General features: G+C 64.8%; 55 protein-coding genes and 1 pseudogene (2 of these 56 cut by a window edge). 23 read left to right on the top strand and 33 right to left on the bottom strand.

Annotated elements, in window-relative coordinates; all coding sequences use genetic code 11:
* The 9 genes from N2K99_RS04295 to N2K99_RS04255 all read right to left on the bottom strand — a co-directional run.
* Positions 1 to 440, bottom strand: partial view of a DedA family protein gene (locus N2K99_RS04295; RefSeq protein ID WP_227924373.1) — the 5' portion only. It extends 229 nt beyond the left edge of the window; 440 of the gene's 669 nt are visible here — the first part of the coding sequence; it begins with the start codon at positions 438 to 440; its stop codon lies off the left edge, out of view.
* Positions 441 to 733: 293 nt separating this feature from the next.
* Entirely contained in the window at positions 734 to 2023 is a 1290-nt protein-coding gene (locus N2K99_RS04290) for a thymidine phosphorylase (RefSeq protein WP_227933992.1), read from the bottom strand.
* Positions 2024 to 2025: 2 nt separating this feature from the next.
* A complete protein-coding gene (locus tag N2K99_RS04285) occupies positions 2026 to 2442 on the bottom strand; it encodes a cytidine deaminase (RefSeq protein WP_227933991.1) in 417 nt (138 codons plus the stop codon).
* Positions 2443 to 2532: 90 nt separating this feature from the next.
* The gene (locus N2K99_RS04280) at positions 2533 to 3822 is read right to left on the bottom strand and encodes an ABC transporter permease (protein WP_227924229.1); all 1290 of its coding nucleotides are present in this window, start codon (positions 3820 to 3822) and stop codon (positions 2533 to 2535) included.
* Positions 3819 to 5168, bottom strand: coding sequence for an ABC transporter permease (locus tag N2K99_RS04275; protein WP_374200063.1), 1350 nt, complete (start codon positions 5166 to 5168; stop codon positions 3819 to 3821). Before N2K99_RS04275 ends, N2K99_RS04280 begins: the two co-directional genes overlap by 4 nt.
* Positions 5165 to 6727, bottom strand: a complete 1563-nt coding sequence (locus tag N2K99_RS04270) for an ABC transporter ATP-binding protein (RefSeq protein WP_227924228.1) — start codon at positions 6725 to 6727, stop codon at positions 5165 to 5167. Before N2K99_RS04270 ends, N2K99_RS04275 begins: the two co-directional genes overlap by 4 nt.
* 129 nt (positions 6728 to 6856) lie before the next feature.
* Entirely contained in the window at positions 6857 to 7945 is a 1089-nt protein-coding gene (locus N2K99_RS04265; RefSeq protein WP_374200062.1) for a BMP family protein, read from the bottom strand.
* A gap of 290 nt (positions 7946 to 8235) precedes the next feature.
* A complete protein-coding gene (locus tag N2K99_RS04260; RefSeq protein WP_227933990.1) occupies positions 8236 to 9426 on the bottom strand; it encodes an amidohydrolase in 1191 nt (396 codons plus the stop codon).
* Between the two features lie 100 nt (positions 9427 to 9526).
* A complete protein-coding gene (locus tag N2K99_RS04255; protein ID WP_227924226.1) occupies positions 9527 to 10666 on the bottom strand; it encodes a mannose-1-phosphate guanylyltransferase in 1140 nt (379 codons plus the stop codon).
* Positions 10667 to 10891: 225 nt separating this feature from the next.
* Here N2K99_RS04255 and sdhC point away from each other — a divergent pair, with 225 nt between their 5' ends.
* The 5 genes from sdhC (at position 10892) to N2K99_RS04230 (ending at position 15223) form a co-directional block, all read left to right on the top strand.
* Positions 10892 to 11269: a succinate dehydrogenase, cytochrome b556 subunit gene (gene sdhC, locus N2K99_RS04250; protein WP_227924225.1), complete on the top strand. Its 378-nt coding sequence runs from the start codon at positions 10892 to 10894 to the stop codon at positions 11267 to 11269.
* 6 nt (positions 11270 to 11275) lie between these two features.
* A complete protein-coding gene (locus tag N2K99_RS04245) occupies positions 11276 to 11758 on the top strand; it encodes a succinate dehydrogenase hydrophobic membrane anchor subunit (RefSeq protein ID WP_227924224.1) in 483 nt (160 codons plus the stop codon).
* Between the two features lie 67 nt (positions 11759 to 11825).
* Positions 11826 to 13592 carry a succinate dehydrogenase flavoprotein subunit gene (sdhA, locus tag N2K99_RS04240; RefSeq protein ID WP_227933989.1) on the top strand — a complete coding sequence of 589 codons (1767 nt, stop codon included), beginning with the start codon at positions 11826 to 11828 and terminating at the stop codon, positions 13590 to 13592.
* A complete protein-coding gene (locus N2K99_RS04235) occupies positions 13592 to 14368 on the top strand; it encodes a succinate dehydrogenase iron-sulfur subunit (protein ID WP_227914227.1) in 777 nt (258 codons plus the stop codon). Before sdhA ends, N2K99_RS04235 begins: the two co-directional genes overlap by 1 nt.
* Positions 14369 to 14446: 78 nt before the next feature.
* On the top strand, positions 14447 to 15223 hold the full coding sequence (locus N2K99_RS04230; RefSeq protein WP_227924222.1) for a S9 family peptidase: 777 nt from the start codon (positions 14447 to 14449) through the stop codon (positions 15221 to 15223).
* On the opposite strand, the gene N2K99_RS04225 is transcribed toward N2K99_RS04230, so the two are convergent.
* From N2K99_RS04225 to N2K99_RS04210, 4 genes are all read right to left on the bottom strand, one after another.
* Positions 15220 to 15816: a 2'-5' RNA ligase family protein gene (locus N2K99_RS04225; RefSeq protein WP_308036427.1), complete on the bottom strand. Its 597-nt coding sequence runs from the start codon at positions 15814 to 15816 to the stop codon at positions 15220 to 15222. The two genes, N2K99_RS04230 and N2K99_RS04225, sit on opposite strands and share 4 nt — an antisense overlap.
* 4 nt (positions 15817 to 15820) lie before the next feature.
* The gene (gene trpS, locus N2K99_RS04220) at positions 15821 to 16855 is read right to left on the bottom strand and encodes a tryptophan--tRNA ligase (RefSeq protein WP_227924221.1); all 1035 of its coding nucleotides are present in this window, start codon (positions 16853 to 16855) and stop codon (positions 15821 to 15823) included.
* Between the two features lie 11 nt (positions 16856 to 16866).
* A complete protein-coding gene (locus tag N2K99_RS04215; RefSeq protein WP_227924220.1) occupies positions 16867 to 17694 on the bottom strand; it encodes an exodeoxyribonuclease III in 828 nt (275 codons plus the stop codon).
* A 132-nt stretch (positions 17695 to 17826) separates the two neighbouring features.
* Positions 17827 to 18330: a hypothetical protein gene (locus tag N2K99_RS04210; RefSeq protein WP_227924219.1), complete on the bottom strand. Its 504-nt coding sequence runs from the start codon at positions 18328 to 18330 to the stop codon at positions 17827 to 17829.
* Positions 18331 to 18441: 111 nt separating this feature from the next.
* Here N2K99_RS04210 and N2K99_RS04205 point away from each other — a divergent pair, with 111 nt between their 5' ends.
* A complete protein-coding gene (locus tag N2K99_RS04205) occupies positions 18442 to 18963 on the top strand; it encodes an O-acetyl-ADP-ribose deacetylase (RefSeq protein WP_227933988.1) in 522 nt (173 codons plus the stop codon).
* Between the two features lie 8 nt (positions 18964 to 18971).
* Here the strand turns inward: N2K99_RS04205 and N2K99_RS04200 are convergent, their stop codons facing one another.
* The 5 genes from N2K99_RS04200 to glyA form a co-directional block, all read right to left on the bottom strand.
* Entirely contained in the window at positions 18972 to 19805 is an 834-nt protein-coding gene (locus N2K99_RS04200) for an ABC transporter permease (RefSeq protein WP_227924217.1), read from the bottom strand.
* Positions 19802 to 20698: an ABC transporter permease gene (locus N2K99_RS04195; RefSeq protein WP_227933987.1), complete on the bottom strand. Its 897-nt coding sequence runs from the start codon at positions 20696 to 20698 to the stop codon at positions 19802 to 19804. Before N2K99_RS04195 ends, N2K99_RS04200 begins: the two co-directional genes overlap by 4 nt.
* Positions 20691 to 21656, bottom strand: a complete 966-nt coding sequence (locus N2K99_RS04190; protein ID WP_374200061.1) for an ABC transporter ATP-binding protein — start codon at positions 21654 to 21656, stop codon at positions 20691 to 20693. Before N2K99_RS04190 ends, N2K99_RS04195 begins: the two co-directional genes overlap by 8 nt.
* A 78-nt stretch (positions 21657 to 21734) precedes the next feature.
* Positions 21735 to 22709 (bottom strand): bifunctional methylenetetrahydrofolate dehydrogenase/methenyltetrahydrofolate cyclohydrolase, encoded by a 975-nt coding sequence (locus N2K99_RS04185; protein ID WP_227933986.1) that lies wholly within the window; start codon positions 22707 to 22709, stop codon positions 21735 to 21737.
* A gap of 20 nt (positions 22710 to 22729) precedes the next feature.
* On the bottom strand, positions 22730 to 24013 hold the full coding sequence (gene glyA, locus N2K99_RS04180) for a serine hydroxymethyltransferase (protein WP_308036426.1): 1284 nt from the start codon (positions 24011 to 24013) through the stop codon (positions 22730 to 22732).
* 282 nt (positions 24014 to 24295) lie between these two features.
* Between glyA and N2K99_RS04175 the strand changes: the two genes are divergently transcribed.
* Positions 24296 to 25366, top strand: coding sequence for an FAD-dependent oxidoreductase (locus tag N2K99_RS04175; protein WP_227924213.1), 1071 nt, complete (start codon positions 24296 to 24298; stop codon positions 25364 to 25366).
* Here the strand turns inward: N2K99_RS04175 and N2K99_RS04170 are convergent.
* The gene (locus N2K99_RS04170; RefSeq protein ID WP_227924212.1) at positions 25341 to 25880 is read right to left on the bottom strand and encodes a GNAT family N-acetyltransferase; all 540 of its coding nucleotides are present in this window, start codon (positions 25878 to 25880) and stop codon (positions 25341 to 25343) included. The genes N2K99_RS04175 and N2K99_RS04170 overlap by 26 nt on opposite strands.
* Positions 25881 to 25934: 54 nt before the next feature.
* Here N2K99_RS04170 and purU point away from each other — a divergent pair, with 54 nt between their 5' ends.
* From purU to N2K99_RS04135, 7 genes are all read left to right on the top strand, one after another.
* Positions 25935 to 26804, top strand: a complete 870-nt coding sequence (gene purU / locus N2K99_RS04165) for a formyltetrahydrofolate deformylase (RefSeq protein ID WP_227924211.1) — start codon at positions 25935 to 25937, stop codon at positions 26802 to 26804.
* 64 nt (positions 26805 to 26868) lie between these two features.
* Entirely contained in the window at positions 26869 to 27396 is a 528-nt protein-coding gene (locus N2K99_RS04160) for a gamma carbonic anhydrase family protein (RefSeq protein ID WP_227924210.1), read from the top strand.
* A gap of 50 nt (positions 27397 to 27446) precedes the next feature.
* Positions 27447 to 28661 carry an ROK family transcriptional regulator gene (locus tag N2K99_RS04155; RefSeq protein WP_227933985.1) on the top strand — a complete coding sequence of 405 codons (1215 nt, stop codon included), beginning with the start codon at positions 27447 to 27449 and terminating at the stop codon, positions 28659 to 28661.
* Positions 28662 to 28874: 213 nt separating this feature from the next.
* Entirely contained in the window at positions 28875 to 30446 is a 1572-nt protein-coding gene (mmsA, locus tag N2K99_RS04150; RefSeq protein WP_227933984.1) for a multiple monosaccharide ABC transporter ATP-binding protein, read from the top strand.
* Entirely contained in the window at positions 30443 to 31735 is a 1293-nt protein-coding gene (gene mmsB / locus N2K99_RS04145) for a multiple monosaccharide ABC transporter permease (protein WP_227924207.1), read from the top strand. Before mmsA ends, mmsB begins: the two co-directional genes overlap by 4 nt.
* A gap of 55 nt (positions 31736 to 31790) precedes the next feature.
* On the top strand, positions 31791 to 32873 hold the full coding sequence (locus tag N2K99_RS04140) for a sugar-binding protein (RefSeq protein WP_227924206.1): 1083 nt from the start codon (positions 31791 to 31793) through the stop codon (positions 32871 to 32873).
* Positions 32874 to 33076: 203 nt separating this feature from the next.
* The gene (locus N2K99_RS04135) at positions 33077 to 34168 is read left to right on the top strand and encodes a Gfo/Idh/MocA family protein (RefSeq protein ID WP_227924205.1); all 1092 of its coding nucleotides are present in this window, start codon (positions 33077 to 33079) and stop codon (positions 34166 to 34168) included.
* A gap of 97 nt (positions 34169 to 34265) precedes the next feature.
* Here N2K99_RS04135 and N2K99_RS04130 read toward each other — a convergent pair whose 3' ends face one another.
* The 4 genes from N2K99_RS04130 to N2K99_RS04115 are packed head-to-tail and all read right to left on the bottom strand — an operon-like array spanning position 34266 to position 36331.
* Positions 34266 to 34460, bottom strand: coding sequence for a hypothetical protein (locus tag N2K99_RS04130; RefSeq protein WP_227933982.1), 195 nt, complete (start codon positions 34458 to 34460; stop codon positions 34266 to 34268).
* Between the two features lie 46 nt (positions 34461 to 34506).
* Positions 34507 to 35136: a DUF3618 domain-containing protein gene (locus N2K99_RS04125; RefSeq protein WP_227933981.1), complete on the bottom strand. Its 630-nt coding sequence runs from the start codon at positions 35134 to 35136 to the stop codon at positions 34507 to 34509.
* The gene (locus N2K99_RS04120; RefSeq protein ID WP_227933980.1) at positions 35133 to 35558 is read right to left on the bottom strand and encodes a phage holin family protein; all 426 of its coding nucleotides are present in this window, start codon (positions 35556 to 35558) and stop codon (positions 35133 to 35135) included. Before N2K99_RS04120 ends, N2K99_RS04125 begins: the two co-directional genes overlap by 4 nt.
* A complete protein-coding gene (locus N2K99_RS04115; protein ID WP_227924200.1) occupies positions 35558 to 36331 on the bottom strand; it encodes a hypothetical protein in 774 nt (257 codons plus the stop codon). The genes N2K99_RS04120 and N2K99_RS04115 overlap by 1 nt, the downstream gene beginning before the upstream one ends.
* 223 nt (positions 36332 to 36554) lie before the next feature.
* Here N2K99_RS04115 and N2K99_RS04110 point away from each other — a divergent pair, with 223 nt between their 5' ends.
* The 3 genes and pseudogenes from N2K99_RS04110 to N2K99_RS04100 all read left to right on the top strand — a co-directional run.
* A complete protein-coding gene (locus N2K99_RS04110; protein WP_227933979.1) occupies positions 36555 to 37094 on the top strand; it encodes a hypothetical protein in 540 nt (179 codons plus the stop codon).
* A 6-nt stretch (positions 37095 to 37100) separates the two neighbouring features.
* On the top strand, positions 37101 to 38570 hold the full coding sequence (locus tag N2K99_RS04105; protein WP_227924198.1) for a glutamate--cysteine ligase: 1470 nt from the start codon (positions 37101 to 37103) through the stop codon (positions 38568 to 38570).
* A gap of 205 nt (positions 38571 to 38775) precedes the next feature.
* Positions 38776 to 39168, top strand: a pseudogene (locus N2K99_RS04100) (Hsp20/alpha crystallin family protein); the annotation flags it as partial.
* Positions 39169 to 39476: 308 nt separating this feature from the next.
* Here the strand turns inward: N2K99_RS04100 and N2K99_RS04095 are convergent.
* From N2K99_RS04095 to purH, 3 genes are all read right to left on the bottom strand, one after another.
* Positions 39477 to 40439, bottom strand: coding sequence for a bile acid:sodium symporter family protein (locus tag N2K99_RS04095; protein WP_227933978.1), 963 nt, complete (start codon positions 40437 to 40439; stop codon positions 39477 to 39479).
* 128 nt (positions 40440 to 40567) lie between these two features.
* Positions 40568 to 41749, bottom strand: a complete 1182-nt coding sequence (locus tag N2K99_RS04090; RefSeq protein WP_229952801.1) for an NADP-dependent isocitrate dehydrogenase — start codon at positions 41747 to 41749, stop codon at positions 40568 to 40570.
* Positions 41750 to 41966: 217 nt separating this feature from the next.
* On the bottom strand, positions 41967 to 43580 hold the full coding sequence (gene purH, locus N2K99_RS04085) for a bifunctional phosphoribosylaminoimidazolecarboxamide formyltransferase/IMP cyclohydrolase (protein ID WP_227933977.1): 1614 nt from the start codon (positions 43578 to 43580) through the stop codon (positions 41967 to 41969).
* A gap of 530 nt (positions 43581 to 44110) precedes the next feature.
* Here purH and N2K99_RS04080 point away from each other — a divergent pair.
* The gene (locus tag N2K99_RS04080) at positions 44111 to 45463 is read left to right on the top strand and encodes an MFS transporter (RefSeq protein WP_227933976.1); all 1353 of its coding nucleotides are present in this window, start codon (positions 44111 to 44113) and stop codon (positions 45461 to 45463) included.
* A gap of 7 nt (positions 45464 to 45470) precedes the next feature.
* On the opposite strand, the gene purN is transcribed toward N2K99_RS04080, so the two are convergent.
* Positions 45471 to 46049, bottom strand: a complete 579-nt coding sequence (purN, locus tag N2K99_RS04075; RefSeq protein ID WP_227933975.1) for a phosphoribosylglycinamide formyltransferase — start codon at positions 46047 to 46049, stop codon at positions 45471 to 45473.
* A 40-nt stretch (positions 46050 to 46089) separates the two neighbouring features.
* Between purN and N2K99_RS04070 the strand changes: the two genes are divergently transcribed.
* Positions 46090 to 46521, top strand: a complete 432-nt coding sequence (locus tag N2K99_RS04070; RefSeq protein ID WP_227933974.1) for a hypothetical protein — start codon at positions 46090 to 46092, stop codon at positions 46519 to 46521.
* Here N2K99_RS04070 and N2K99_RS04065 read toward each other — a convergent pair.
* Positions 46518 to 47768, bottom strand: a complete 1251-nt coding sequence (locus N2K99_RS04065; protein WP_227924191.1) for a DUF6350 family protein — start codon at positions 47766 to 47768, stop codon at positions 46518 to 46520. The two genes, N2K99_RS04070 and N2K99_RS04065, sit on opposite strands and share 4 nt — an antisense overlap.
* Positions 47769 to 47884: 116 nt before the next feature.
* Positions 47885 to 48631: a sulfite exporter TauE/SafE family protein gene (locus N2K99_RS04060; RefSeq protein WP_227933973.1), complete on the bottom strand. Its 747-nt coding sequence runs from the start codon at positions 48629 to 48631 to the stop codon at positions 47885 to 47887.
* Positions 48632 to 48653: 22 nt separating this feature from the next.
* Between N2K99_RS04060 and N2K99_RS04055 the strand changes: the two genes are divergently transcribed.
* The 3 genes from N2K99_RS04055 to N2K99_RS04045 all read left to right on the top strand — a co-directional run bounded on the left by N2K99_RS04055 (position 48654) and on the right by N2K99_RS04045 (position 50726).
* Entirely contained in the window at positions 48654 to 49289 is a 636-nt protein-coding gene (locus N2K99_RS04055; protein ID WP_227933972.1) for a DUF1684 domain-containing protein, read from the top strand.
* A 63-nt stretch (positions 49290 to 49352) separates the two neighbouring features.
* Positions 49353 to 49910: a GNAT family N-acetyltransferase gene (locus N2K99_RS04050; RefSeq protein WP_227933971.1), complete on the top strand. Its 558-nt coding sequence runs from the start codon at positions 49353 to 49355 to the stop codon at positions 49908 to 49910.
* Positions 49911 to 49922: 12 nt separating this feature from the next.
* The gene (locus N2K99_RS04045) at positions 49923 to 50726 is read left to right on the top strand and encodes an MSMEG_6728 family protein (RefSeq protein ID WP_227933970.1); all 804 of its coding nucleotides are present in this window, start codon (positions 49923 to 49925) and stop codon (positions 50724 to 50726) included.
* A gap of 588 nt (positions 50727 to 51314) precedes the next feature.
* Here the strand turns inward: N2K99_RS04045 and N2K99_RS04040 are convergent.
* The 3 genes from N2K99_RS04040 to N2K99_RS04030 all read right to left on the bottom strand — a co-directional run bounded on the left by N2K99_RS04040 (position 51315) and on the right by N2K99_RS04030 (position 53725).
* Complete coding sequence (locus tag N2K99_RS04040) at positions 51315 to 52040, bottom strand: hypothetical protein (RefSeq protein ID WP_227933969.1); 726 nt, start codon at positions 52038 to 52040, stop codon at positions 51315 to 51317.
* Between the two features lie 181 nt (positions 52041 to 52221).
* Positions 52222 to 52854, bottom strand: a complete 633-nt coding sequence (locus N2K99_RS04035) for a DUF6318 family protein (protein ID WP_227923543.1) — start codon at positions 52852 to 52854, stop codon at positions 52222 to 52224.
* A 223-nt stretch (positions 52855 to 53077) separates the two neighbouring features.
* Complete coding sequence (locus tag N2K99_RS04030; protein WP_227923540.1) at positions 53078 to 53725, bottom strand: hypothetical protein; 648 nt, start codon at positions 53723 to 53725, stop codon at positions 53078 to 53080.
* Positions 53726 to 54058: 333 nt separating this feature from the next.
* Between N2K99_RS04030 and N2K99_RS04025 the strand changes: the two genes are divergently transcribed.
* Positions 54059 to 55552, top strand: coding sequence for a stealth family protein (locus N2K99_RS04025; RefSeq protein WP_374200059.1), 1494 nt, complete (start codon positions 54059 to 54061; stop codon positions 55550 to 55552).
* 67 nt (positions 55553 to 55619) lie between these two features.
* Here N2K99_RS04025 and N2K99_RS04020 read toward each other — a convergent pair whose 3' ends face one another.
* Positions 55620 to 56984, bottom strand: the 3' portion of a protein-coding gene (locus tag N2K99_RS04020) for a catalase (RefSeq protein WP_227923537.1). The gene runs 309 nt beyond the window's last position; 1365 of the gene's 1674 nt are visible here — the last part of the coding sequence; the start codon falls outside the window, past its right edge; it ends in the stop codon at positions 55620 to 55622.

Raw genomic sequence — 56984 nt, 5'->3', positions numbered from 1 at the left:
CCGGAGATCGCGGTCAGGGAGATGAACCGGCGTCGCGGGAACCCTGTCGCGCCGGCGGTGAGGTTTACTACCACCCGGCCAACCGGGATGAACCGGGCCACCAGGATCAGCGACATGGAGCGTTTGTCGAGTTCATGGCGCGCCCACGTGAAGGAACGGCGCATCTTCGGCGTGCGCATCCAGCGGAACCTTTCGGTTCCGATCCAGCGGCCCAGCAGATAAGCGAGGTTGTCGCCCAGGAAGGCGCCCAGGGCCGCTGCGGGAATGATCAGCCAGATATTCACGCCGGCGCCGCTCAGCGCAAGCGATGCCAGTGCGACTACCAGGGACTCGCTGGGCACCGGCGGGAAGAAGCCGTCGATCAGGCAGCAGGCCAGGAGCCCGATGTAGACCCACGGCGAACCCGCTGTGGAGAGGATGAAGTTGTTTATGCCGTCCACTGTGGCACTGAGAACGTCCAACAGCTGCCGCTCCTTGAGTTAGCTACCTAGGTCCCTTACAAGCATGCCACGCAGATACCAATGCCTGCGGCGCCCCCTCCCGGCGAGGCGCACCCACGCCGACCCCGACTCCCGGAGGGCCCCGGAGGGCCCCGGAGGAAGGCGGCTTTAATATTTCCTGCGAGCTCTGCGAGCACGGAAATTTCGTTGCCGCCGTTCCGGGGCCCGTAGGGCGCCGGAGTCTGGAGGGCGCCGGAGTCTGGAGGGCGCCGCCGCCCCGAACCCCGAATCCCCTAGCTGATCCGGTCGATGATCAGCTTCCGGGCCGGACGCGACCCCTCGGGAGCAATGACGACGGCGTCGGTCAGTGCCTCGCGGGCCCGGTCGAACTTTTCGGGGGTGTCGGTCAGCAGCGTCATCAGCGGCTCACCGGCCCGGACGGTGGCGCCCGGCTTGGCATGCATTACGACGCCGGCTCCGGCCTGGACCGCGTCTTCCTTGCGGGCACGGCCGGCACCAAGGCGCCAAGCTGCAACGCCTACGGAGAGGGCATCGAGTTCCACCAGTACGCCGTCTGCGGGCGCGTAGATGGTTTCGGATTCGCGGGCCACGGGAAGCGCAGCATCCGGATCGCCGCCCTGCGCGGAGATCATCCGGCGCCAGACGTCCATTGCGCGGCCGTCCTTCAGTGCTGCTTCCGGGTCGGCATCGGGCTGCCCGGCGGCCGTGAGCATCTCCCGGGCGAGGGCCAGGGTGAGTTCCACGACGTCCTCGGGTCCGCCGCCGGCAAGGACGTCCACGGATTCCTGCACCTCGATGGCGTTGCCGGCTGTCAGGCCCAGCGGTGTGGACATGTCGGTCAGCAGGGCCACCGTGTTCACGCCGGCGTCCTTGCCCAGGGCCACCATAGTCTCGGCCAGTTCGCGGGCGCGGGCCTCGTTCTTCATGAACGCGCCGCTTCCGACCTTGACGTCAAGCACCAGCGAACCGGTGCCTTCGGCGATCTTCTTGCTCATGATCGAGGAAGCGATCAGCGGGATGGCTTCCACGGTTCCCGTAACGTCGCGCAGCGAGTACAGCTTCTTGTCGGCCGGAGCCAATCCGGCACCGGCTGCACAGATGACCGCGCCGACGTCGCGCAGCTGGGCCATCAGGGCGTCATTGGTCAGTGCGGCCTGCCAGCCGGGGATGGCTTCGAGCTTGTCCAGGGTGCCTCCGGTGTGGCCCAGCCCGCGGCCGGAGAGCTGCGGGACGGCAACACCGAAAACGGCCACCAGGGGTGCCAGCGGAAGCGTGATCTTGTCCCCCACACCGCCGGTGGAGTGCTTGTCCGAAGTGGGTTTCCCGAGGGAGGAGAAGTCCATCCGCTCCCCCGAATTGATCATGGCGGTGGTCCATCGGGAGATTTCCGCGCGGCTCATGCCGTTGAGCAGGATTGCCATGTTGAGTGCGGCCATCTGTTCATCCGCAATCGCTCCGCGGGTGTACGCGTCGATGGTCCAGTCAATCTGTTCCGGGGTCAAGGTGCCCCGGTCCCGCTTGATCCCGATGATGTCTACGGCGTCGAACTTTTCAGCGCTCATGTTTATTTGTCCTGCCCTTCGAGGTGCTGCGGTCCAAAAGCATCCGGCAGGACTTCGTCCATGCTTCTGATGCCGCTTACTGTCATCAACTGCATGCCCGGTGCCCGGAATTCGTAGAGCAACTGCCGGCAGCGGCCACACGGCATCAGGACATTGCCGGATCCGTCCACGCAGGCGAAGGCGGCTAAGCGGCCGCCTCCGGTCATGCGCAGCTGGCTGATCATCGAACATTCTGCACACAGAGTCAGCCCGTAGGAGGCGTTTTCGATGTTGCAGCCGGAAACAACCCGGCCGTCGTCGGTAAGCGCTGCGGCACCTACCGGATACTTCGAGTAGGGCACGTAGGCGTGGGCCAGGGCCGCGCGTGCGGCTTCCAGGAGCTGGTCCCAGTCCACCTGGCCGGGGGTCGTCTGTGTCATGTCTTCCTTCCAATTGGGTTTCCGGTCCGGTCGGACCGGAAACCAAGAGGGACCTGCCGCCGGTTTCCCGGCAGCAGGTCCCCCTGAGAGCTATCCCTTGATGTAGGGCACGCCGCTGGCAGCCGGTCCACGGGACCTGCCCACGACGCCGGCCACCGCGAAGATCGTCACGACGTAGGGCAGCATCGACAGGAACTGGCTGGGCACCGGGGTGCCCAGCAGGCCCAGGACGTACTGCAGGTTCGTGGCAAAGCCGAACAGCAGGGCCGCGGCTGCGGCGCCGAGCGGGTTCCAACGGCCCAGGATGAGGGCCGCGAGGGCAATGTAGCCCTGGCCGCCGGTCATGTCCTGGCCGAAGCTGGAGACCGATACGAGGGTGAAGAACGAGCCGCCGACGCCGGCCACCGCGCCGGCGAGCAGCACGTTGGTGAACCGGGTCCGGTTGACGTTGACGCCCAGGGTGTCGGCCGCCTTGGGGTGTTCTCCCACCGCACGGGTACGCAGGCCCCAACGGGTGTGGAACAGCCCGAAGTAGACTGCGGCAACAGCGAAGTACATCAAGTAGCCGATCAGCGACTGATCGAACAGGATCGGTCCGATGATCGGAATGTCGGCCAGGAACGGGATCCGGATGTTCGGCAGGCGCGGCGCCGAGTTCAATTCCGACGGGTTCGCGCTGAGCACGGTGGAGAAGAGGAAACCGGTGAGGCCGGACACCAGCACGTTCAGCACAACGCCCACGATGACCTGGTTGACCACGTACTTGATGCTGAAGACTGCCAGCACCAGGGAGACGAGCACACCGGCAACGGCTGCTGCCAGCAAACCGACGAAGGCACTGCCGGATACGGTGCCGGCCACTGCGGCGGCAAAGGCGCCGAAGAGGAGCTGGCCCTCGATGGCGATGTTGACCACGCCGACGCGTTCACACAGGACACCCGAAAGCGAACCGAAGATCAGCGGCACGGCCAGGGTGATGCTGCCGGCCAGGAGTCCGTAGAGGGCAATGTTGGGCGTGCCTGCACTGCCGACGGACCAGGAGAGGAACGCCGCCACGAATACGACGCCGAAAATAACCGGGAGCCAGAGCGGCAGGCGCCGCCCCGACCGGACGAGGACAAAGGCCCAGGCAGCGGCCAGGACGAGCACGATTGCGCCTGCCCAGCCGAAGGCCTTGGCGGAGAACACCAGGTCCGGCAGCGTAATGGCTGCCCCGGGGTCGGTCAGTCGGAAGGTGACATCGGTGGCCGGAGCCCCGAGGGCGAAGAACACCAGGGACAGCAGGGCGAGCACGCCCAGCAGGATGGGTGTCTTCCAGCTGCGCACGAGTGCGGCCGGCGCCGGGTTTGGCGCGGCGGTGGTGGTGGTTGCGGTGCTCATGCTGCTCCTCCGGCGGCTGCGGCGGGCTTGCGGGTGGAGCGGAAGGCTCCGGGCGGCGGGATCCTGAACAGCGAACGCACCAGCGGCGGGGCCGCGATGAACAGCACGATCAGGGACTGGACCACCAGGACAATGTCGATGCTGGTACCGGTGTTGGTCTGCATGGCGACACCTCCGGCGCGGAAGGCGCCGAAGAGCAGGCCGGCAGCGAAGGTTCCCCACGGCGTCGAACGGCCCAGCAGCGCCACCGTGATGGCATCAAAGCCGAAGCTGGCAGCCACGTCGGTGGTCAGCACACGCTCGGTTCCGGAGACCTGGGACACGCCGGCGAGGCCGGACAGGGCGCCGGCGATGAGCATAACCACCACGTAGCCCTTCGTGGTGCTGATGCCGGCGTTCCGGGCGGCGTCGGGGTTGGCACCCACGGCACGCAGTTCGAACCCGATGGTGGAGCGATTGAGCAGCCACCACACGAAGACCGTGGCTGCGATCGCCAGGATGAAGCCCCAGTGCAGGCGGAAGTCCGCGCCGAACAGCTTGGGGAACATGGCACTGTCAGCCAGCAGCGGGCTGATCGGGTTGTTGCTGCCCTCTCGCTGGAAACCGGGAGTGGTGAGCAGGAACGCGACCAGTTGGATGGCCACATAGTTGAGCATGATCGTCACGATCACCTCGTGGGCACCCGTGCGGGCCTTCAACAGACCGGCAATGCCGCCCCAGATGGCTCCGCCGAGCAGGCCGGCGATGATCACCAGGAGGATGTGCAGCCCTGCGGGCAGCTGCCAGGTGAACCCGACCCACGCCGCCAGTGCGGCACCGATGATGATCTGGCCCTGCGCACCGATGTTGAACAGGCCGGCACGGAACGCCAGCGCCACGCCAAGGCCGGCGCAGATCAGCGGGGTGGCGGTGGTCAGCGTCTGGGTGAGGGGGTAGATCGCACGGGTGAAGGTCTCAGCCTCCAGATTGATGATCGACCCCTGGAAGAGCGAGTAGTACGCTCCGGCCGCCGCGTCCCAGGCTGCGGCGAAGAAATCGCCGGGACGGCTGAACAGGTAGCCGGCTGCCTCAGTGGCTTCCTCATTGGTCAGGGCGATCAGCACCCCGCCCACAACCAGGGCCATCAGGACGGCGAGGACGGATACCAGCCCGTTTCCGGTCACGATCCGCTCGAGGACGCCGCGCTTGGCGTCCGGCTCCGGCGTGATGGTGCTGCCGACGGCGGCGGCGGGCGGCGCCAGCTGCCCTCCGGCGGTCTCCGCAGCTACTTCGAGGCGTGCCTCGTCGGCAGCCGAAGTCTTGCGGTCTGGTGCTGGCCCACCAGTGGTGGACTTTTCCGGGCTCACTGCGCCCCTCCCTCAATAATTGGTGTTTCCTCGGGCGCGGCCTCGCGGGCCAGCGCCTCGTCGGCGGTCATGCCGGCCATCATCAGGCCCAGCACATTCCGCGATGTGCCGCCGGGCACAATGCCCATCAGGCGGCCGCCGTACAGCACGGCAATACGGTCACCGAGTTCCAGGACCTCGTCCAGTTCGGTGGACACGATCATCACCGGCGTGCCGGCTTCCCGTTCGGCGATGATGCGCCGGTGCAGGAATTCGATTGAGCCAACGTCCACCCCGCGGGTGGGCTGGCTGGCGATGAACAGTGAGAGCGGCCGGGACAGTTCCCTGGCCATAACCACCTTCTGCTGGTTACCGCCGGACAGTGTGCCCGCCGGGGTGGCCGCAGTCTGGGTACGGATATCGAACTCGGTGATCTTTTCCTCGGCGTTGGCGCCGACCACTGCAGGCTTCATCGAAAGGCCGCGCGCAAACGGCGGCTCGTCATAGCGGTTGAGGACCAGGTTTTCGGCTACCGAGAAGGTGCCGACCAGTCCGTCCACGTTGCGGTCCTCGGGCACGAAGCCGACGCCGGCGTCGATGATCTTGTGGGTCTTCATGCCCACGAGTTCCCGTCCGTCCAGCTTGATGGAGCCGGTCACGTGTTCCTGCAGGCCCATAACCGCTTCGGTGAGCTCGGTCTGGCCGTTGCCCTGCACACCGGCAATGGCCAGGATTTCGCCCTTGGCAATGCCGAAGCTCAGGCCGTTAACCACTGGCTGGCCGCTCGCGGAGACAACCGTGAGGTCCTGTACCCGGAAGGTCTCTTCGCCCGGGACGGCCGGAGCCTTGTCCAGGCTCAGGCTGACCGAGCGGCCCACCATCAGTGCTGCCAGTTCCGTGGTGCCGGCGCTGGGTTCTGCGGAGCCGACTACCTTGCCGCGGCGGATTACCGTGATGACATCGGATACGGCCTTGACCTCGCGGAGCTTGTGCGAGATGAAGACGACGCCCTTGCCGTCACTGGTGAGCTGGCGCATGATGCCCAGCAGTTCATCGGTTTCGCGCGGGGTAAGTACGGCGGTCGGTTCGTCGAGGATCAGGACTTCTGCGTCCCGGATCAGCGCCTTGATGATTTCCACGCGCTGCTGGACGCCGACGGGCAGGTCTTCCACGAGGGCGTCGGGGTCGACGTCGAACCCGTACTGGTCCGAGATCTCCCGGATCCGGCGGCGGGTGTCGTCAAGGTTCAGCATGCCGGCGAACCGGGTTTTTTCGTTTCCGAGGGCCACGTTTTCGGCCACGGTAAAGACCGGTACGAGCATGAAGTGCTGGTGCACCATGCCGATGCCGGCGGCCATGGCGTCCGAGGGGCCGCTGAAGGTTACCGGGCGCCCGTCGATGAGGATTTGTCCCTCGGTCGGTTCGTAGAGGCCGTAGAGGACATTCATCAACGTCGATTTACCGGCGCCGTTCTCGCCGAGCAGGCTATGTACCTGCCCCGGCTCGACCACGAGGTCGATGTGGTCATTGGCTACCAGCGAACCGAATCGCTTGGTGATGCCTTGAAGCTCGAGTTTCACAAAACCCCAACCAATCTGTTCTAAAAAGTGCTGTGTGGGAGGTAGGGCTGTCCGGCACAGACAAACCGCCATGTCCGGCAGTCGCAACTGCGGGGCATGGCGGTTGTCTGAGGGCAGTTCGGTCCGCTGCTACTGCTTCGGGCTGGACTCGGATTCGATCGTGATCTCACCGGAGATGATCTTGGCCTTCAGGTCCTCGACCGCGGACTTGACGTCTTCGGGGACGTTGGCTTCCTGGTCGTGGAACGGTGCCAGGTCGACGCCGCCGTTCTCCAGGGTGCCCACGTACGGCTCGGCGCTGAAGTTGTCATCGGCGGACTCGGTGATGACGTCCTCGACTGCGTCGCCCATCAGCTTCATGACCGAGGTCAGGATGAATTCCTGACCGATTTCGGCGGTCTCGTATCCGTCGGAGTCAACCCAGACGGCGCGGACGTTCTTGCCGCCTTCGTTGGCCTCGACCACGGCCTCCATGGTGCCCAGGCCTACCGGACCGGCGACGGGCATGATGACGTCGGCGCCTTCGTTGATGAAGTTCTGCGTCAGGGTCTTGCCTGCGGCACGGTTGTCGAAGCTGTCGACGAAGGAGTCTGCGCCGAGGAGCTTGACGTCTGCGCCGTTCTCCTTGTTGAAGTGCTCAACGCCCTGGGCGAAGCCCTCCATGAAGATGGTGACGGTGGGGATGTTCATGCCGCCGTAGGTAGCGACGGTGCCGGTCTCGGAGGAGCCTGCAGCGACGTAGCCCGCAAGGAAGGCAGCCTGGGCCGTGTCGTAGATGATCGGCTTGACGTTGTCGAGCTCGATGGCGTTGTCATCGACGATCGCGAAGTTCACGTCGGGGTTCGCTTCGGCGGCGGCCTTCGTGGCGTCGGAAAGCAGGAAGCCAACGGTCACGGTCAGGTCGCAGCCGGCCTGGACCATGCTGTCCACGTTGTTCGTGAAGTCGGTGGGAGCCTGGGACTCAGCGTCGCGGGTCTCGATGCCCAGCGAATCCTTCGCCGCCATCAGGCCTTCGTAGCTGGACTGGTTGAAGGAGCGGTCATCCCAGCCGCCGGCGTCGGAGACAATGCAGCCGGTGAAGTCGCTGTTGGCTGCTTCGGAGCCGCCTTCTTCCTCTTCCGGTGCAGCACCGCAGCCGGAAAGCAGGAGAGCTGACACGCCGAGCATGGCGGCGGAGACGCCTGCGTTGCGCTTAAAGCTGCGCGGGTAATTCTTCAATGTTCCTCCAGAAAAGAAATGGTTTTCGCCGAACGGTGCCCTTTCAAGGTGCAGCGTGTGGCGCAGCGCTCCGTCCGTCGTTGGACCGCAGCAACATAACCATAATGTGTCGGAGGCAACACCAAGTCCAAATCCGGTGCTGGTGGAACATTGTTTACATGTTGTTATCAAACGGGCACTTCCGGCCGGAACCGGACTGATATGGTCCCGCCCCGGCCCCATGGGCAGCGGCAGCCCCTATTGTGTCGCCAGGTTACGCGGCCCGCAGGGCCGGAACGGGCGCCGCTGATTCAGTGCCGCAGGCCCCGGGCGGCGCGGAGGGCGGCAGCCGCCATCACGCTTACGCCGCAGCCGATAGCCCGTTCATCCGGGTTGTAGTCTCCGCGGTGCAGATCGAACGTTTCCCCGCCCGGTGAACGTGTGCCAAGCCGCATCAGGGCGCCCGGAACCGCCTGCGTCATCCAGGCGAAGTCCTCCCCGCCCATCGACTGCGGGGCCAGCACGACGGCGTCTTCGCCCAGTTCGGCGCGGGCCGCCGCCTCAATCAGGCTGATCTCGGCGTCGGCGTTAATAACCGGGGGAACGCCCCGGATGTGCTCCAGATGCACGTCGACGCCGAACGGCGCCGCGATTTCCCGCACCACCTTGTCCAGCAGCTCGCCGGCGGCGTGCCAGGCCTCGGCGTCGAGGCAGCGCATGGTGCCGGCCATGAATCCGTGTCCGGGAATGGCATTGGGTGCGGAACCCGCGTGCATCTGTCCCCACACCACGGAAACACCGCTGCGCACATCGATGCGGCGGGAGAGTACGGCCGGAACACTGACGGCAATCTCGGCCAGCGCGAAGACCAGGTCCTCGGTCAGGTGCGGGCGGGAGGTATGCCCGCCGCGGCCGGTGAGTTCGATCCGGATGGTGTCCGACGCCGAGGTAATCGCGCCGATGCGGGTGCCCACCTGCCCCACATCCACCCGGGGGTCGCAGTGCAGGGCCAGGACGCGCGGGACTCCGTCCAGGGCTCCCTGCTCGATCACCGAGAGGGCACCTCCGGGCATGACTTCTTCGGCCGGCTGGAAGATGACGCGCACCCGTCCGCCCAGCTGGCCGGCGGCGTCGAACCCTGCGAGCACCTTGGCTACGCCGAGCATCACCGTGGTGTGGATGTCATGGCCGCAGGCATGGGCTATGCCGGTGTTTTCCGAGGCGTACGGCAGTCCGGTCTCCTCCAGCACGGGAAGGGCATCGATATCCGCCCGGACCGCCAGGCGCACGGGGCCCTCACCGATGTCCACCACAACGCCCGTGTTGTCGAGCCGCTTGGGCGTCAGGCCTGCATGCTCCAGGGCTTCGACAATGCGGTCGGTAGTACGGAATTCCTTATGCGAGAGCTCGGGATGCGAGTGCAGGTCCCGCCGGAACTCGATCAACCCGCCCAGGAGCGGCGCCACGCTCCCCTGTATTGAGGGGATTGGCGAATTGCTCAAAGGGATTGTCTGCACAACCTCAAGGTTAGCCAATTCCGGAGCCAAAGCGGGAATGTGCGACGCCGGAAACGACGCCGCGTGACGGTGTTCCGCGGACGAGCTACAGGACGTCGGTGTCGCCGCTGGCCTTCAGGTGTTCCACGGCTTTCTTGACTTCCTGCGCGTGCTCCTTGGTGGTCACCAGCAGGGCGTCGGGTGTGTCCACGATGACAATGTCCTCGATCCCGATCAGCGCAATGACACGCTTGGTATCGGAGACGACTATCCCGGAAGCGTTTTCAGAGTAGACGCGGGCGCCCTCCCCCATCACCGTCAGGTTGCTGTTTTCCGCTGCGGGGTTCAGCCGGCCGATCGCGGCGAAGTCGCCTACATCGTCCCAGCTGAAGGCGCCTGGGATCATTGCGACGTCGCCTGCTGCGGCAGCCGGTTCAGCGACGGCATAGTCAATGGCAATCTTGGGAAGTGTGGGCCAGACCCGACGGACCACTTCGCGGCGCCGGGTGGTGTCCCAGGCGTCGGCGATTTCCATCAGGCCGGAGTAGAGCACGGGCTCGTTGGCTTCCAGGTGCTTGAGCATCAGGTCCACCGGGGCCACGAACATTCCGGCGTTCCAGCTGTAGCTGCCGCTGTCCAGGTATGTCTGCGCAACGTCCGCTGACGGTTTTTCCACGAACTCGACCACGGAGCGCGCGCTCGGTGCGCCGGCAACGCGGAGCTGCTCGCCGGCGCGGATATAACCGAATCCGGTGGATGGGTGCGTGGGTTCGATGCCGATGGTGACGATATATCCCTGCGCCGCGGTGTGCACGGCTTCCCGGACGGCGGCTTGGAAGACCTCCACGGGGGCAATGACCTGGTCTGCGGCGAAGGATCCCATGATGATCTGCGGATCCCGCTTGTAGAGGATCGCCGCTGCAAGGCCGATCGCTGCGGCCGAATCCTTCGGCTCGAGTTCCAGGACCAGGTTCTTGTTGGAGATCTCGGGCAGCTGCTGCCGCACGGCCTGCCGGTGCACGGCCCCGGTCACCACCATGACGCGGTCTCCGCTGAGCGGGCTCAGGCGCTCGTACGTGGCCCGGATAAGGGTGGAACCCGAACCTGTCAGGTCATGCAGGAACTTGGGTGCGGCCGCACGGGAAAGTGGCCAAAGGCGCGTCCCGACGCCGCCCGCCGGGATGACTCCGTAAAAACGGTCAAGAACGGCGGACGCAGTATCTGCTTGTGGCTTTTCGTTACTCATCACAGCCAAGATTAGCCCAGCCTGTCGGCGAGCATCAGGAACCACCCCTGATACAGGGTTTTCGTTGCGGGTTCAATGTAATCAGCGTCACACCATAGGCGAACCTAAATTGAAACCCCGGTCACGCAAGCCTAGATTATGGTAGAGCTTATATCGCTGTCGCACCGGCGTCATCACTGCGTGGAACACGCGCTAACGCCGCTGCGATGCAGGGAGGAAAATTCAGTGTCGAAGTTACCAGCAGGCACTCTCTACCGTGGCCGTGAGGGCCAATGGTCGTGGGTTGTGCACCGTATCACCGGCGTGGCGATCTTCTTCTTCCTTTTGGTCCACGTTCTGGATACGTCTTTGGTGCGCGTTTCGCCGGAGGCCTACAACGTGGTGATCGAATCCTACAAGAACCCGATTATGGGCATCGGCGAGCTTGGTCTCGTTGCTGCCATTGTGTTCCATGCCTTCAACGGCCTGCGTGTAGTCCTGATCGACTTCTGGAAGAAGGGGCCCAAGTACCAGCGCCAGATGCTCTGGGGCGTTGTTGCCCTGTGGGCCGTTACGGTTATCGGCTTCTCTATTCGCCACCTGCCCAACGTCTTCGGGGGTTAATAACCAATGAGCACATCCACTAACGAAGCGCACGCCCTCGAAGCACCCCGGTCAGGACGCATCGCCCCGCGCTACACGCGCAATTCCTCGGGCCGCGGCAACTTTGAAATGCTTGCGTGGCTGTTCATGCGCGTCTCCGGCGTGATCCTTGTTGTCCTGATCTTCACGCACCTGTTCATGAACCTGGTCCTGGGCGACGGCATCCACGCCGTCGACTTCGGCTTCGTTGCCGGCAAGTGGGCGAGCCCGCTGTGGCAGGTCTGGGACCTGGTCATGCTGTGGCTGGCCATGCTGCACGGCACCAACGGCGTCCGCGTCATCATCAACGACTACGCAGACAAGAAGGCCACGCGCATGTGGCTCAAGACTGTCCTCTATGTCGCGACCTTCGTGATCATCGTGCTCGGCACCCTGGTGATCTTCACCTTTGACCCCTGCCTTGCAGGCGCCTCGGCTGAGACGCTCCAGGAGTTCTGCGGCGCCAGCTAACGCCGGCGCAGGACAACCAGGGTACGCCCACGAATTTCTAGTAGTTTCAACAGAAAGAGCATCTGCTATGCAGGTCCATAAGTACGACGTCGTCATCGTCGGCGCAGGCGGCGCCGGTATGCGTGCCGCCATCGAATCAGGTCAGCGGGCACGTACGGCGGTACTGACCAAGCTGTACCCCACCCGCTCCCACACCGGTGCGGCGCAGGGCGGCATGTGCGCGGCCCTGGCCAATGTCGAAGAAGACAACTGGGAATGGCACACCTTCGACACCGTCAAGGGCGGTGACTACCTGGTGGACCAGGATGCAGCCGAGGTCATGGCCAAGGAAGCCATTGACGCCGTGCTGGACCTGGAAAAGATGGGCCTGCCGTTCAACCGCACGCCCGAAGGACGCATCGACCAGCGCCGCTTCGGCGGGCACACCCGTGACCACGGCAAGGCACCCGTACGCCGTGCGTGCTATGCCGCAGACCGCACGGGCCACATGATCCTGCAGACGCTGTACCAAAACTGCGTCAAGCACAACGTTGAGTTCTACAACGAGTACTACGTCCTGGACCTCATCACCGTCGTCGACCTCGACGGCCAGAAGCGGGTAGCGGGTGTCATTTCCTATGACCTCGCCACCGGCGAGCTGCACATCTTCCAGGCCAAGTCCGTCGTGTTCGCCTCCGGCGGCGCCGGCAAGGTCTACAAGACCACGTCCAACGCACACACCCTCACCGGTGACGGCATGGGCATCGCCTTCCGCCGGGGCATTCCCCTGGAGGACATGGAGTTCATCCAGTTCCACCCGACCGGCCTGGCCGGGCTGGGCATCCTCCTCTCCGAGGCCGCCCGCGGCGAAGGCGCCATCCTCCGCAACTCCGAGGGTGAACGCTTCATGGAGCGCTACGCCCCCACCATCAAGGACCTGGCGCCGCGTGACATCGTGGCCCGTTCCATGGCCAATGAGGTACGCGAGGGACGCGGCTGCGGCCCGAACAAGGACTACGTCCTGCTGGACCTGACGCACCTGGAACCGGCACACATCGATGCGAAGCTTCCGGACATCACCGAGTTTGCCCGCACCTACCTCGGTGTGGAGCCCTACACCGAACCGGTGCCGGTGTTCCCTACGGCGCACTACGTGATGGGCGGCATTCCCACCAACATCAAGGCCGAGGTACTCCAGGACAACGACACGGTAATCCCCGGACTGTACGCGGCCGGCGAAGTCGCCTGTGTGTCCGTACACGGTTCCAACCGTCTGGGCACCAACTCGCTGCTGGACATCAACGTCTTCGGCAAGCGGGCCGGCATCTACGCTGCCGAATACGCCCTAACCGCCGATTTCGTCGATCTGCCGGAGAACTCCGAAATGGACACGGTCAACCTGCTGGACCACGTCCGGAATTCGGAAGGCACCGAGCGTGTCTCCGAAATCCGCCGGGACCTGCAGAACACCATGGACCTGAACATGCAGGTGTTCCGCACCGCGGAAACCATCCAGCAGGTCCTGAAGGACATCGCTTCCTTCGAGGAGCGTTACCAGAAAATCAGCGTCCAGGATAAGGGCAAGCGCTTCAACCTCGACCTCCTCGAGGCCGTGGAGCTTGGCTTCCTCCTGGAACTGGCAAAAGTCATGAGCGTTGCCGCCCTGCACCGCACGGAATCCCGCGGCGGACACTTCCGCGAGGACTTCCCGGAGCGCGATGACGAGAACTTCATGAAGCATTCGATGGCCTACAAGGTTGACGAAGCCGAGAATACCGAGCACACCGCCGGCATCCGGTTGGACACCAAGCCGGTCATTTTCACGCGCTATGAGCCGATGGTGAGGAAGTACTAATGACAACCGAAATCGCCGAGCCGGCCTCGAAGGTGGAGCTCCCCGAGTCAATCGGCGGAGAGATCCCCTCGTTCGAAATCACCTTGAAGGTCCGTCGCTACAACCCCGAGGTTTCCGACGAAGCCTACTGGGATGAGTGGAAGCTGACCATGTACGGCACGGACCGCGTGCTGGACGCACTGCACAAGGTCAAGTGGGAGCACGACGGCTCGGTTTCGTTCCGCCGTTCCTGCGCCCACGGTGTCTGCGGCTCCGATGCCATGCGCATCAACGGCCGCAACCGCCTGGCCTGCAAGACCCTGCTGAAGGACCTGGACACGTCCAAGCCCATCCTCGTCGAGCCCATCAAGGGCCTGCCGGTGGAAAAGGACCTGATCGTGGACATGGAGCCGTTCTTCCAGTCCTACCGCGAGATCATGCCGTTCCTGGTGACCAAGGGCCACGAGCCCACGAAGGAACGCCTGCAGTCCGCCGAGGACCGTGAGCGCTTCGACGACACCACCAAGTGCATCCTCTGCGCCGCGTGCACGTCCTCCTGCCCCGTCTTCTGGACCGACGGCCAGTACTTCGGCCCGGCGGCGATCGTCAACGCGCACCGCTTCATCTTCGATTCGCGTGACGACGCCGGAGATATGCGCCTGGAGATCCTGAACGACAAGGAAGGCGTGTGGCGCTGCCGCACCACCTTCAACTGCTCGGAAGCATGCCCCCGCGGCATCCAGGTCACCAAGGCCATTTCAGAGGTCAAGCAGGCCATCCTGGCCCGTTCCCTCTAAGTACTTCCCTGCGTTAGGCGCCGGCAAGCGGATTTCCCCGCTTACCGGCGCCTTTTGCGTACTCGATAGAGTTGCTCCATGCCTTCGTTTGAATCTGTGTCCTTTTCCGGCGTCAACGGGACCACCCTCTCCGGAACCCTTGATGTCCCCGACGGCGGAGCCCGCGCCTGGGCGGTCTTCTGCCATGGCTTCACGCTGGGAAAGAACAGCGCCGCGGCCTCCCGGATCTCCAAGGCCCTGGCCGGCCACGGCATCGGAGTGCTCCGCTACGACGCCGCGGGGCTGGGCAGCTCCACCGGCAGGTGGGAAGACGGCAGCTTCAGTACCAAGGTGGCAGATGTGCTCAGTGCCTGCGGCTTCATGGCGGACAGCGGACGCCCGGTCTCCCTGCTGGTCGGACATTCGCTCGGCGGCGCCGCCGTCCTGGCGGCCGCTTCACGGGTTCCCGGACTGGACGCCGTCGTCACCATCGCCGCGCCCTTCCGTCCCTCACATGTAGTCCACCTCTTCGAATCAGAGTTGGACCGGATCCACGAACAGGGATCGGCAGCTGTGGATCTGGGCGGCGGGGAACTGGAAATCCGCCGGCACCTGATTGAGGACCTGCGGGGTCATGACCTCACGGACAGCATCAAGGAGCTGCACCTGCCCCTGCTGGTGATGCACTCCCCCACCGACAACACCGTGGGCATAGACAACGCGAGCGAGATCTTCCGGACGGCGCGGCATCCCCGGAATTTCATTTCGCTGGAAGGCAGCGACCACCTGATGGTGGACCGGGCCCAGACAGCACGTGCCGCGGCAATCATCGCCGCATGGGCCGGCACCTATCTGGATCTGGGCAGGGAGTCCTAGTCCGGCTGCTTCCCGGATCCGAGCCGGACGTGCTCCTGCAGCTTCCACAGGCCGGTGGCATCGTGCTCGTAAAGGCCCACGCAGTCCACCGTAAAGCCTGCTGAATAGCTGTCCAGCCGGCGAACGGCTTCGTCCATGCTCTGCTCGCTGACATCGTGCGCCACCGTAACGTGCGGGTGGAACGGGAACGCCAGGTCCCGGGCCAGCGGGCCGCTCTGGAGCTCCTTATGCAGTGCCGTGCACTCATCGAAGCCCTCGTCGACGTTCAGGAAGACCACCGGCGATACCGGCCGGAACGTGGCGGTCCCCTCCAGCGTCACCCGGAACGGTTCCTGCGCCGCGGCAACTTTGCGCACATGCTGCAACGTCGCTTCCCAGTCGTCCGTTTCCGTGGTCGTGACCAAGGTGATGTGGGCAGGGATCAGCGCCGCCATGGGATCTCCGAAGGATGCCCGTGCCGCCTTCAGCTCGCTCGCCATCGGCTCCGGAACCGCAATCACTATCCCCACGCAGCGCGCATCGCACGCAGGAGCGTGGCTGCCGTTCATGCTGCCTGCTGCCATGGCCTGGTCGTAGGATTCGGAGATTCTCATGGGATTACGCGGTAACGCTGCCCAGCGGCAGGAAGCCGACCTTGTTGTACACGTCCGCGAGCGTCACCGACGCCGACTCCCGCGCCTTGGCAGCACCCACTGCGAGCAGGCGGTCCAGCTCGGCCGGATCGTCCAGCAGGTGCAGTGCACGTTCACGGATGGGCCGGATGTGTTCGGTGACGACCTCCGCAAGGTCCACCTTCAGGTGTCCGTACATCTTCCCCTCGTACTCCTTCTCCAGTGTTTCCACGCTGCGTCCGCTGATCAGGGAGTAGATGGACAACAGGTTCGAAACCCCGGGCTTGGCGTCGCGGTCGAAACGGATCTCGCTGCCGTCGTCGGTCACGGCCGACTTGATCCGCTTGGCTATGACCTTGTCCTCATCGAGGAGGTTGATCAGGCCTGCCGGCGACGCGGCTGACTTGGACATCTTCGCCGAAGGGTTCTGCAGGTCGTAAATCTTGGCTGCTGCTTTTTGGATAAAGACCTCGGGCACCACGAAGGTCTCGCCGAAGCGGGTATTGAACCGCTTGGCGAGGTCCCGGCTCAGCTCCACGTGCTGCCGCTGGTCTTCGCCCACCGGCACGCCGTGCGGCTGGTAGAGCAGAATGTCGGCCACCTGCAGGATCGGGTAGGTGAACAGTCCGACGCTGGCCGAATCCGACCCGAAGCGCTGCTGCTTGTCCTTGAACTGCGTCATGCGGGAGGCCTCACCGAATCCGGTGAGGCAGTTCAGCACCCAGGCCAGCTGGGCGTGCTCGGGCACCTGGGACTGCACGAACAGGGTGGCCTTGTCGACGTCGACGCCGCCCGCGATGTACTGGGCAGCGGTGACGCGGGTGCGCTTGCGCAGGTCCTCGGGATCCTGCGGCACCGTGATGGCGTGCAGGTCCGGGATGAAGAAGTAGGCGTCGTATTCGTCCTGGAGCCTCACCCAGTTCACCAAGGCGCCGAGGTAGTTGCCCAGATGCAGGGAATCGGCGGACGGCTGCATACCCGAGAGGATGCGCCGGCGGCTGCTGGAAGACTCAGATGTCATGGAGGAAACCCTTAGAACTGGTAGTCGATCACTACTGGAGCGTGGTCTGAGAAGCGCGAGTCGTACGAGGGGGCACGGTCGACGACGGCGGTGACGGCCCGTGCCGCCAGCTCCGGCGTGGCCATGTGGTAGTCGATCCGCCAGCCGGAGTCATTGTCGAACGCCTGTCCGCGCCAGCTCCACCAGGTGTACGGTCCGTTGACCTCGCCGGCCAGGGATCGGTGGACGTCGGTGTAACCGATTTCCTCACCGAAGAAGCGGTCAAAGTAGGCACGTTCCTCGGGGAGGAAACCTGCGCGCTTGACGTTGCCCTTCCAGTTCTTGATGTCCAGGGGCGTGTGTCCCACGTTCAGGTCCCCCACCACCAGCACGAAGTCGCTCGTCTGTGCCAGGGCGGGCAGCCGGGCGGCCATCGTGTCGAGGAAGCGGTACTTGTCGACCTGCTTGGGCGTATCCACTTCGCCGGAATGGACGTAGGCGCTGACGACGGTGAGGATCTTCTCTTCTCCCGCGACGGCAACCTTGAAGTCCGCCTCCACCCAGCGGCCCGAACGTGCGAAGTACTCGTCGCCGATATGTTCGCGGACGGCGACCGGCTCCGTGCGGGAGGCGATGGCAACACCCGCACGGCCCTTGGCGTCGAGGCATTCGGCGTGCTGGACGTGCCAGGTATCACCGAGCAGGTCCTTCAGGATCGCGTCGGGGGCGCGGACCTCCTGCAGGCAGAGGATGTCCACATCGCGCCCTGCCAGCCAATCGGCCATGCCCCGCTTGTAGGCGGCGCGGATGCCGTTGACGTTCACGGACGCAATGCGCAGTGTTTCCCCGGAACTGTCCATAGTCCCTGTTGATGCCGTCCCTGTTGATGCCGAACTCACGCGAATAACCATACTCCTCAGTAGCTGTTCATCCCGAAACGGCCGTCCGGCACGCCGCGTCGACGCGGCGCTTCCGGAAGCGGCTGGCGGGAACTAGTCGACTACGGTGCCTTCGACGGACCCGCCGTCGTCCTTCTTGATCATGCCACGGCCGTTGTGCGCCGTGATCTCGATGGTCTCCAGGGCGCGGTCCACCATTTCGCGGTCAGTGTCCAGGTTCTGGGCAATGACATTCGCCTGGACCTGGATGATCTTGAAGCTGTGGTCCAGTTTCTGGTCGCGCACAGTGGTGGCTTCGTCGACAACCTGGACGCCGCCGCGGGGAGCAAGGCCGGCAGTGGCGCCGGCGAGCTTCGCGGTGGCCTTGCGCGTGGCACTCCGGACGGAGAACACCACGAACGTGGCGAGGAACAGCCAGCCGAGGGACACAATGACCACTAGCCAACCGATGACGTCATTCTGGTTGGCGGCGAAAACCACTGCCACCAGGAAGACAATGAGCATCACGACGATGCCCGTAGAGCCCATCTTGCGGCTAATGCCGCGGCCGGGCGAGGACGAGGACGACGGCGTCTGGCCGTTTCGGATCGACTGCATGGTTTTATTCTCTCAAACTCGGACAGGTGCCCGATGCCGCGTTCGCTCTGCGCTGGTGCCTGCCTCCCCCGGCGGTGGAAAACGGGGCGGCTGCAGTGGCAGACTGGCTCGATGCAGATCACGATCGCCACCGGTGACATCACCACCCGGGATACCGACGTCGTCGTCAATGCCGCCAACTCATCGTTGCTGGGCGGCGGCGGGGTGGACGGCGCCATCCACCGCGCGGCAGGCCCGCAGCTCCTGGCAGCCTGCCGGGAGCTGCGGAAGACATCACTGCCGCAGGGGCTGCCCACCGGCAGGTCCGTCGCTACCGAGGCGTTCAACCTGCCTGCCCGGTGGGTGGTGCACACCGTGGGACCCAACGCGGGGGCAGGGGAAACGGACCCGGAGCTGCTGAGGTCATGCTTCCGGACCGCCCTGGCCGTGGCCGAGGACCTGGGCGCCGAGAGCATTTCCTTTCCCGCCGTCAGCGCCGGTATTTACGGCTGGGACCCGGAGACCGTGGCCGGGATCGGGCTGCAGGAGCTCCTGGACCATACCCCGCGGACGTTGAAGCGGGCAGAGTTCGTCCTGTTCAACGACCGCCTGGCCGGGATCTTCGCCAACAAGTATGAGCAGCTGGCCGGCTGACCAGGAACCTACTTCAGGAACAGCGCCCGGAGCCGGTTAGTGGTCAAGGTCAGGCCCAGCACAATCATCACCACGAAGTACAGCAGGTGCCCTGCCGTCCCCCAGCTGAAGATACCTACACTGATCTGCCGGAGCAGTTCCACGCCGTGCCACAGCGGCAGGGCCTGGATCACCGACTGCACCGCTTCGGGGTACACGCTCAGCGGGTAGAAGGTGGCTGAGAGCAGGAACATCGGCAGCATGATCATGTTGACCCAGTCCAGCTGCTGGAACGTCTTCATGTAGCTGGTTATTGCCATCCCGAAGGAGGCGAAGCCGAACGCGATCACCACGGCGGCCGGGATCATCAGCAGCGCCCAGGGCGAGGTGATCAGGCCCATCGCGCCCATCACGGCGGTGAAGCCCGTGGCGTACATCGCGCCCCGCAGGAGGGCCAGGAAGATCTCCCCCATCGCGACGTCCAGCGGCCCCAGCGGCGTGGAAAGCATGCCTTCGTAGAGCCGGGCGTAGTTGAGCTTGAAGAACACGTTCATGGTGGAGTCGTACACCGCGCCGTTCATCGCCGACACAGCCAGCAGCGCCGGCGCGATGAAGTTGGCATACTCCATTTCCTGGCCGCCGGGGCCGGAGACCGTCCCCACCAGCGCGCCCAGGCCGATGCCCATGGCGACCAGGTACAGCACCGGTTCGACGAACCCGCTGATCATGATGCTCCAGTTGGTGCCCCACGTGGCCTTGAGGCCGCGGGCAATTACTGCCCGGATGTTCCGTCCGTACAGCGAGCCGAGGAAACGGTCCTGCGGTACAAGCGCCGTGGGTGCCGTGCGGTTTTCGGTGCTCATCCGTCGAGCCTCCTCGTGAAGTTCCGCCGGGCCAGAACCAGCCCGCCGACGGTCAGGACCAGCAGGTACACCACGTGGACGGCCGTCATGGCTGCCGCTTCCGGGTGTCCGTAGCTGAGCACCCGGCCCAGCTCGGTGGAATGCCAGAGCGGTGAGATCCAGCCGATCCAGCGGACGGCCAGCGGCAGCGACTCCAATGGAAAGAAGGTGCCGGAGAACAGGAACAGCGGCATCACAATAAACCGCTGGACCATGGCGAACTGCCCCTTGTCCTCTTTCAGGGTGGAGCTGAACGCCAGCAGCGGCATACCGAAGGCAAGTCCGGCCAGCAGCGCCGTGAAGATCATCAGCCAGCCGGTTGCCGGCTGCGCCACGGCCCCGAAGAGGACCAGGAAAAGGTAATAGATGGTCGTGGTCAGCAGGATGCGGACGGTGAGCCCCAGGACGTGGCCGAGGGCAATCTGCCCACTGGAGAGCGGAGAGGCGTTGGGTCCGTAGTAGGTGCGGTGCCATTTGAACCCGCCCATGACGGTATAGGTGTTTTCCTCGCTGGAAACCATCAGCGCTGCCGTGGCCACGAGGGCCGGTCCCAGGAACATCAGGTAGGACACCGTCGAGCCGTTGCCGCCCGGGAAACCCGCGTTGGAGTTCCCGTCAATTAGCACCGCCAGGCCCGTGCCCATGCCCAGCAGGTACACCAGCGGGGTCCCGACGGCGGTCATCAGCACGGTCCACTGGTAACCGCGCATCCGCCGGATCCACATGTCGGCGTAGTAAAGGCTGCCGAAACGGCGCGCCTTGGCGGCCGTTTCCATCGGCGTCAGCGGTGACCTCAGCCCGAGCACGTCATGGCGCTCGGCTCCGGGCCGGGCAGGGGATTCCGGCCTAGTCAACGAGGCTTCTCCCGGTCAGGCGCAGGAACACGTCTTCCAGCGAGGAGCGTCGCACCAGCGAGGTGATGGGCCGCAGCCCCCGGCCGGTCACGGCTTCCAGGGCGGCTTCGCCGTCGTCTGCGTAGATCAGGACCCGGTCCGGGAGTGTCTCCAGCCGCTCGCCGATCCCCTCCAGCTCCGCGGCCACGGTGGTGTTGCGCTCCGAACCGAACCTCAGCTCCACCACCTCCCGGGTGGAATGCTCACGGATCAGGGCCGACGGCGACCCCTCGGCCATGATCGCGCCCTTGTCCACCACGATCAGCCGGTCGCACAGCTGCTCGGCCTCGTCCATGTAATGGGTGGTGAGGATCAGCGTCACGCCGGCTTCCTTGAGCCGGAACAACCGGTCCCAGAGGATGTGCCGGGCCTGCGGATCCAGTCCGGTGGTCGGTTCGTCCAGCAGCAGGATCTTCGGATCGTTGATCAGGGACCGGGCAATGGTCAGGCGCCGCTTCATCCCCCCGGAGAGCGAATCCACGCGGGCCTTGGCCTTGTCGGTGAGCTGCGCGAATTCCAGCAGCTCGTCCGCCTTGGGCTGCAGGTAGCTCTTGGGCAGGCCGAAGTAGCGGCCGTAGGCCAGGAGGTTGTCCCGCACGCGCAGGTCTTCGTCCAGGTTGTCCTGCTGGGGCACCACGCCAAGGTGGGCGCGGACTTCCGGCCCGTAGGTGTTCGGGTCCAGCCCCATGATGCTGAGGTCTCCGCCGCTGCGCTGGGACACTCCGCCGATCATTTTCATAGTGGTGGATTTGCCTGCGCCGTTGGGCCCGAGCAGCCCGAAGGACTCCCCCGGCGGAACGTCAAAGGAGATGCCGTTGACGGCGGTGAAATCGCCGTAGGACTTGGTCAGGTTCCGTGCGGAAATAACGAAATCGGAGCGGGTTTCGGGGACGGTTCTGCTTGATGTGATCTGTGACACTTGAGACAGCATAGTGGACGCGGAACGGACCGGCGCATCAAGCCGCGCCGGTCCGTTCCGTTGGTGCTGAATTCGGCCCTAGACCAGGATTCCGGCCTGCCGTTCGGCGGCTTCCACCACGTTCGCCAGCAGCATTGCTCGGGTCATCGGGCCCACGCCGCCGGGGTTGGGCGAAATCCAGGACGCGACATCGGCCGCCGCTGCTTCGACGTCGCCGGTCAGCGTTGTTTCCCCGGTTTCCGGATCGGTGACCCGGGTGACGCCGACGTCCAGCACGATGGCGCCGGGCTTGAGGTCTTCGGCACGGATCATTTCCGGGAAGCCGGCTGCAGCAACCACCACATCGGCTGCCTGCAGGTGCTCGAACAGGTCCGCGGTCCCGGTGTGCGCCAGCGTGACCGTGGCATTGATCGGACGGCGGGTCAGGAGCAGGCCGAGCGGCCGCCCGACGGTGACGCCGCGTCCGACCACGAGGACTTTCTTGCCGTTCAGTGAAATCCCGTTGCGGACCAGCAGCTGCACGATCCCGTGCGGCGTGCAGGGCAGCGGAGACGTCAACGGTTCGCTGACGTTGAGCACCAGGCGGCCCAGGTTGACCGGGTGCAGCCCGTCCGCATCCTTTTCCGGGGCGATCCGCTCCAGGATGGCATTCGCATCGATATGCGCCGGCAGCGGCAGCTGCACAATGTAGCCGGTGGTCGCCGGGTCCTCGTTCAGCTCGTCAATGACCTTTTCCAGGTCTGCCTGGCTGATGTCGCCGGGAAGATCCCGGCGGATGGAATTAATCCCCACCTGCTTGCAGTCTTTATGCTTGCCGCCCACGTAGGAGTGGCTGGCGGGATCGTCGCCCACCAGCACGGTCCCCAGGCCCGGAGTGACGCCGTGCTCTTCCTTCAGCACGCGCACCCGTTCGGTCAGGTCCTCCTTGATCTCCCGGGCGGCGGCGCGGCCGTCCAGGATCTTCGCCGCGACCGGAGTGCCGAATTCGGTTTTCTCCTTGACCTCCCAGCCAAGGTTGACGCTGGCGGCCTCATCAGTCGCGGGACCCTCCATATTGGTTCCTTTCTCCACGGTTACCATTCCTCCTGTCCGGGGTAGAGCGGGAAGTTCTCAGTCAGCGCCCCCACGCGGGCCCGGAGGGCCTCGACGTCGGGAGCGGGCTTCAGTGCGGCGGCAATGATCTCGGCAACTTCGGTGAACTCGGCTGCGCCGAAGCCCCGGGTTGCGAGCGCCGGGGTGCCGATCCGCAGGCCGGACGTGACCATCGGCGGCCGCGGGTCGAACGGCACGGAGTTGCGGTTCACCGTGATGCCCACGGAATCAAGCAGGTCTTCGGCCTGCTTCCCGTCCAGGGCGGAGTGCCGCAGGTCCACCAGGATCAGGTGTACGTCGGTGCCGCCGGTGAGCACGGAAACTCCGTGTTCGGCGACGTCGGGCGCATTCAGGCGGTCGGCAATGATCCGTGCACCCTCGAGCACGCGTTCCTGCCGTTCCCGGAACTCCTCGGTGCCGGCGATCTTAAAGGCCACGGCTTTCGCGGCAATCACGTGCATCAACGGACCGCCCTGCTGGCCGGGGAAAACGGCGGAGTTCAGCTTCTTCGCGTATTCCTTTTTCGCCAGGATCATTCCCGAGCGCGGCCCGGCAAGGGTCTTGTGCACGGTGGAGGTGACGACGTCGGACACCGGCACCGGGTTGGGGTGCAGTCCCGCGGCCACCAGTCCGGCAAAATGCGCCATGTCGGTCCAGAGATAGGCACCGGCTTCATCGGCAATGGAGCGGAAGGCCTCGAAGTCCAACTGCCGCGGGTAGGCGGACCAGCCGGCGACAATAACCTGCGGGCGTTCTGCCAGCGCCTGTTCACGGACCCGATCCATGTCCACCCGGTAAGTCTGCTCGTCCACCCCGTAGGCCGCGACGTCGTACAGCTTGCCGGAAAAGTTCAGTTTCATGCCGTGGGTAAGGTGCCCGCCGTGGGCCAGGTTCAGACCCATCAGTTTCTCGCCCGGTGCCATCAGGGCCGCGAGCGCGGCAGCATTGGCCTGCGCACCGGAGTGCGGCTGGACGTTGGCGAACTCTGCACCGAACAGGGCCTTCGCCCGCTCGATGGCGAGGTTCTCCGCTACGTCCACATGTTCGCAGCCGCCGTAGTAGCGGCGCCCGGGGTAGCCCTCGGCGTACTTGTTGGTGAGGACGGAGCCGGAGGTTTCCAAGACGGCGCGCGGGGCGAAGTTCTCGGAGGCGATCATCTCGAGGGTGCTGCGCTGGCGGGACAATTCATCATTCAAAACCGCTGCTATTTCGGGATCAACATCGATAAGCGGCGCGTTGGTGACGGGCTGGGTGGATACTCTCACGTGGATCTCCTGGGAAGGGGTTCTCTATAGGTCAGGCTACCTGTCGGGACATAGGCCGGGCATGGCACAACAGTTTCGCGCGTGACCCGCGGCCCAGGCGTGCGATCCGTGGTCGTTAGGACACCCCCGCAGGGGTGCCGTGCCGCTTCCTGGTGGTAATCCACCTAACGCCAGTCGCGACGCTCTCCATCCTAGCCTCACCTGTCCCCCGGCTGCAGGGCTTCAGCGGAATAGCCGCAATGCCCGGACCGTTACGGTTCTCAAGAACGAAGGAGTGCACAGGTGGAAACGGACATACTCGTGATCGGAGCCGGCCAGGCCGGGCTCAGCGCCGCCTATCACCTGCGCCGCCGCGGCCTGGAGCCCGGCGCCGGATTCACCGTGCTGGACGCGAACCCCGGGCCGGGCGGCGCCTGGCGGCACCGGTGGGATTCGCTGACCTTCGGTGCTGCGCACGCCCTGCACGACCTCCCGGGGATGCCGCTGGGCTCGCCGGATCCCGCCGAACCCGCTTCCGCCGTCGTCACCAGGTACTACGGACGCTATGAGCAGGAGTTCGGGCTCGACGTCGTCCGGCCGGTTTCCGTGTCCGCGGTGGCGGAGGGCGACGGCGGCAGGCTCTCGGTCCGTGCCGTGGATGGCCGCGAGTGGCAAGCCCGCACGGTCATCAACGCGACGGGCACGTGGGACCGGCCGTATTGGCCCTACTACCCCGGGCGGGAATCCTTCCGCGGCCGGCAGCTGCATACCCGGGACTTTCGCAGCGTGGCTGACTTTGCCGGGCAGCGGGTCCTTGTGGTGGGCGGCGGCACCTCCGCCGTGCAGTTCCTGCTGCAGCTGCAACGTGCCGGTGTGGAAACCGTCTGGTCCACCCGCCGACCGCCGGAATTCACCCTCCGTCCGTTCGACTCAGAGTGGGGGCGGGCCGTGGAAGCGAAAGTCAGCGCCAGGACCCGTGCCGGCCTGCCGCCGCTGAGCGTCGTTTCCGCCACGGGCCTGCCGCTGACGGATGAATACCGGCGGGGCATAGAGGACGGGGTGCTCGTTTCGCGCGGACCGATCGGCCGCCTGACCACCTCCGGTGTCGTTTTCGCAGACGGGTCCGCGGAGTCCGTGGACACCATCCTCTGGGCCACCGGCTTTCGTGCCGCCCTGGAGCATCTGGCACCGCTGCACCTGCGCGAACCCGGCGGCGGGATCCGGATGGACGGAGTACGGGTGGTGCGCGAGCCCCGGCTGCTGCTGGTGGGCTACGGCGAGTCCTCCTCCACGCTGGGGGCTACCCGCGCCGGCCGTGCAGCCGCGCTTGCGGCCGTGCGGCAGCCGGTTACGAAAGCAGCTCTTCCCAGTTGACGGCGGTAACCGTGCCCTGCTCCCAGTCCCGCCGCAGGATGGCGTAAACCACCGTGGCAACTCTGCGCCCGTCTTCCAGCGGCCAGTCCTCCCGGTAATGCGCTTCCTTCACGAAGCCTGACCTCAGCAGGGTCTTGCGCATGGCGATGTTGTCCTCGCTCGTACGGCCCGCGAAGCGGTGCGCTTCGGGGTAGTCGTCGAACACCATGCCGGTCAGGGCCTGCAACACCGGTACGCCGTTGCCCCGGCCGCGGAACTTCTCCACCAGGCGCAGGTCCAGCACCGGTGTACTCGTTCCCAACTCCTCCAGGATGACCAGGCCCATGCGGTGGTTGTCGCCGAACACCCAGAAGGTACTCACGCCGTCGCCGTCGAACCGCCCTTCGATCAGGAGGCGACGCACCAGCCCCTCAGAAGGCGCCTTGATCCGGTGGTAGGGAAAGCTATTGGTAGTGAGGAAACGTACGAGCTCTCCCTCGTCCTTGTCAGAAAACGGAAGGAACATCACATCCATGTGCCCACCCTAGGTCAGGGCACTGAAACCGGTAACCTAGCAAGGGTGACAGACATGATTTCTTCTCCCGACACCTCCGCCGCCAACGCCTTTACCCTGACGTTGTCCTGCCCCGACCGTCCGGGCATTGTCCATGCCGTCAGTGCTTCCCTCGTGGCGGCCGAAGGCAACATCACCGAGTCCGCGCAGTTCGGCAGTCGGGAAACCGGCTCCTTCTTTATGCGCGTGGACTTCACTTCTCCGCGCTCCTACGAGCAGGTCCATGCGGAACTCGCTGCAACGGCATCTGCGTTTGCCATGTCCTGGGAACTGCACCGCGCCGGCCGCCGGACCCGGACCCTGATCATGGCGTCCAAGTCCGGCCACTGCCTCAATGACCTGCTGTTCCAGCAGCGTGCGGGGACGCTGCCGATCGATATCCCGGCCATTGTCTCCAACCACCGCGAGCTGGAGTCCCTCGCCGACTTCTACGGCGTGCCGTTCCACTATGTCCCCGTCACTCCGGACACCAAGGGCCAGGCGGAGGACCGGCTGCGCGCCCTGATGGCCGAACTGGACATTGAGCTGGTGGTCCTCGCCCGCTACATGCAGATCCTGAGCAACGACCTCTGCCGCGACCTGTCCGGGCGTGCCATCAACATCCATCACTCCTTCCTGCCCTCCTTCAAGGGAGCGAGGCCCTACCACCAGGCGCATGCCCGGGGCGTGAAGCTGATCGGCGCCACGGCGCATTACGTAACTTCGGACCTGGATGAGGGTCCCATCATTGAACAGGAAGTCATCCGGGTGGACCACGCCCGTTCGGCTGCCCAGCTCGCGGCCCTGGGCAGCGACGTCGAGGGGCGGGCACTGTCCAAGGCCGTTCAGTGGCATGCCGAGCACCGGGTCCTGCTGGACGGCCGGCGGACCATCGTCTTCAACTAGGCCGTTCCTGCTACGGGTGCCGGCTTCCGCTAACCGGCCTCCGGCCGGCGCTACGCTGGGTGGCATGGCACACATCATTGAATTCCGGGGCAAGACCCCCGCCGTCGATCCCACCGTCTTCCTCGCTCCCACCGCTTCGCTCATTGGCGACGTCACCATGGCCGCGGACTCCAGCGCCTTCTACGGCGCCTGCGTCCGCGGTGACTCCAACAGCATCCGTGTTGGCGCGGGAACCAACCTGCAGGACAACGTGGTCCTGCACGCGGACCCGGGCTTCCCGACGTCGGTGGGCGCTCGAGTCAGCATCGGCCACAACGCGGTGGTGCACGGCTGCACGGTCGAGGATGACTGCCTGATCGGCATGAGCGCCACGATTATGAACGGTGCCGTAATCGGCGCCGGCTCCCTCGTGGCCGCCGGCGCCCTGGTCCTTGAAGGAACGGTGGTCCCGCCCCGCTCGCTGGTAGCCGGTGTGCCGGCAAAGGTCCGCCGGCCCCTCACGGATGAGGAGGTCGCGGGAGTGAAGGCGAACGCGGAAAACTACCGGCAGACGGCTGCCGACCACCGCTCTGCCGTAGCGTCGCAGCCCTAGGCTTGTGTTCACTTCTTGACTGCAAGAGTGTGATGTAGCACTCTAAAATAATGCCAGCCGACCCATCCTCGACGTTGAGGACCACCCGCACACCGGGGACCACCCCACCCAATCCGGGATCACAGAGCGCCTTGCGCGAACGCAACCGGCAGCGCATTATCCAGGCCCTCCTGGCCTCGGGGCCGTTGACGCAGGCGGAACTTTCACGCCAGACGGGGCTATCCCGCGCCACGGTCTCCAACATCGTGGGCGATATGAGCGAGCGCCGGCTCGTCATCACCGAGCCCACCACCAGCTCCGGGCGGAGGGCACTTTCGGTGCGGCTCAACGAGTCGGGAGCCGTTGCTGCCGGCATCGACATCGGACGCCGGCACGTCAGGGTGATCCTGGCTTCGCTCGGCCACCGGATCCTGCAGGAGGAGTCCGTCCAGCTTCCGCTGGGCCACTCCGCGGCAGAGGGCATGGATGCCGCTGCGGCCCTGCTGGCCCGGCTGCTGCGCCGGCAGGGGGTGGACCGCAGCGCCGTCCTGGGTGCCGGCGTCGGCATCCCCGGCCCCATCGACCGGCGCACGGGCACAGTGGTCCAGGGCGCAATCCTTCCCGAATGGGTGGGGATCAACATGCGCGAAGACCTCGCCGACCGGCTGGGTGTCCCGGTCTTCATCGACAATGACGCCAACCTCGGGGCGCTGGCGGAAGTCACCTGGGGACCGCACGGCTGCAGCGAAAACCTGATCTTCATCAAGGTTGCCTCCGGCATCGGCGCCGGGTTGGTCATCAACGGTTCGCTCTACTACGGCAATGTCGGCATCACCGGGGAAATCGGCCACGCCACCATCTTCGACCAAGGGCTGATCTGCCGGTGCGGCAACCGGGGCTGCCTGGAAACCATCGCCTCGACCTCCATCATGATCGAACTGCTGAGCCGCGCCTCCAAGGACAACATCACCACCGCCGACATCCTCTCGCGGGCCGCGGCAAAGGACCCGGCCACCCTGCGCGTCATTGACGATGCCGGCGTCGCGGTCGGCCGCGCCGCCGCCAACCTCGCGAATACCCTGAACCCGGAACTCATCATCATCGGCGGGTCGCTGACCGACCTCGGCGACACCTTCCTGGACCCGATCCGCCGCGGCCTGCTGCGGCACGCCGTCCCCCTTGTCGGCGAAACCTCCACCGTGCTTATGTCCTCGCTCGGGGACCGCGCCGAAGCCCTGGGGGCAGCGGCACTGGTCCTCCAGGAGCAGGGAACCGCGGCAGCGTAGTACTTGCCCGGGCGAACCAAAAACTACCCGAAACCGCCGCTCTTGCGTTCAAGACTTGACGGCAGTGCCTGTGACCGTGGTAACTTCCTTACCGGCCCACTCTGTGGGCCGTATCACGACAAAGAGGTCACACGGAGGCACTCATGCGAGCAGAAGCAGCTCCGGCAGTCGGCGCGCGGCGCGCTCCCTGCCATCACGGCAGGGACAATGCGCATGCCGGCTAGTCCATTCATTCTGGAAATGCACTCCATCACCAAGGAGTTCCCCGGCGTCAAGGCCCTCGCGGATGTGGCCCTCAACGTCCGGGCCGGCGAAATCCACGCCATCTGCGGAGAAAACGGCGCAGGAAAATCCACGCTGATGAAGGTCCTCTCCGGCGTCTACCCCCACGGCACATACACCGGAGAAATTGTCTTCCAGGGCAAGCCCGTCCAGTTCCGGGATATCCGGTCCAGCGAAGCCGCGGGAATTGTCATCATCCACCAGGAACTGGCGCTGATTCCCGAACTCTCCATCGCCGAGAACATTTTCCTGGGCAATGAACCCACCCGGTTCGGCGTCATCGACTGGGACAAGGTCAACTTCGACACCCTGGACCTCATGGAACGGGTCGGACTCCAGGAAGACCCCACCACGCCCATCAAGGATCTGGGCGTGGGCAAGCAGCAGCTGGTGGAGATCGCCAAGGCACTGAACAAGCGGGTACAGCTGCTGATCCTCGACGAGCCCACCGCAGCGCTCAACGAGACCGATTCCCAGCACCTGCTGGGCCTGATGTCCGGCCTGCGGGACAAGGGCATCTCCTGCATCATGATCTCGCACAAGCTCAATGAGATTGAGCAGATTGCGGATTCCATCACCATCATCCGCGACGGCCGCTCCGTCGAGACGATCGACGTCGCCGCCGAAGGCGCGGACGAAGACCGCATCATCCGCGGCATGGTTGGCCGTTCGCTGGAGTCCCGGTTCCCGGACCACACCCCGACGATCGGTGAAACGTTCTTCGAGGTCCGCGGTTGGACCGTGGGGCATCCGACCGTCCCGGACCGCCTGGTCTGCAAGGGCTCGAACTTCCACGTCCGCCGCGGGGAAATCGTCGGCTTCGCCGGTCTTATGGGCGCCGGGCGCACCGAACTGGTCCGGTCAATCTTCGGCCGCTCCTACGGCAACTTCATTTCCGGCCAGATCATCAAGGACGGCAAGGAGATCACCCTCAAGACGGTGCACTCCGCGATTAACCATGGCCTGGCCTACGTCACTGAGGACCGTAAGACCCTGGGCCTGAACCTCCTGGACGACATCAAGGCCACTACCGTTTCGGCTGACCTGAAGAAGATCACCCGCGGGCTTGTTGTCGACAACGACGCCGAGTTCCGCTACGCGGAGGAATACCGCAAGAGCCTGCGCACCAAGGCACCCACTGTAGATGAGGGCGTTTCCAAGCTCTCCGGCGGCAACCAGCAGAAGGTTGTCCTGGCCAAGTGGATGTTCACCGACCCGGACCTGCTGATCCTGGACGAACCGACCCGCGGCATCGATGTGGGCGCCAAGTACGAAATCTACGGAATCATCCAGCAGCTCGCGAACCAGGGCAAGGGAGTCATCGTGATTTCCTCGGAGCTCCCCGAGCTCCTGGGCCTCTCGGACCGCATCTACACCATCTTCGAAGGGGCGATCACCGGCGAGGTCTCCAAGGCGGAGGCCAACCAGGAGAACCTCATGAGGCTCATGACCTCCCCCGCCCGGAAGCCCGCCGACTACGCCACTCAAGGAACACTTTCATGAACGCCATCAAGCAACTCCTGGGCGGCAACGGCCGCCAATTCGGGATGATCTTCGCCTTGGCCATCCTGGTCGGCCTGTTCCAGGTCCTCACCGGGGGCAAGACCCTGACACCCACGAACATGATCAACCTGTTCAACGGCAACTCCTACATCCTGATCCTCGCCGTGGGAATGGTCTTCGTGATCATTGCCGGCCACATCGACCTTTCGGTGGGATCCGTCGCAGCGTTCTCTGGCATCGTCGTCGCGATGGCCATGCGGGACTGGGGCCTGCCCTGGTACATGGGCATCATCCTGGGCCTGGCGGTGGGTGCGGCCATCGGTGCCTGGCAGGGCTTCTGGGTCGCGTACATCGGCATACCTGCATTCATCGTGACGCTGGCGGGCATGCTGATCTTCCGCGGAGCCAACCAGTGGGTGGGCAAGTCCAACACGGTTCCTGTCCCGTCCGAATTCCAGTTCATCGGCGCCGGCTACCTGCCCGAGGGCGGCCCGATCCCCGGGTACAACAACCTGACGCTGCTGCTGGGCCTGATCCTGTGCGCCGCAGTGATCTACGGCGAAATGCGCAAGCGTTCCCGCAACGCCAAGCTGGGCACCGCCAACCCGCCTGCCTGGGTGCCCGTGGTCAAGATCGGTCTGCTCTGCGCCGTCATCCTCTACGCCACGTACATGTTCGCCACCGGCCGGCCGGGCACGTCCTTCCCGGTCTCGGGCATCATCCTCGGCGTCCTGGTCCTGTTCTACGGTTTCGTCTCCAATAAGACCATCTTCGGCCGCCACGTCTACGCGGTGGGCGGCAACCGGCACGCGGCCGAGCTCTCCGGCGTGCAGGGCAAGAAGGTGAACTTCATGGTCATGATGAACATGTCCATCCTGGCTGCGCTGGCCGGCATGATCTTCGTGGCCCGCTCCACCGCCTCCGGACCGTTCGACGGCACCAACTGGGAACTGGACGCCATTGCGGCCGTCTTCATCGGAGGCGCCGCTGTCTCCGGCGGCGTGGGCACCGTGGTCGGTTCCATCGTCGGCGGCCTCGTTATGGCAGTGCTGAACAACGGCCTGCAGCTGCTGGGCGTCGGTGCCGATATGACCTCCATGATCAAGGGCCTTGTCCTGCTCCTGGCCGTGGCCCTGGACGTCTACAACAAGACCCAGGGCAAGCCCTCCATCACCGGACTGCTGATGCGCAACTTCGGCGGCAACAAGCCCAAGCCGGCCCCCGCCGTCGTCGACGCCACCCCGGAAATGCCCACGGGCACCAAGACCGTCATCTCCACTGACGCCTAGACCGCACCACTTACTCCCCACTATTTCCACGACCGCTATTCAGAAAGAGAACACCATGCGTAAATTCGCAAAGTCCTTCGCCGTTGCGGCAACGGTGGCAGCGTTGTCGCTGTCCGCCTGCGGCCGCACCGAAGAAACCGCTTCCGGCGCCGAAGAAGGCTTCGAAGACGGGGCATCCATCGGCGTCGCGCTGCCGCAGAAGACCTCGGAGAACTGGGTGCTGGCAGAGACCCTCTTCAACGACGGCCTCAAGGAAGCCGGCTACGAAGGCCAGGTCCAGTTCGCCAACGGCGGCGTGTCCGAACAGCAGAACCAGATCAGCTCCATGATCACCAACGGTGTCGAGGTCCTGATTGTGGGTGCCATCGACGGCAGCCAGCTCGGCTCGCAGCTGCAGGATGCCAAGGATGCCGGCATCACCGTCATCGCCTACGACCGCCTGCTGACCAACACCGAAAACGTTGACTACTACGTGGCCTACGACAACTTCAAGGTCGGCCAGCTGCAGGGGCAGGCCCTGCTGGACGGGCTGAAGGAGAAGAAGCCCGAAGGTCCGTACAACATTGAGCTGTTCGCCGGCTCCCCGGATGACGCCAACGCCCAGGTCTTCTTCGACGGCGCCATGGATATCCTCCAGCCGGAGATCGAAGCAGGAAACCTCGTGGTCGGTTCCGGCCAGACCGAGTTCAACCAGGCCGTCACCCAGGGCTGGAAGGCGGAGAACGCCCAGAAGCGCATGGACACCCTGCTCTCCAGCAACTACGCCTCCCAGGAGCTGGACGGCGTCCTCTCCCCCAATGACACCCTGGCCCGCGCCGTCCTGACCTCGGTCACCGGCGCCGGCAAGGCGCTGCCCGTCATCACCGGCCAGGACTCCGAGGTGGAATCCGTCAAGCTGATCATGGAAGGCAAGCAGTACTCCACCATCAACAAGGACACCCGCAACCTGGTGAACCAGAGCATTGACATGGTCAAGGCACTGGGCGCCGGCGAAGAGGTCGAAATCAACGACGACGAGAGCTACGACAACGGCAAGAAGGTAGTCGAGAGCTACCTGCTGGAACCGGTCATCGTCACCAAGGCCAACGCTGCCGAGGCCTACGAGAATGACCCCACGCTCTCCGAGCTGACCAAGTAAGCACGCATTCACTGCCCCTCGGGGCGGAACAGCCCGGGTATCCCTCAGCGGAGACCCGGGCTGTTCCACGCCTGTTCCACCCTGTTTCACACACCGGTCGCCTGCACTTCGTGCCGCACGGGCTCGGAGTCCACCCCTAGGCCTCGGCCGGGGGCGACCATAGAGTAGGGGTACTCCCTGCAACGACGCGGAAGACGAGGACCATGACTGCCGTTCAACACATACCCACCCCGCCCTGTGTCCAGCCGGGAGCTCCCAGTCCCGTCCAATCCACGGGACGGACCCTGCGCTGGGGCGTAGTCGCCACCGGAAACATTGCCGAGCGTGTCACTGAAGACATTGCCCGGTTGGAGGACGCTGTCCTGCAGGCGGTCAGTTCCCGCCGGCAGGCCTCGGCGGAGGAGTTCGCCGCCCGCTTCGGCTTCGCCAGCAGCTACTTCGACTCGGACGATGCCTCGGGCTACGACCTGCTCTTTGCCGATCCCGATGTCGACGTCGTCTACATCGGGACCCCGCACGCCCAGCACTATCGGATAGCCCGGCGTGCCCTGGAGGCCGGCAAACACGTACTGTGCGAAAAGTCGCTGACCATCAATGCCCGCGAAACCCAGGACCTGATCGAACTGGCCCGGTCCCGCAACCTGTTCCTCATGGAAGCGGTCTGGACCCGGTTCCTTCCCTGCATCAACCGCATCTGGGAACTCATTGCCTCGGGTGAACTCGGGGACATCAACTGGGTGCAGGCAGACCTGGGCTTCCCGGCACCGTATGACCCTGCCAGCAGGCTCTGGGACCCGGCGGCGGGCGGAGGAGCACTGCTGGACCTGACGGTCTATCCGCTCACCTTTGCCCTCGGCGCACTGGGCTACCCGGAGACGGTCCATGCAGTAGGCAGCATCAACGCCGACGGCGTGGACACACAGAACGCGTTGACGCTCGGGTACCCGTCCGGCGGTCTGGCACAGCTGACCTCGTCGCTGGTCTCCTCCTGCCCGCGGACCGCTGTTATTTCCGGCACCAAGGGCTGGCTCCGCACCGGTGCACCCCTGCATAACCCGGTGGAGCTGACCATCGTTCCGCAGGACGGAGAGGCCCGCGTGGAGAGGTTCCCGCAGGTCGGCAACGGCTACGCGTACGAGCTGCGTGAGGTGACCCGCTGCATCCAGGCGGGCATGGTGGAAAGCCCCACCATGACGTGGGCGGACTCCCTGCGGACCATGCGGCTCTTTGACGCTGTACGGGCGCAGATCGGCGTGCTGTACGCCAATGACAAGGCCACTGTCCCCGCTGACTGATGCGTTGACGCGCAGCGGCTGAGAAGGCACTAAAAAACGACGGCGGTGCCGCACCCTTTGCAGGTGCGGCACCGCCGTCGTCGTTTTCAGTGCTGTGCTAGCCGCCCAGACCGCTCAGGCCGCCCGGAAGTTTCCCGAGCAGGTCCTTGGGATTTATACCCAGTTTGTCCAGCAGACCCGAGTCGCGCTCGGTATCCACCTTCTCCGGCAGGTCGGACTCCGCCTGACCTGCCTTCGAGCTGTCGCCGCGATTCTTCAGAAATTCGATAATCTGCTGCTTGTCGATCTGCATCAGGTACTCCTTTGCTGAGTGGCCGCGCGCTGCGGTTTGGTGCCTGCTAGGCGTTCTTCACGTTCTGCGGCGCTTCGGAAGCGGAATCCTTTACGTCCGAGGCGGCTGCCTGGCCTTCGGACTTCACGTTCTGCGCGGCGTCCGTGGCAGTGGCCTTGATGTTCTCAACCGCTTCCTGAGCCGGTTCCTTGAGGCCCTCGGCCATTTCCTTGGCTGCTCCGGCCAGTTCCTCGGTCATCGGCTGCGCGGCTGTCTTGATGTTGTCAGCAGCGACGCGCTCCTTGTCGCTGGCGGGGATCAGCGTTGCCGCCAGCAGGCCGGCGCCGAAGGCAATCAGGCCTGCGGCGATGGGGTTGCCCTGCGTCTGGCCCGCGAGCTTCGCCGGTGCACCCTGGACAGCGGAGCCGGCGGCAGACATGCCGTCCGAAACACTGCTGCCCATATCGGAAACACTGCCGCCGATGTTGCTGCCGGTATTGCCTGCGCTGTTACCTACTGAATCGGCCACACCCATCACCTTGTCCTTCACTCCGAGTACTTTGTCCTTCATCTTGTCCGTCTGGCGCTGAACGATGTGGGAAGGAGTTACCTTGTCCGCCACGGCGTCCACGTTGGTGCCTAGGCGCCGGCGGGTTGCTTCGATGTCGGCGCGGATCTCATCCGGGTTTTCACTCATCGTGTTTCCTCGCTTGGTTTCATAGTCTGGGGGATCTCCTGCAGCGTCTCTGACGTCTGCGGCATGCCCTTGATCTTCTTCATTTCCGTGCGTCCGCGGGAGGCGAGGACGGCAGCGACGATGCCCCAGATAACCGCCACGATCACTGCGGACCAGCCGAAGCCGATAGCCGTCGTGCCCAGTGCGTACCACAGGGCGACCGAGAGGAAGAGGAGTACGAAGTACCCTGCGAGGGCCGCTCCGGCGAACATTCCGGCACCCGTTCCTGCGCGGGTTGCGGACTGCTTCAGTTCGACCTTCGCCAGCTCCACTTCCTGACGCATGAGGGTGGACATATCCTGCGTCACCTGGCCGAGCAAATCGCCCAGGGACGTAGATTCAGCCTTAGCCTGCGCGGGTGTGGGAGGGAGTTCGGTACTCATCAGTGCCGACCACCGCTGTAGGGATCAGCTGCCGGAACGCCGGTGGAGGGGGTGGGCGGAAGAGTCTGGGCCGAGGCAGGACCCGTACCCGGCTGGCGGACCGGTTCGGTGCCGAACGGATCGTTGGTTCCGGCGGTGCCGACCGTGGGCTGTGCCGCCGGTGCCTGTGGGACAGGCGTCACGGGCGGAACGGGCGGCCCCACGTGCTGGCCGGCGGATCCGGACGTGCCCTGAGTCGGGAGGCCTGCGCTGAGGCCCTTGTTGAGGCGGCCTGCCAGGAAACCGGCTCCGGCTGCGATGGCGAGGAAGGCGACCGGGCGCTGGCGGGCAAAGCCCTTGACTTCGTCCAGCAGGGATCCGGGATCGCGGCCGTCGAGCCACGTGGCGGCCGACGACGCACGGCTGGCTGCCTGACCGACGAGATCGGCGGCTACCCCGGACTGGCCGGACTGAGCCATGGAGTGCAGTTCATCCGCCATCGAGCGAAGGCCTTCAGCCACCTTCTGCTGCTGGGTACCTGCCTGCTCGGTGAGATCGGAACGGGCCTGGGTAAACAGGTCCTTGGCGTTGGTCTTTACCTCGGAGGCAACACCCGCTGCTTCAGACTTGGCGGTGTCCGCTACCTGAGCGGCGTTGCCCTTGGCCTGCTGGGCGATGTCACCTGCCTGCTGCTTGGCCGCATCGGCCTTCGCTGCGGCCGTGGAGTCGTCGTTCGTGCCTCCGGCCGGGGATGCTGCATGGCTTCCGTCGCGCGGAGTGAAGTTCTCTGTCATCATCGCTCTCTTTCGTCATAGCAACTGCTGATCAAGATCGGATGGTCCGTACCAAGATAATAAGCACACTTAGTTACGAATGTGTAGCGTGTTAGGATTGTAAGTGCCCTTGCTATTGGATTCTGTGCGTGGTTTTCTTTTTGCACCGATCAGAAGAGCCCGCGGACCCCGTTCCCTGCCGAATAATCCGGCAGGGCAGTCCCCAACGCACAGGAGCATCACATTGGCTGCAAACCTAGTAGCACGATCTGTCCATGACCTCACAGCGGCGGCTTGGTTCGGCGGTTCCCTGATGGGCGCCGTCGGACTTAACGGAGCAACTGCGGAGGCCAAGGATCCCACTGAAAGAACCCGGCTGTCCGCCCTTGGCTGGAAGAAGTGGGCCCCCGTGCAGGCCGGAGCAATCGGATTGCACTTCCTGGCCGGACTCGCACTCATCGGCGACAACAAAACCCGGGTCTCCAAGCAGGAGGGGGTTGGCTCCCTCACCGCCTACAAGGCTGCCGTAACGGCCCTCGCTGCGGTAGTCACCCTCTATTCAGGCATCTTGGGCGGCAAGGTAGGAAAGCTCTCGGAGCAGGGCAGCCAAGGGGCTACGGAACCCCGCGAGGGCGCATCCAAAGAACTGAAGTCGGCCCAGCGCCAGCTGAAGGTCCTGCAATGGAGCATCCCCGTGCTTTCGGGGGCGGTGATTGTGATGGGCGCCCAGCACGGAGAAATGCAACGGCCGGCCAATGTCCTCAAGGGCCTGAAAAAGAAGTAACGGGCAATGGGCGCAGAAGTTACGAGCAGGACCTTCAGCCGGGCGCAGCGCACGGCTTACCGGCAGCGTTTGCTGGAAAACCTGGACCACTTCGCTCACTTCCTTTCCACCGCGCAGTTTGCGGACACGGCCAGCATTGGCCTGGAACTGGAGCTGAACCTGACCAACCGCGATTTCTCCCCAGCCCTCCGCAACACGGCTGTCCTTGAGCGAATCGCCGATCCGGCCTTCCAGACCGAAATCGGCGCCTTCAACATCGAGATGAACCACCCCGCAATGTCGGTGGCACAGTTCGGGTTGAAGGAGCTCGAGGACAGCCTCCGGGCACAGCTCAACCGTGCCGATGAGCGGGCCGCCCAGGAAGCGGCAGACATCATGATGGTGGGCATCCTCCCCACCCTGACCCCCCGCTTCATGGACGGATGGGACTGGCTCAGCAGCGGGCAGCGTTATGCCGCCCTGAACACGTCAGTCCTCCAGGCCCGGGGAGAAGACGTCCTCCTCGATCTGTCAGGCCCGGAGCCGTTGTCCTTCTACGCACAGAACATCGCGCCGGAGGCTGCGTGCACTTCGGTCCAGCTGCATCTGGAAGTCTCACCCGAACAGTTTGCCCCCGCCTGGAACGCGGCGCAGATGATCGCCGGCCCGCAGGTTGCCCTTGCCGCCAATTCGCCCATCTTCATGGAACACGTGCTGTGGCACGAGACCCGGATTGAACTCTTCAAACAGGCCATAGACACCCGGCCGCCGGAAATGCGCAACCAAGGCGTACGCCCCCGTGTCTGGTTCGGGGAAAGGTGGATTACCTCGATCTTCGATCTCTTCGAAGAGAATGTCCGCTACTTCCCGGCCCTGCTTCCGGAGTTGTCCGGCAACGGAACCGAAGCCACCCCTTTCGGTGCCCCGCTGCTGCCGGAACTGCGTCTGCACAACGGCACGGTCTACCGCTGGAACCGGCCGATCTACGACCCCGGCAGCGGCACACCCAACCTGCGCCTGGAGAACCGCGTGCTGCCGGCCGGCCCGTCCGTCCTGGACGTGGTCGCCAACGCCGCGTTCTACTATGGGCTCGTGGAGTACATCCGCACAGCTGACCGGCCGCTGTGGAGCCGCATTGCCTTCAAGACGGCGTCGGACAACTTCCTGGCCTGCGCCCGGCACGGACTGGAGGCAGCCGTCTACTGGCCGGGCATCGGCGAGATTCCGGTGGCCGAACTGATTGTGCGCCACCTGATTCCGCAGGCCGCCGAGGGCCTGAGGGAACTGAAAGTGGATTCTTCCCTGATCGACCGATACCTGACCGTGGTGGCCGAACGTGCCCGCACGGAGCAGAACGGTGCGGCTTGGCAGATCGCCACGCTGCGCCGCCTCGAGGACGCCGGGATGCCGCGGCCGGCGGCCCTGGCTGAGCTCTCCCGGCTCTACTGGGAGAACATGCACACCAATGCGGCCGTCCATTCCTGGCCACTCGGCTGACTGAGCCCTGGCCGCTCGGCTGACTGTGCGATAACCGGGCGCCTGCCGGCAAAATCGGCCGCGAACCTAGCACTCAAAAGTGTCGAGTGCTAGCGTAAATTCCATCGTTGAGTCAGGACGACTCAACCTTTATCGACCCTTTTCCAACAACGGCATTCCAACCGCCGGTGCCCGGCGGGTACCGGCGCAACAGGAGTTGATGACAATGGCGATGAAGTTTGATCCTTTCCGTGAGCTTGACCGGATGGCAGGCGCCCTTCTCGATCCCCGGCAGCGGTTGCGGCTGATGCCGATCGATCTCTACCGCGAGGGCGACCACTACATCCTCAACGCGGACCTGCCGGGGATCGACCCCGGCTCAGTGGACGTGGACGTTGACGGCCAGTTGCTGACCATCAGGGCCGAGCGGACCATCCACACCACCGAGGGGGTTACCTGGCTGACCCGCGAACGGGAAAGCGGGACCTTCCTGCGCCAGCTGAATCTTGGGCAGGGCATTGATATTGACTCGATCTCCGCGAAGTACGAGAACGGGGTGCTGAGCGTCTTCATTCCGGTGAGCGAACGGTCGAAGCCGCGCAAGATCGAGGTGGCGGCCACCTACAAGGACGGCCACACCATTTCCGGGCAGTCTTCATCGGAGCCTGCTTCGGTCTCGTCCAGCGGCGGCTCGGGTTCCGGCGGTTCCGGCTCACCGGGCTCGTTCGGCCAGAGCAGCGGCGGTTCGGGGTCATCCGGTTCCGGATCATCCGGTTCGGGCGGGCAGTCGTCGTCCGGCGATCGGGGCGCGGGCATCTAGCCGCAGAACGGCCGGCACAACCGGCGCAGGCCCCGGACAGCAGGTCCGGGGCCTGCGCCGCGCCACGGGCGTTCGGTCAGCTGCGGTGGGCCTAACAGGCCAGACAGTCAGCTGGTGGGGCGCCGCTGCCAGATGGCTGCCATCACGGCACCGCTGACGTTGTGCCAGACCGAGAAGACCGCTGCAGGCAGGGCGGCTTCGGGGGCGAAGTACTGCCTCGCAAGTCCCGCCGCGAGTCCGGAGTTCTGCATACCCACTTCAATGGCCATGGTCCGGCGCGAGGGAATCGGCTGCCGGAACAGTTTCGCTGCGCCGTAACCCAGCCCAAGTCCCAGGCCGTTGTGCAGCACCACCGCCAGCAGGATCAGCCAGCCCGCGGTAAAGATGGCTTCGGCGCTGCCGGACACCACGGCAATAACCACGAAGGTAATGGCCAGCACCGATATCCAGGGCAGGACGGGCAGGACCCGGTCCACCGCCCGGGGTGCCAGATACCGGATCGCCAGGCCCAGCACCACCGGGATCAACACAATCTGGACAATGGACCATGCCATCGACCCGGCGTCCACTGCCATGTACCGGCCGGCGAGCCAGAGCGCGAGGAGCGGGGTCAGCAGCGGCGCAAGGAGTGTGGAAACCGACGTCATGGCGACGGAAAGGGCTACATTGCCGCGGGCCAGGTACGTCACCACGTTCGACGCCGTGCCGCCGGGTGCACAGCCCACCAGGATCACGCCGGCCGCGAGTTCGGGGCTGAGCTGCAGGGCCCAGGCGATACCGAAACCAAGCAGCGGCATAATCAGGTACTGCGCCACCACTCCGAGCAGGACGGGCAGCGGCTGCCGGAGAACCAGCGCGAAATCCGGCAGGGTCAGGGTCAGGCCCATCCCGAACATAATGAGCATCAGCCCGGGGTTGATGTAGCCGGACAGGCCGGTGAACGTCTGCGGGAAGAACAGGGCCACCGCTCCCCCGGCAACAATCAGCAGCGGGAACACGGTTACCGCAATGCGGGCGCTTCGCTCTTCGGCGCTCTTCGCGGCGGGCTGCGCAGTGGTGGAGTTCGGCATCCCCACATGGTGGCACCGCCCGTGCGGCTGCGCTAGTTGTTACGCGCGTGCTTAACAAGGAGGGAAACGACGACGGCGCGCCGCCCCCATAAAGGGGCAGCGCGCCGTCGTCGTTGGTGCAGTAATGCTTAGGCTGCAACCTCGGCGCCCAGGCGGGCCTTGAGGTTCTCGTCCAGAGCGGCGAGGAACTCTTCCGTGGTCAGGTAGGCCTGGTCCGGGCCGACCAGCAGTGCCAGATCCTTGGTCATCTTGCCGGATTCGACCGTCTTGATGACAACGTCTTCAAGGGTCTCGGCGAAGTTGATGACCTCGGGGGTGTTGTCCAGCTTGCCGCGGTGCATCAGGCCACGGGTCCACGCGAAGATCGAGGCGATCGGGTTCGTGGAGGTGGGCTTGCCCTGCTGGTGCTGGCGGTAGTGGCGGGTAACCGTACCGTGTGCAGCTTCGGCCTCGACGGTCTGGCCGTCCGGGGTCATCAGCACGGAGGTCATGAGGCCCAGCGAGCCGAAGCCCTGTGCCACTGTGTCGGACTGGACGTCGCCGTCGTAGTTCTTGCAGGCCCAGACGTAGCCGCCTTCCCACTTCATCGCGGAGGCAACCATGTCATCGATCAGGCGGTGCTCGTAAGTGAGGCCGGCTGCTTCGAACTGGTCCTTGAACTCGGCGTCGAAGACTTCCTGGAACAGGTCCTTGAACTGGCCGTCATAGGCCTTCAGGATCGTGTTCTTGGTGGAGAGGTACACCGGGTAGTTACGCTGCAGGCCGTAGGCGAAGGAAGCGCGTGCGAAGTCCTTGATGGAATCGTTGAAGTTGTACATACCCATGGCGACGCCGCCATCTTCGTTGTACGTAACAACCTGCTGCTTGATTTCTTCGCTGCCGTCGGCGGGCGTGTAGGTCAGCGTCAGGGTACCGGCACCGGGAACCTTGAAGTTCGTGGCCTTGTACTGGTCGCCGTGCGCGTGGCGGCCGATGATGATCGGCTTGTTCCAGCCCGGGACCAGGCGCGGGATGTTGGAGATGATGATCGGTTCGCGGAAGACCACGCCGCCCAGGATGTTGCGGATGGTCCCGTTCGGGGAGACCCACATCTTCTTCAGGCCGAATTCCTCGACGCGTGCTTCGTCGGGGGTGATCGTGGCGCACTTGACGCCTACGCCGTGTTCCTTGATCGCGTTGGCAGCGTCGATCGTCACCTGGTCATCAGTCGCGTCGCGGTTCTGGATGGAGAGGTCGTAGTACTTCAGGTCTACGTCGAGGTACGGGTTGATCAGGCGATCCTTGATGAACTGCCAGATGATGCGGGTCATCTCGTCGCCGTCGAGCTCTACTACAGAGCCCACAACCTTAATTTTCTCAGCCACACGATCTCCTTGTGTGTTGGTGGGCACCGGAGCATGTCTTGTGGCATGACGGAACCCGTCTTTTTGGCTTTTATTTGAGTTCAACTATGCCACAGCCCACTATCCGCGCCCTAAACAGCAAGGCGGCGCATTACCTGCACCGCCTTGCCGTTCCAGGCGGACTTCAGTGGAAGAAGTGCCGCGCACCCGTGAAGTACATGGTGATGCCGGCCGTCGCCGCCGCTTCAATCACTTCGTTGTCCCGGACCGATCCGCCCGGCTGCACCACCGCGCGGACACCGGCGTCGGCCAGGATCTGCAGGCCGTCCGCAAAGGGGAAGAACGCGTCCGACGCGGCTACCGAGCCGAGGGCCCGTTCCTCACCGGGACCGCCGAGCGTATTGGCACGTTCGACGGCGAGCCGGCAGGAATCGACCCGGTTGACCTGCCCCATGCCCACACCCACCGAAGCGCCGTCCTTCGCCAGGAGGATGGCATTGGACTTGGCTGCACGCACGGCGGACCATGCGAAGGCCAGATCGGCCAGCGTCGATTCGTCAGCGGCCTCGCCAGCTGCAAGCGTCCAGTTTGCGGGGTCATCACCCTCGGCCTGCAGCCGGTCCGCCTTCTGCACCAGGACGCCCCCGGATACCTGCCGGAATTCGGTGTTGTTGCGCCCGTAGCCGTCCGGCAGCGTCAGGAGGCGGATGTTCTTTTTCGCCGAGAGGATCTCCACGGCTTCCGGCTCGAAGTCAGGGGCGATCACCACCTCCGTGAAAATCTCCTTCACGGACCGGGCCATGCCGGCCGTGACCGTGCGGTTGGCGGCAATGACTCCGCCGAAGGCCGAGACGGGATCGCAGGCATGGGCCTTGGCGTGCGCTTCCGCGATAGGGTCCGCGGCGCCGGGCGAGGCCACGGCAATGCCGCACGGGTTGGCATGCTTGACGACGGCGACGGCCGGTTCCGTGAAGTCGAAGGCTGCGCGCAGGGCGGCGTCGGCGTCCACGTAGTTGTTGTAGGACATGGCCTTGCCGTGCAGCTGGTCGGCCTGGGCGACGCCGGGTTCGGCACCCTTGTCCACGTAAAGCGCGGCGTCCTGGTGCGGGTTTTCCCCGTAACGCAGCACTTCGGCCCGTTCCAGGGAAAGCCCGGTGTAGGCCGGCCATTTGGTGCCGTCTTCGGTGCCGTCGCCGAACTGCTCTGCCGTCCAGGTGGCAACGGCGGTGTCATAGGCAGCGGTGTGCGCGAAAGCTTCGGCGGCCAGCCGGCGTCGTTCCGCCAAGGCGAATCCGCCTTCGGCTGCCGCGGTGACAACGTCGGAGTACTTGTTGGGGTCCACCACCACAGCCACCGAGGGGTGGTTTTTCGCCGCGGCGCGGACCATGGAGGGGCCGCCGATGTCGATCTGTTCCACCACTTCGTCCTGGCCGGCGCCGGAGCGGACGGTCTCCACGAACGGGTAGAGGTTCACCACCACGAGGTCGAAGGGTTCAATCTCCATTTCCTCCAGCTGGGCAATGTGGTCCTCGCGGCGGCGGTCGGCGAGGATTCCGGCATGGACCCGCGGGTGAAGCGTCTTGACGCGTCCGTCCAGGCATTCCTTGAAGCCGGTGACTTCCGCGACCTCAGTGACCTCTACGCCCGCTGCGGCAATCTGCTTTGCGGTGGAACCGGTGGAGACGATGCTGACGCCGGCTGCCGCAAGGCCCTGCGCGAGTTCCGTCAGGCCCGTCTTGTTGTACACCGAGATCAGGGCCCGGCGGATGGGAACACGGTCAAGGACGGGATTGCTCACAACTGACACTCCAAGTGTTCGATGATCGGTGCGCAGGCCGTGCGGCCCACGAGAAGTTTATGCCTTCGCTTCGTTTCGGTCCCCGGACTCCGTGTAACAACCCGTCTCGGACCCGTTTTCCAGTGGCCGGGTCAAGTGCAGGGGGCCGGATTCCAAGCGGCTCGGCAGCCACATTCCCCAGAGGGCCGCAGCCGTGGTGTGGCTGACTACTGTGCGGCCCGCTGGCGGCGCAAGCGGTCGAACCGAATCCAACAGCGATGGCTGGACCCCGAGGACAGTGCGCAGGCCATGCCCGGCGCCGTCGTACTCTTTTCGCCGTAAATCGGACACGGGTATCCCGCGTTCCCTGGCTTCCGCCACAGAGAACACGGGCCCGGGCAGACCCCGGGGACTCGCTGCCTGTGATCCAGCCATAGCCATATGCTCCCTTCCCGCGCGAGTCCCTTCGGTTTTATCCACATGTAGTGGCTCCGCCGCGGTAGTGTTCTCCCCGAACCCGCGCACCTCCCCTCCGAAAGGCCCCGAACCACATGTCCGTCACCAACGCCCTGCCCACCGGAGACCAGGTGGTCCAGAACCTGCCCTGGCGGTGGAAGGTTCAGGGCAAAATCTTCCTCATCGGCGGCCTCGGCTTTATGTTCGATGCCTGGGATGTAACGCTGAACGGCGTCCTGATTCCCCTGCTCTCCAAGGAATGGGACCTGGTCCCGGCTCAGGCCGCCTGGATTGGAACAGCCAACCTGCTCGGCATGGCGATCGGTGCCTTCGTCTGGGGTTCCATTGCCGACGCGATCGGCCGGAAGCGGGCATTTTCCGCCACGCTGCTGGTGTTCTCGATCTTTACGGTGCTGGGAGCCTTCTCCCCGGACATTGTCTGGTTCTGCATCTTCCGTTTCATGGCCGGTTTCGGGCTGGGCGGCTGCGTTCCGGTGGACTATGCCCTGGTGGGTGAGTTCACTCCGAAGAAACAGCGGGGAAGGGTGCTGACCGGTATGGACGGCTGGTGGCCCGTCGGCGCAGCGCTGTGCGGTGTCACCTCAGCGGCCATCATGGCCACTTTCGCGGATTGGCGCTACACCATGCTGATCATGGTGATCCCCGCATTCCTGGTCTTCTGGGTGCGGCGCTCGGTTCCGGAGTCTCCGCTTTATCTGGTCCGGATGGGCCGCACGGAGGAAGCTTCCGCGGTCATCGATGATCTGGTCCGCCGCACCGGCGGGACGCAGACCGAATGGCACCTGCCCGAACCGCAGGCCCCCGAGAAGCTGTCCCTGCGCACCGTCGGCACCCAGCTCACGGATCTCTGGCGGTTCAGCGCCAAGACCACCATTGCCGCCTGGTCCCTGTTCCTGACCATCCTTCTGGTCTATTACCTGGCCCTGCAGTGGATGCCGAAAATCCTCGTGGATGCCGGGTTCGCCGAACACCGCGCGTTCCTGACCACCTCGGGGATGGCCGCCGTCGGCCTGTTGGGCGTCATCGTGGCGGCGCTGCTCGTGGAAAAGGTCGGCCGGAAATGGATCCTGGCGATCACCGGTCCGCTTTCGGCTGCCATCCTGGTGGTGGTCGCCCTGGTGGTGGACGTCCCCGCTGCCGCCACGGTCTTGCTGCTGGTGTACGGGTTTGTGGTGCAGGTAGCCATCCCCGTGCTCTACGCCTACGTGTCGGAGCTCTACCCCACCAATCTGCGCGGCAGCGGTTTCGGCTGGGCATCCACCGTTTCCCGGATCGGCGCCGGGTTCGGCCCGCTGATCTTCGTGTCGGTGCTCTGGCCCTACCTGGGACTACCGATGTCCTTCGCCCTGGCCGGTGTCCTGGTCCTCATGGCCGTACTGTGGATGGCCCGGTTCGCACCCGAGACAAAGGGTGCGGCCCTGGACTAGCCGGTGGTTACAGCGCCGGCAGGCCTTCGCGGCTGATCCGATCCAGCGTTTCAATCAGCAGCCGCCGTTCCTGCACCTTGATGCGTTCGTGCAGCGTTTCCTCAGTGTCGCCGTCGAGCACTTCGACGGCGGCCTGGGCGAGGATCGGCCCGGTGTCGACACCGGCGTCGGCCAGGTGAACCGTGCAGCCGGTGACCTTCACACCATAGGCAAGTGCGTCACGGACCCCGTGCGCCCCGGGGAAGGACGGCAGCAACGCCGGGTGGGTGTTGAGGTAGCGTCCCTCGAAGGTGTCGATGAAATGCTCGTCCACAATCCGCATGAATCCGGAGGAGAGGACCAGATCCGGCTTATAGGAGGCAACCTTCTCCGTGAGTGCCCGGTTCCAGTCCGCCCGCACCGGGAAGTCCCGGAAGGGGACCACGAAGGTCGGGTAGCCGGCGTCGGCGGCGCGCTGGACCCCGTAGGTTCCGGGCCTGTCGGAGCCGACGGCGGTAATCTCCACGTCAAGCCTGCCGTCACGGACGGCGTCCAGCACCGCTTGGAGGTTGGATCCGGTGCCGGACACGAGGACTACGATGCGCATGCGTCCACCATAGGACGCGGCGTCCCCTACGCTTAAACCCATGACCGACGGCACCCAGCACCAGACCAAGACCCTGCCCGCGCCCGACAGCCGCCATCCCGCGCCTTCAGACGAGCAAAAGCGCAACGCGATTCAGTATGTGCGAGTGTTCTGGCTCCTGATGTTCGCCACACTGCTGAGCAGCAACCTGGTGCTGCCGTGGAAGCTGATCCCGCTTGCGCTGGGGATCGCCGCACTGGTGGTGGGGATCATCGCCGTGGTCAAGCTGGCGAGGCGCCGGATGGGGCCGCTGATCCCGGTACTGGTGTCGCTGGGCCTGGTCATCACGGCCCTCACTACTTTGGGGCTGGCCGGAATGGCCTTGCTTTGGGATGAGACCGTAACCTACGAATCCTGCATGCGCTCCGCCCTCACCCTCGATGGCGTGGAAGCCTGCGAGGCGGAATACCTGCCGTTCCAGCAGATCCGCTAGGCGTCCGGCTTGGGTTCACGCTCGAGCCACGGCCCTACTGCGTAACCAATGACGACGCCGATCCCTACTTCCGCGGCCACCCACAGCCCCAGGCACAACGGATCCGGTCCGAGGCTGACGAAGCGTCCGATGCCGAGGGAGCCGAGGGCCAGCCAGGCAGCGCCGGCGGCCAGGACTCCGGACACCAGACCGACAATCACCCCGAGTACAAGCGTGGAAACGGGTGCGGTGAACCAGCGGGCGCGGATCTTGATGGAAAGCCACTCGTCGAAGTGGTTTTCGCCTTCCCGGAGGAACCACCAGCCCGCCAGGATCCCGGCCGTCACCGGGATCAGCAGTGCCGCGTAGCCGTATTCCATGTTTCCCACGGGCAGGGCCGCCAGCACCGGCAGTGCCGGCAGCGGACCGACGGTGGTTTCCAGCGGACTGATCATGCTTCCAGTTCCGAGCGAGAAGCCTGCGCCCGACGCCCAGCCCAGCGTCCAGACCACGAAGTTCGGCATCAGCCCCAGTTCCACCACGGTGAGCACCGCCCCGCCCAGCGCACCGGCGTCGAGCCGTTCGTAGACGGACGCGATCTCGGCCCAGTTCATTGCCAGGGCCACCACGAGCAGCACGGCGGACAGCCCCAGCGCAGCGAGCGTGCCTACCGCGCCGGCGCGCAGCGCGGCCCACATGTATGAACCCGCCCAGCGGGAATGCTGGCTGGTGCGCGCAATCCAATCGGTCAGGTCCATGCCGATCAACCGCACCCAGGAACCGGCCTCCATGCGGGCACCCACAATGAGCCCGGCACCTGCGGCGATCAGCGGCACCAGTGCGCCGGCAGTTACCGAAATCCGCACGCCCTCGGTACTGCAGAAGTACGCCGCCGCGGCACCGATCAGCGCATAGGTGCCCAGTGCGCCCAGCAGTGCTTGCCAAAGCTGGTCCGTATAGGAGGCCCGGGCAAGCCGTCGGCCGGCCCGCCAGGACAGGAAGAACGGAATCAGGGTCAGTCCCAGCGGAAAGAAGGAGAGCAGCCCGGAGGCGGGCGCCTCTCCCAGTTCACCGGCGGGGAAGCTCAGCGACATCGGCACGCCGTGGATCAGCAGCCAGGCCTGGCCGCCCAGGCGGGCCAGGGAGGTGAAGTCCCGATCCGTAAACCCGTTGGCAAACCACACGCCGATGAGCGGCAGGAGGACCAGCAGGGCGGAAAGCACCGCGGCCTGGCCCAGTTCGAAGGTCCCCTGCAACCAGAGTGGCATGGGCGGCACACCCGGCTTCTTCGGCCGCAATAAAATTTTCATCGTTTCTATCGTGCCATCCGGCCCTGCACAGCCCGTTGAGGCGCCGGCGTGAGTCGGGTAACTCCGGCGGTGCCCTAGAGGTCGACCAGGCCCTTGACCAGTGCCGCTGCCGCACCGATGAACGCAATGACGATCACGGCCAGCCGAGCCTGGTCATCGCGGATGTAGCGCTGCAGTTTCTCGCCGACGTAGATCCCGCCCACAATCATGAGCCCGATCAAGGCCCACGCCCAGGGCTGGAACGGCGGTATCTGTCCCGGATCCAGCAGTAGCTTGGACGTCAGGGTGACCATGGCCGTGGTGACGAAGAACGGCTGCAGCGTGGCTGCGAACGGACGTTGCGGCCAACGGGCCAGCAACGCGTACACGCTTACGGCGGGACCGCCGACGCCGGCCATCGCGTTCGTGATCCCGGAAGCGAAACCGGCCACGGCTTTCGGGACGTTGCCGGTCAGCACCACGGAGGTGCGTTGCAGGAGCAGTGAGATGCTCAGCGCCACGAGGACGACGGCGCCCACCGTCACGGCCAGCGGTGCGGCGGGAAGGTAAACCGCGGCCGCTGATGCCGGCACGCTGGCAATCACCGCGGGGACGGCCAACCAGCGGTACATGGACCAGTCCACGTCCCGCCAGACGCGGGACATGATCAGCAGCGAAGAGACCAGTCCGCAGATGTTCACCATCAGCACTCCCCCGTGGGAGCCGAGGATGATCACCAGGAAGGGGGAAATCAGGAGCGCAAAGCCCAGGCCGGCGATCCGCTGGGCGATCGCGCCGATGAAGATGGCGACGAGCACCACTATGAGGAGTCCGGTAGTCACTCGAACACACTACGCTGGACGCATGGTATCTCCCGTCACAGCCCTTGACACCGCCGATTGGCGTCGTAACATGTTCGCCCTTTACGAGCAGGCGAGGCGAGCCGCCGACGGCATGTCGGCGTCGCACTCCCATGCCTTGTGGGCCACCGGACGGGACCGGCTCTTCGGCACCCACCCGGCGTCGCCCCTTCCCGAAGACACACGCCGCCGCTTCCGCGGGCTGCGGACGGCCCGCTACGATCCGGCGTTCCGGTTCGAGGCGGTAATTGACGACGCCGGCGCCGGCGAGAAGATGGAGGTCGCTACGGGGACGGACGGCGTGGTGCCGTTCACCCGGCTCGGCACGGTCACCGCCGACGGCGTAGGCAGCCTGGCGGTCTGGCATCTGGACTCCTACGGCGGCGGGATCTTCATTCCCGTGCGCGATGCGACGTCCGGCGTCGACGGCGGCAGCTACGGAGGGGGACGGTACCTGCTGGACACGATCAAGGGTGCGAACCTCGGATCGGGCGATCTTCCCGGCAGCCTGATCCTGGATTTCAACTTCCTTTACAACCCCTCCTGCGCGTATGACGAGGCATGGGCTTGCCCGCTTCCGGGTCCGGACAACACCGTGGATACCGCGCTGCAGGTGGGCGAGCTCTACGCGCGGTACTGATCCAGGATCCTGCCAGGTTACGGGGCGGGCCGGTCCGGCGTTCCTCGTGCCTATGCTGGAAGGGTGCAAGCTTCCATTTCATCCGCAACGCTTGAAGATGTTCCCGGGCTTGCCGACCTGGCTGCCGTCACCTTTCCGCTGGCCTGCCCGCCTGAGGTAACCCCGGAGGACAGCGCGGCGTTTATCGCGGCGAATCTTTCCGCGGAGCGCTTCGCCGGTTATCTCACGGACGAGACCTACCGTGTGCTGGTCTCCCGGACGGAGGGCCGGCTAACCGGTTATTGCCTGCTGGTGCTGGCGCCGCCGTCCGATCCGGAGGTCGTGGAGGCCCTGGAGTCGGGGCGGGCGGTGCTGCCCTCGGCCGAGCTGAGCAAGTTCTACCTGGATCCGGCTATGCACGGAAGCGGTCTTGCCGGGCAGCTGGTCGAAGCTGCTGCCCGAGCGGCTGAGTCGGCGGGTGCCCGGTCCATGTGGCTGGGCGTGAACAACCGTAATGTGCGGGCCCAGTCCTTTTACCGCAAATCCGGGTTCCAGACCTTCGGGCGTCGGTCCTTCCAGGTGGGAACCCATACTTTCCGTGACCTGATCATGGTCCGGCAGTTCGGCACCGGCGGGCAGTGACAGACTAGGCCCGTGCAGACCTTCCTTCCGTATCCGGGCTTCGCCCGCAGCGCCGCCGTCCTGGACCAGGCGCGGCTTGGCAAGCAGCGGGTGGAAACCCTGCAGTTATTGCGCGGGTTGGTGGTTCCCGATTACGGCTGGCAGCGCCACCCCGCCCTGCTGATGTGGAAGGGCTTCGTGCCCGCGCTCACCGCCTACGGGCTGGCGATGACGGATGAGTGGATTGCCCGCGGCCATGCCGATACCGTCCGGGAACAGATCCTGGAGTTCGCTCCGGAGGCTGCGGAAGCTTCGGAGGCCGACGTCGACCTTCCCGCCTGGATAGGCGACGAGGAGCTGCACCGAAGCCATCGCTCCAACCTCATCGAGAAGTCTCCGGACGTCTACGGGCCGCTGTTTCCGGACACCGATGCCGGTTTGCCCTATGTATGGCCCTCCCCTGCCGATGTTCCGGATCCTGTTGACCCTGCTCCCGGCGAAGCGCTGTGGGTGGTGCGTGCAGTGCCCGACGGCGATGCTGCCGCCATCGTCCTGCCGATGCTTTCCGCCAAGGGCACTCCGATCACCGGCAAGAAGGGCCGGCAGCTGGTTCGGTTGCTGGAGGACATGGACGACGGCGACCAGGTGGCTGTTCTTTCTCCTGCTGAACGGACCCGGCTGCTTCTGGGCCGTGCCGGGCCCGTCGAGCTCACGAACGATACGGCGGTGCGGCAAGTGAAGCTTTCCGGGAGCATTCCGCGGTCGGCGTTCAGCTATCCCGCAGTGTTGCAGGATCCCCGGACACTTTTTGCGGTGCCGCGGCCGGAATCGGTCTAGCAGCTGTCATGTGTTGGGTCCACCATGCACGTACCTCATGGTCGCGGTGGTGACGACTTCCACTTCGCCATCCTTGTCCGGATCCCCGCTGCGGTTTGTCCGCATCCCCGCACCTTGTCCGGATCCCCCTGCGGTTTGTCCGAATCCCCCCACCTTGTCCGGAGCCCCCTGCGGTTTGTCCGAATCCCCGCTGCGGTTTGTCCGAATCCCCCCACCTTGTCCGGAGCCCCCCTGCGGTTTGTCCGAATCCCCGCACCTTGTCCGGATCCACCCTGCGGTTTGTCCGAATCCCCGCACCTTGGCCGGATCCCCGCGCTGCGCGGCGCAGGGATTGTCACAAACCGTAGGGATTCCGACAAATCGAAGGATTTCCGGGCCCGGCGCCCGGAACTCACGCGATTCGCGGCCCTCCGGGGCAGACTGCTCGACATGGAGAGGCAGGAAGAGCCCGACTATGTGCCGCACCGCTCTGCCCGGCCGGTACCGTCTGATCGCTGTCACACTCCGGGCTGCTTGTCGCTCCACGAGCCCGGCTTCGCCTGCTTGAACCCGTAGCTCGCAGGCTCATACCACGCTGTGTGTGCCGGGCTAGCATCCGACGCCGTTGGGGTTCACCAGGCAGTTGTCGGCCACGCTGCGGGTTTCCGCCCGCCAGACGCTCAGGGTCTGGGATTCGGAGGACACCGCGGCCCGGCCGTCGATGGGAATCATCGGCCCGCCGTTCACGGAATAGGTTCCGGAGAAATGCACCGTCGCACCCACTTGGTAGTCGCCGCTGGCATCGTATTTGTGGCTGGTCTGGGTCTGCTCGCCCCACCGGTCCTGGGCCAACGGCGCCCCCGGGACACTGGTGGGCCCGTACACCGTGCCGTCCCCGTAGTTCAGCTCGAACTCAGTGGGGGTCGCAACAATCCGGACCGTCTGGTCCAGCAGCACCATTTCAAAGACCTGTTCCGCGGCCTCGACGTAGACATTGGTTTCCATCCCTACCAAGGTGTGCGGACTGGGCTGAAGGACCAGTTTCCCGGAAGCTATCGGGCGTTCCTGGAAAGCGGTGAGGATCTGTGCCTGGATCTGCTCGCCGACGTCGACCGGCTCTTCGGAGTAGATGCAGGACGGGGTCTCGCTGACCTTTTCCCAAGTACTCGGGTCCGTTGCCTTCAATCCTGAGAACCAATAGACAAGCCGACCGTCTTCCCCAGCGGTGCACGCGGCCTGGTTCGCTGCCAGGCAGGAGACATCGCCGGCAAGGTCATCAAAACAGACCGGCTCAAAACGATAGCCCTCAGGATCATCAGGGATACCCACAGGCATCTGGGTCCACATTCCTGAGCTAGGATCCTGCCGGAATACGGAACCGACAACAGTCCCACTACCTTCAATTTTTCCGTTGCCTCCCCCGACTCCGATTGCGTGATCGGAAAGCATCATCAACAGAAACCCTGTAATGGCGGTAACAGACAACGTTCGGGAGATCCATGGCGACATCTTCTTCTCACCCCTTTATCGTCACGATATTCATCGCAACCCATTTGTCCCCGTTCCATGTTGCTTCGAAGAGCTGCACGGACGGTGCCACGTCGGCCTCTTCATTCCCTTGCAATCCTTCGGGACCGTAGTACTCCATTGCGTCCTGTGTGAATTGTGCTAAGGCCTGATAGCGCCCCTCGGGGGTGAGCACGTAGTCGGAGTACGCGTCCCGGACGTCGATATTCGCGTTGGCTATCCAGTCGTTCTCCCGGAAACCGTTGTCGACTACCTCGTAGTAGTTCAGGCACGTTGTGCAGTCCGGACTGCTAATCGCCTGGACCGGCCCCACGTCGCCGGTCTCGTACCCGTAATTCGCTGCCTCGTACCAATACCGGGCAAAGGCCTCGAGCCCTTCCTTCGACTGAACCTTCGCCTCCTCCGGCATCACCGGCAAAGGGACATTCTCCGCAGGGCCCTCAGCAGACGCAGGCTTGTACTTGGCACTGGGAGTGGGCGTCGGCGTCGGCGTTTCCGAAGCCGTGGAAGCCGGGCTTGAAGGCGACTCCCCTGCACCGGAATCGCCGGGATCCCCCGACGCACCCGAGCACGCAATCAGGAACAGCAACGGGACTGCAACAGCGACGGTCGCAAGCCTCACTCGGACGGAACGGCGGAGAACTTTATGCATTCGAAAACCCCCAAGGCTGGGTGGGCCGCGAGACAAAGGATCAAGCAGTCGGTTCGGCCATAGTAATCAGGCCGCTGCCGAGCCTAGCGACTTATCCACAGGGCACCAGAGTGGCTCACAGAAAACAGCTGGCTTCTAAATGAGGCATTTGGGAGGCACGACTGAACGTGGTCCCGCAGCTGTCCACCCAGTCCTAATCCGTGTTGCGCAGTGAGGTCAGCATCTCTCGAAGGTCCCGGTATTCCTGTGTTTCCCGGTACTTGGAAACGCCTTCAAGGTATTCCTCCTGCGATGCCCCGGAACCCGCGTACTCCCCCGCGAACCGCCCGCCGCTGGACTCGGTCAGCGTGAAGAAATCGAACAGCCCGCACTCCGGACTCTGCTGTTGTCCGCTCACCACCGCATAGGACGCCTGAACGGTCTGCGACCCGGACGGTGCCAGGGAACGGTAGACAAAACGTTGGTCGGACCCCTGTTTCGACTCCAGCTCCGGCATCGGCACGCTCTCATACTCCACGTAGGACGCCGGTTCGGCGGATTCGGTGCAGCTCAGGTCCGTGATGATGCCGGTGTCCAGCCGGGCAAGAACGCGGCCGCCGTCGTCGAGCACTTCCAGGGACACGCCGCCCGCCGGATCATTGGCGCGTGCCGGAAGCTCCCGGATGTCCCAGCCGGGCGGGTGCTCGAAGCGGAGGCTGCTATCCGCCGTCGTGTAGGTGGACCATTGTGGCGCGGACGACGTCGGTCCCTCCTGCGCCGGTGCAGCACAGGATGAGATACTGGTGAGGAGCAAAGCTGCTGCCAGCAGGCCAGTGTTGCGGGCGGTTATGTTACGAGCCATGGCTTTACGGGCGGTGCTGCCTCGGGCGGTGTTACGGTATCCCACATCTACTCCCGGAATGTCCGTGTCCGAAGACAATGCTACTGGCGGCCCGCAGTTGAGCACATAGCGTTCGGAGCATCCCCGGCGCATCTTGAAGGACCCGCCGGACGCCCGGCAGCAGTTCCCGTGCAGCGCAGCACTCATCAGCGCCTGCATTGTGGGCGCCCCCACCCGCCCTAGGAGGTTCCTATTACCGATACAGCCGCCGAACACGATGTCTACTTCGGAGCGCCGGAACCGGATCTCGAACCGGAAACGCTGCTTGCCGCTTCCCCCGCGGTGCTCCAGCGAGTGGAGCAAAAATCCAATGTCGCCTTGGTCAAGGGCCGCCTGGCCCTCATGGACACCGGGCTCACACCGCACGAGGCCATGGTGGAGGACCTGCTCTTCGTGCGCCGGGTGCTCGACGACGCCGGCGTGGAGTACCTTCTGGTGCGCGGAAACGACCAGCGTCCGGTCATCGCCGTCGACCTCCGGATGCGCCAGCAGCTGCGGAAGGCGATGGTCGAGGCCTGCCGCGACGAGCCGTTCTACGCCCGGACCGTCGATACCAAAAAGAGCCGGACCCTGCTGATCGCAGACGGCGACCTCTCCTCCATCGATAAGGCCCGGATCATCCGCGTGTACCGTCCCCGGGCGTTCACCGGGACCAACCTGCTGATTTCAGGCTCTGCCGGGGTGCAGATTGAACTATGGGATCTGGAGGGCGAGAACATCACCCTGCCCGTGGAGAACTCCCTGACCCGCAGAACCCTGCCGGCGGCCGAGGTGGTCCGCGGCACCGTGGAAAAGCACGGACTCCTGTGGCCGACCATCGAGAACATGTTCGCGGACCACGCCACGGACATCCGGTTCGACATCGACTTGGTGTTCTCCTGGGTGGACGGCAGTTCCCCCGAGTTCCAGGCCGCCCGCGCCGCCCGGATGAGCAACGCCGTTGTGGGCGAAGGCGATGACCATGAGGCCCGGTTCCGGCAGATCAACGAATTGAAGTACGCCCTCCGTTCGGTGCACATGTTCGCCCCCTGGATCCGCCGCATCTTCATTGCCTCTGACTCGCCGCGGCCCCACTGGCTGGCCGAGCACCCGTCCGTCACCTTCGTGCCGGCTTCCGAGCACTTCAAGGACCCCTCCGTGCTGCCCACGCACAACTCCCAGGCGGTCGAGGCCCAGCTGCAGCACATCCCGGGACTGGCGGAGCACTTCCTGTACTCCAATGACGACATGTTCTTTGGCCGTCCGGTTGCCCCGGACATGTTCTTCTCCCCGGGCGGGATTACTAAGTTCATCGAAGCCAGCACCCGGATTGGCCTGGGTGCCAATGATTCCGAGCGAAGCGGCTTCGAGAATGCTGCGAGGGTGAACCGTCGGCTGCTCTGGGAGCGCTTCGGCCGGGTCACCACCCGCCATCTGGAACACACGGCAGCTCCCCTGCGCCGCAGTGTCCTGCTGGAAATGGAGGAGGAGTTCCCCGAGGAGTTCGCCGCCACGGCCGCGAGTACCTTCCGGGCCAAGGACAACATCTCCGTGACCAATTCGCTTTACCACTACTACGCGCTGCTCACAGGCCGGGCGGTCACCCAGGAAACGGCAAAGGTGAAGTACGTGGACACCACCAGCTACGCCGGTTTGAAGATGCTGGACCGGTTGCTGGCAAAACGCCACAAGGACATGTTCTGCCTCAATGACGGAAGCTTCCCGGAAGTCCCAGCGGCGGAACGGGCCGAACGGGTGACGGAGTTTTTGGAAAAGTACTTCCCGGTCCGGGCACCCTGGGAAAAGTAGGGGATTAAACAACGACGGCGCGGAACGCACCAAAAGTGCGCCCGCGCCGTCGTTGTGTGAAAGCTGGTTACCGGGTAACTACCACGTGCTCATTGGGCACGCAGTGGGTCATGGTGAGGCCTTCGACGTTCCGGGGACCGTTGTGCCCCAGGTTCTTCATGCGCTCGGTTTCTTCCTCGTTGAGCGTCTGGGTGGCCAGCGGGCCGAGATCCTTGATCTCGTCCAGGCTGATGCCCAGGCCCTCGCCGACGCGTGCACCCAGCTCGTCGTCGCTCATGTAGAAGTGCCAGAGCATGCGCTCCTGCACCGGGCGGACAGCCTGGCCGACGTTGGCAATGAAGTTGGCGACCAAGTCGTCCTTCTCCCACTGCTCCATCAGCTGGTAGCGCTGGCCGGCCTGCATGTAGTCGTTCGTGCGGGGCAGGCGGGCGCGGGTCAGGCGGCCTTCAAGCTCGGGACCAACCTCGGCCTGTTCCGGCTTGGCTGCTTCCTGCAGGCCGCCGGTGATGTTCGGCTCGTAGTTCACGTGCGGGTTCTGGCCCGGCGCGAGGTCGGTGCCGAAGGACATCTGGCCGCCGCGCTGGTTGGTGGCGACGCGTGCGTTCTTCGCGGAGTTCACCGGAAGCTGCAGGTAGTTCGGGCCTACCCGGTAGCGCTGCGTATCGGAGTAGCTGAACGTACGGCCAACGAGCATCTTGTCGTCGGAGAAGTCCAGCCCGTCCACCAGGACACCGGTACCGAAAGCGATCTGCTCGTTTTCGTTGTGGTGGTCCGTGATGTTGCGGTTCAGGGTCATGGTGCCCACGTACTTGGGCTCAAACTCCTGCTCCGGCCAGGTCTTGGTGTCGTCCAGCGGATCGAAGTCCAGTTCCGGATGATCGTGGTCATCCATGAGCTGAACGTACAGGTCCCACTTGGGGTAGTCACCGCGTTCGATGGCCTCGTAGAGGTCCTTCGAGGCGTGGCCCAGATCGTTGGCCTGAATGTTCGCGGCATCTTCCTCGGTCAGGGACTTCACGCCCTGCTGCGGGAGCCAGTGGTACTTGACCAGCTTGGATTCACCGGCGGCGTTGACCCAGCGGTAGGTGTTCACGCCGAAGCCCTGCATGTGGCGGTAGTCCGCGGGGATGCCGCGCGGGCTGAAGAGGTTGACCAGCATGTGCATGGCTTCGGGAGTCTGCGACATGAAGTCGAAGATGCGGGCCGGCTCCTGGCGGAAGGTGACGGGGTCCGGCTTCAGGGAGTGGATCACGTCCGGGAACTTGATGGCATCGCGGATGAAGAAGACACCCAGGTTGTTGCCGACCATGTCCCAGTTGCCGTCTTCGGTGTAGAACTTGACGGCGAAGCCGCGGGGGTCGCGGGCGGCCTCGGAAGAGTCACGTCCGCCGATCACGGAAGAGAACCGGATGGCAACATCGGTCTTCTTGCC

The sequence above is a fragment of the Arthrobacter sp. zg-Y1110 genome, from assembly GCF_025244865.1.
Classification (GTDB): Bacteria; Actinomycetota; Actinomycetes; order Actinomycetales; family Micrococcaceae; genus Arthrobacter_B.
This window is presented reverse-complemented; position numbering and strand designations above follow the sequence as displayed.

Bases quoted from the DNA above. Each gene is read 5' to 3' on its own strand.
- N2K99_RS04210 (WP_227924219.1), bottom strand. From the start codon at position 18,330: ATGCAGTCGATCCGAAACGGCCAGACGCCGTCGTCCTCGTCCTCGCCC.
- N2K99_RS04120 (WP_227933980.1), bottom strand. From the start codon at position 35,558: ATGAGTACCGAACTCCCTCCCACACCCGCGCAGGCTAAGGCTGAATCT.
- N2K99_RS04230 (WP_227924222.1), top strand. From the start codon at position 14,447: ATGCCTTCGTTTGAATCTGTGTCCTTTTCCGGCGTCAACGGGACCACC.
- N2K99_RS04140 (WP_227924206.1), top strand. From the start codon at position 31,791: ATGCGTAAATTCGCAAAGTCCTTCGCCGTTGCGGCAACGGTGGCAGCG.
- N2K99_RS04105 (WP_227924198.1), top strand. From the start codon at position 37,101: ATGGGCGCAGAAGTTACGAGCAGGACCTTCAGCCGGGCGCAGCGCACG.
- trpS (WP_227924221.1), bottom strand. From the start codon at position 16,855: ATGACATCTGAGTCTTCCAGCAGCCGCCGGCGCATCCTCTCGGGTATG.
- N2K99_RS04235 (WP_227914227.1), top strand. From the start codon at position 13,592: ATGACAACCGAAATCGCCGAGCCGGCCTCGAAGGTGGAGCTCCCCGAG.
- N2K99_RS04090 (WP_229952801.1), bottom strand. From the start codon at position 41,749: ATGACCCGCATCATCTGGCAGTTCATCAAGGATCGCCTGATCAACCCG.
- N2K99_RS04185 (WP_227933986.1), bottom strand. From the start codon at position 22,709: ATGGAGGGTCCCGCGACTGATGAGGCCGCCAGCGTCAACCTTGGCTGG.
- N2K99_RS04030 (WP_227923540.1), bottom strand. From the start codon at position 53,725: ATGGCTCGTAACATAACCGCCCGCAACACTGGCCTGCTGGCAGCAGCT.
- N2K99_RS04070 (WP_227933974.1), top strand. From the start codon at position 46,090: ATGACCGACGGCACCCAGCACCAGACCAAGACCCTGCCCGCGCCCGAC.
- N2K99_RS04280 (WP_227924229.1), bottom strand. From the start codon at position 3,822: ATGAGCACCGCAACCACCACCACCGCCGCGCCAAACCCGGCGCCGGCC.
- N2K99_RS04215 (WP_227924220.1), bottom strand. From the start codon at position 17,694: ATGGACAGTTCCGGGGAAACACTGCGCATTGCGTCCGTGAACGTCAAC.
- N2K99_RS04065 (WP_227924191.1), bottom strand. From the start codon at position 47,768: ATGCCACTCTGGTTGCAGGGGACCTTCGAACTGGGCCAGGCCGCGGTG.
- N2K99_RS04055 (WP_227933972.1), top strand. From the start codon at position 48,654: ATGGTATCTCCCGTCACAGCCCTTGACACCGCCGATTGGCGTCGTAAC.
- N2K99_RS04245 (WP_227924224.1), top strand. From the start codon at position 11,276: ATGAGCACATCCACTAACGAAGCGCACGCCCTCGAAGCACCCCGGTCA.
- sdhA (WP_227933989.1), top strand. From the start codon at position 11,826: ATGCAGGTCCATAAGTACGACGTCGTCATCGTCGGCGCAGGCGGCGCC.
- N2K99_RS04285 (WP_227933991.1), bottom strand. From the start codon at position 2,442: ATGACACAGACGACCCCCGGCCAGGTGGACTGGGACCAGCTCCTGGAA.
- mmsB (WP_227924207.1), top strand. From the start codon at position 30,443: ATGAACGCCATCAAGCAACTCCTGGGCGGCAACGGCCGCCAATTCGGG.
- N2K99_RS04130 (WP_227933982.1), bottom strand. From the start codon at position 34,460: ATGCAGATCGACAAGCAGCAGATTATCGAATTTCTGAAGAATCGCGGC.
- N2K99_RS04255 (WP_227924226.1), bottom strand. From the start codon at position 10,666: ATGAGTAACGAAAAGCCACAAGCAGATACTGCGTCCGCCGTTCTTGAC.
- purU (WP_227924211.1), top strand. From the start codon at position 25,935: ATGATTTCTTCTCCCGACACCTCCGCCGCCAACGCCTTTACCCTGACG.
- N2K99_RS04125 (WP_227933981.1), bottom strand. From the start codon at position 35,136: ATGAGTGAAAACCCGGATGAGATCCGCGCCGACATCGAAGCAACCCGC.
- N2K99_RS04290 (WP_227933992.1), bottom strand. From the start codon at position 2,023: ATGAGCGCTGAAAAGTTCGACGCCGTAGACATCATCGGGATCAAGCGG.
- purN (WP_227933975.1), bottom strand. From the start codon at position 46,049: ATGCGCATCGTAGTCCTCGTGTCCGGCACCGGATCCAACCTCCAAGCG.
- N2K99_RS04135 (WP_227924205.1), top strand. From the start codon at position 33,077: ATGACTGCCGTTCAACACATACCCACCCCGCCCTGTGTCCAGCCGGGA.
- N2K99_RS04095 (WP_227933978.1), bottom strand. From the start codon at position 40,439: ATGCCGAACTCCACCACTGCGCAGCCCGCCGCGAAGAGCGCCGAAGAG.
- N2K99_RS04115 (WP_227924200.1), bottom strand. From the start codon at position 36,331: ATGACAGAGAACTTCACTCCGCGCGACGGAAGCCATGCAGCATCCCCG.
- N2K99_RS04080 (WP_227933976.1), top strand. From the start codon at position 44,111: ATGTCCGTCACCAACGCCCTGCCCACCGGAGACCAGGTGGTCCAGAAC.
- N2K99_RS04160 (WP_227924210.1), top strand. From the start codon at position 26,869: ATGGCACACATCATTGAATTCCGGGGCAAGACCCCCGCCGTCGATCCC.
- N2K99_RS04200 (WP_227924217.1), bottom strand. From the start codon at position 19,805: ATGAGCACCGAAAACCGCACGGCACCCACGGCGCTTGTACCGCAGGAC.
- mmsA (WP_227933984.1), top strand. From the start codon at position 28,875: ATGCCGGCTAGTCCATTCATTCTGGAAATGCACTCCATCACCAAGGAG.
- N2K99_RS04040 (WP_227933969.1), bottom strand. From the start codon at position 52,040: ATGCCTGTGGGTATCCCTGATGATCCTGAGGGCTATCGTTTTGAGCCG.
- N2K99_RS04170 (WP_227924212.1), bottom strand. From the start codon at position 25,880: ATGGATGTGATGTTCCTTCCGTTTTCTGACAAGGACGAGGGAGAGCTC.
- N2K99_RS04205 (WP_227933988.1), top strand. From the start codon at position 18,442: ATGCAGATCACGATCGCCACCGGTGACATCACCACCCGGGATACCGAC.
- N2K99_RS04225 (WP_308036427.1), bottom strand. From the start codon at position 15,816: ATGAGAATCTCCGAATCCTACGACCAGGCCATGGCAGCAGGCAGCATG.
- N2K99_RS04155 (WP_227933985.1), top strand. From the start codon at position 27,447: ATGCCAGCCGACCCATCCTCGACGTTGAGGACCACCCGCACACCGGGG.